The following is a 57,239-nucleotide window of genomic DNA, read 5'->3' as shown; positions in this document are numbered from 1 at the left end:
CCGCCAGGTCCAGCAGCCGTCCGAGCAGCCGGTCCGGTTCCTCGGTGCGGTCGGCCAGTCGGCGCAACAGGCCCGCGCGTTCGGCCGCCAGCAGCGGTTCCGGCGCCAGCAGCGCGGCGGTCCCGGCGAGCACCTCGCCGCGTTCGGCGGTGTTGTACGAGGGAGACACCAGGGTCCGCAGTCTTTGCAGAGCCGGCAGGTCCCGGTCCTCCAGTGCCTCGCCGCCGCCCTCGGGTGTGTGCATCGCGGCCAGCAGCCGGGTCACCGCGTCGTGGTAGACGCTGCCCGGGGCCACGCCGCCGACCGGATGCGGGATGTCGGACATGCCGAGGTCGCGCAGCACCCATGCCGCGTGCTGCCAGTGTTCGCGGCTTTCCAGATCGCACACCGTGTCCGCGATCCGGACGGCGATACCGGGCGCGTACGGGGTCCAGGGGGCGAGCGCCCGCAGGTAGGCCCAGCCGGCGAAGCTCTCGCACGACGCGAGGCCGGCGTCGTAGACCGTGTCCACGACCGCCGCGTACCTGCCCCGGTGCGCCTCGGCCAGCTCCCAGGGAGTCACCTCCACCAGGGACAGGCACCCGGCCGAGGTGTCGTCCCGTGCGGCGGCCTCCAGCAGGTGCCAGGCCTCCGGCACGCCCAGCAGGGGCGCAAGCGCGCGGATCACGGCGGTCCGGACGTCGGGGTGCGTGTCGGGGCCGAAGCCGCGCGCGAGCAGCGCCACCGCCTGACGCGGCGGCAGGAAGCGGGCCGTGAGGCGCACGGCCTCCTTGCGGGAGGTCACCTTCGCGGGCCGCTCCCCCGTCAGCAACGGGCTGAGGGCCGCGGCGAGTTCGGAGGGGGCCGTGAAGCGGGCGGCGCGGCTCGCCGCGTACACCGCGACGCGCGCCCGGTCGCCGACCGCCTGCTCCAGGAGCAACGGCAGGACGTCCTGGGGGCGGTCGGTCCAGGGCAGCGCGGCGAGCGCCGCCTCGGCGACGACCACCTCCTCGTCGTCCTTGTGCCGCATGGCCAGGACGAGGCCCAGCTCCGGCACCGGGGCGGCGGCGCGGATCGCGCAGGCCCGGTCGTCCAGCGGCAGGGAAGGGTCTTCCGCCACCTGCTCGGCGAGGCGCGCCGCGGCCTGCTGCTGGCGGGGCAGCCAGCGGCCGACGGCGCCGAGGTCCGGCAGCGGGCGCGCCGCCCCGGCGACCAGGAAGCGGCCGTACGGCGGGGTGTCGGCGAGCAGGGCGTCCAGCAGGTCCGTGCGCTCGCGGGACAGCACCCGCCGTACCGGCGCGAGGACCGCGGCCGACGGTTCGCGACCGACGATCCGGGCGGCCCGTTCCCCGCGGGTGGCCGGTGCGGCCAGCCACAGCGCCGCGGCGGCCTCGAACGTCGGGTCGTCGCCGCGCTCCAGCGCCAGGGCGAGCATGTCCTGCAGCACGGGCATCCGCCGGGCCCGCGGGCCGAACGCGGCGGCCAGGCCGAGCAGCAGTCGGAAGTCGGACCGGTCCGCCGCCGCCTCCAGCCAGGGGCGCAGCGCCTCGAACACCTCGTACTCCTGGCCGCGCCGCAGAACGCGGTGCAGCGGCCCGAAGTCGGGTACGCCGACCCGGCCCGTCATCCGCTCCAGCGTGCTCAACGCCCAGGCGCGCAGGGCCGTTTCATCAGCACTGGCATGCTCGACGAGGACACGCTCGGCGAGGGTGCGCAGCGCGGTGAGGCTCTCGGCAGAACAGTCCCGGGCCTGGAGGGCGTCGAGGGCGATGCGGTCGAGGGGCTCGGCGTCGGCGGGGTCGAACAGCCGGGGATGCGTCTCGGCGAGCGCCTCCAGCGCGGCGGCGCGCACGGGGTCTCGGTCGTTGCGGAGCCGGCCCGCCGCATCCAGCACCTCGGTGATCGCCGCCCGGCCGCCGTCCCGGGCCGCACAGGCCACGAGCAGCGGCCAGGCGGCGGCTCGGTCGTCCGCGTCGGACCGCCGGGTCGCGGCGAGCAACGTGGCGCGTGCCTCGTCGTACGGGCCGTGGGCGAGCGTGTCCAGGTCGTCCCAGGCGTCGACCCGCTCGCCGAACTCGGCGGCCGCCCTGCGCACTTCGGCCCAGCGGCGCTCGCGCGGCAGCAGGCCGAGCACGGACAGGGCCGGATCCCATTCGGTCCCCTCCGCGGTGACCGCGTCGAGGAAGGCCGTCCGCCTGCCCGGCGCCATGGCCTTCAGCAGCCCGGCGAGGTGGCCTTGGCGCTGTATCCACTGGCGGCCCAACAGTGGCAGGGACGGCGGCTCGGCGCGCACCAGCCGGCGCAGCACGCCGGGCGGCGGCACGGGCTCGTGGCGCGGTGGGTTCCGGCGCGGGGAGATGATCCAGCGCACGACCCGCTCGGCGTCGGCGTCGACGAGCGCGCCGAGGCCGCCGAACAGGCCGGGCGGCAGGGCGGCCGGGCCGTTCCGTTCCAGCAGGGCCAGGACCCCCTCGGGCAGCCGCGGGGCGAGTGCCGCGACCGTGGTGGCGTTCAGCCGCCACCACTCCTCCCGGGCCCGGTGGTCGGTCCGGTCGGCCAGGGCGCGTTCGGCGTGGGCCAGTACCGGGCCGGGGTGGCGCCGGGCGAGCCGTGGCCAGTTGTCCACGGCGTGCGCGAGCCGGGGCAACTCCCGTGCGACGAAGGGCGTGGAGCAGGCGGGCAGCAGACGCGCGGCCTCGGCCTCGCCCCACTCCTCGCCGAGCCGCGTCACCAGCCGCTCGGCGAGCACGCCGCGGCCGCCGGAGGCGAGCAGACGGGCCAGCCGGCCCCGCAGCGCGGCCGGTGCGTCTTCGTACGCCGCCTCCACCGCCGCGTCCGGCACGGGCAGGGTGCGGGCGGCGCGCCGGGCGTACCCGGCGACGACCACGTCCGGGTCGGCGAGCCGGGCGGCGAGGAAGTCCGCGTCCCGGCCGACGAGGGCGGCCAGCGCGGCAAGGCGGCGCCCGTAGGGGCCGGCGGCGTCGAGTTCGGTGAGAAGCGGAGCGAGTGCTCCCTGCTCCACGAGCCGGCGCGCGGTCTTGGCGGTGAGGGTGAGGCGGGCCGGGAAAGACAGTCCTTCGAGTGCGGAGAGCAACTGCTCCGCGGTGGTCGGCATCCGGCGATTGTGCCCGAGGGTGATCGCTCATGCGATCGATTATTCGGCGGCCGGGGTCCGTGACGGGCCCCGGCCGCGGGGGGCGCTAGCGGTTGGCCACCGCCTGCTTGATGAGGGTCCTGCCGAAGTCCCACATCAGGCCGCCCCCGCTGTGGGCGTCGTCCATCACGTCCGTGAAGGCGTCCATGAAGCGGTCGACGTCCGCCTCGTCCACGATCAGCGGCGGGATGAGCTTGATCACCTCCAGGTGGTCGCCGGAGACCTGGGTGAGGATCCGGTGCCGTTGCAGCAGCGGTACGACGACCATCTGCGCGAACAGGCCCTTGCGGGCCGCCTGGAGCATGGCCCAGCGGCTGCGCAGCTTCAGCGAGCTGGGCCGGCCGAACTCGATGCCGATCATCAGGCCCCGCCCGCGGACGTCGGCGAGCAGCTCGTAGGTGCCGATCAGCGCGGTGAGCCGGGACTTGAGCTGCTCCCCCACCGCCCGCGCGTTGGCGACGACCTGGTCGTTCTCCATGACGGAGAGCACCGCGAGGCCGGCCGCCATGGCCTGGGCGTTGGCACCGAAGCTGGCCGAGTGGACCAGGACGCGGTCCATGGACGAGTAGACCTTCTTGAAGATCCAGTCCTTGCCGAGGGTCGCGCCGACGGGGACATAACCGCCGGAGAGCGCCTTCGCCACGCACAGCAGGTCCGGCTCGACGCCGTCCTCGTGCTGGTAGGCGTAGAAGTCGCCGGTGCGGCCGAGACCTGTCTGTACCTCGTCACAGATGAGCAACGCCTTGTGCCGGTGCAGCAGTTCCTGCGCGGCCCGCAGGTAGCCGGGCGGGGCCTCGTGCACGCCCTTGCCCTGGATCGGCTCCACGATCAGCGCGGCGACGTCGCCCTTGCTCAGCTCCCGGGCGAGCGCGTCCAGGTCTCCGAGAGGGACGGCGGTGTCGGGCAGCAGCGGGGCGAAGCCGTCCCGGAAACCGTCCTCGCCGTTGACCGACAGGGAGCCCGTGGTCAGGCCGTGGAAGGCGTGGTCGCAGTACAGGACGCGCGGTCTGCCGGTGGCGAAGCGGGCGAACTTCAGGGCCGTCTCGACCGCCTCGGTCCCGCTGTTGCCGAAGAACACCCGGTCCAGGTGCGGGCTGTGCGCGAGGAGCCGTTCGGCGAGCAGGCCGGGCAGCGGCTGGCAGTCGAAGCGGGTGAGGTCGGCCAGCTGGGCGTCCAGGACGTCGTGCAGGGCCTTGCGGACGACGGGGTGGTGGCGGCCCAGGCCCATCACCCCGAACCCGGCGAGCATGTCCAGGTAGTCGTTGCCGTCCGCGTCCCAGAAGTGAGCACCCTCGGCCCGCTCGTAGACCTTGTCGAAGCCGATGGTGTGCAGCATCCGCGGGAGCTGGTGGTTCAGGTACTTGCTGTGCAGCTCGTACCTCTCACCGCCACGCTCGCTGAGCAACGCCCCGAGATCGAACTCCGTACTCATTGCCTCTCCTTGTCAACGCCCTCGGCATCAGCGCCCCGGAGGGCGCTGGGGGTACCCCCGGCCGAAGGCTGGGGGAGGAACTGCGCGACCAGCCCGGACGCGGCCGCACCGGCCGAACGACCCCCTGCGGCCCCCCGTCCCGTGAGGCTCGCCCCGATCCGCCCCGCGATCTCCACCGGCGTCAGCCCGATGTCGGCCAGCACCTCCCCCCGCTTCGCGTGTGCCAGGAACTGCTCGGGAATCCCGAACCGCCGTACCGGCACATCCACTTCGGCATCACCGAGCGCCAGCGCGACCGCCGCGCCCACGCCCGCCGCCCGGCTGTTGTCCTCGACGACCGCCACCAGCTCGTGCCGGGCGGCCAGCACCGGCAGCGCCGGATCCACGGGCTTCACCCAACGGGGGTCCACGACCGTGCAGTCGACGCCCCGGGCGGCCAGCAGTTCCGCGGCCTGGAGGCACACCGGCGCCATCACCCCGACCGCGACCAGCAGCACCCGCGGGTCCGCGCCCCGGTGCAGGACGTCCACGCCGCCGACCCGGTCGACCGCCGGGATCTCCGGCCCCACCGACTCCTTCGGGAAGCGGACCAGCGTCGGCGCGTCGTCGACGGCGACGGCCTCGCGCAGCTGGAGGCGCAGTTGTCCGGCGTCGCGCGGGGCGGCGATCCGCAGGCCGGGCACCACCTGGAGGATCGACATGTCCCACATGCCGTTGTGCGAGGCCCCGTCGACCCCGGTCACCCCGGCACGGTCCAGGACGAACGTCACCCCGCAGCGGTGCAGCGCCACGTCCATCAGCAACTGGTCGAAGGCGCGGTTGAGGAACGTGGCGTAGACGGCGACGACGGGGTGCAGCCCGCCGGTGGCCAGGCCCGCCGCCGAGACGGCCGCGTGCTGCTCGGCGATGCCGACGTCCCAGACCCGGTCGGGGAAGCGCTCGGCGAACCTGCCGAGGCCGACCGGGTGCAGCATCGCCGCGGTGATCGCCACGACGTCGTCCCGCTCCTCCCCGATGCGGACGATCTCGTCGCCGAACACCGACGTCCAGGACGGGCCGTTGGACGGCGTGAGGGGCTCGCAGGTGAGCGGGTCCATGACGCCGACGGTGTGGAAGTGGTCCTCCTCGTGGGCGAGCGCGGGCTCGTAGCCGCGGCCCTTCTCGGTGAGGCAGTGCACCAGGACCGGACCGTGGAAGCGTTTCGCCCGCCGCAGCGCGGACTCCACCGCTCTGATGTCATGGCCGTCGATCGGGCCGACGTACTTGAGACCCAGGTCCTCGAACATGCCCTGCGGCGCGAAGGCGTCCTTGAAGCCCTTCTTGGCGCCGTGCAGGGACTCGTAGAGGGTGCCGCCCACGACGGGTGTGCGCAGCAGGAGCTCCTTGCCCCAGGCCAGCACCTGCTCGTAGCCGTCGGTGGTGCGCAGGGTGGCCAGGTGGTTGGCGAGACCGCCGATGGTGGGGGCGTATGACCGCTCGTTGTCGTTGACGACGATGATCAGCGGCCGGTCCTTGGCGGCCGCGATGTTGTTGAGCGCCTCCCAGGCCATTCCGCCGGTCAGCGCCCCGTCGCCGATCACCGCGACGACATGGCCCTTCTCCCCCTGTACCTGGCGGGCCTTGGCGAGGCCGTCGGCCCAGCCGAGCGCGGTGGAGGCGTGGCTGTTCTCGATGACGTCGTGCTCGGACTCCTCGCGCGAGGGGTACCCGGACAGGCCGCCCTTGCCGCGCAGCTTGGAGAAGTCCTGGCGGCCGGTGAGCAGTTTGTGGACGTAGCTCTGGTGACCGGTGTCCCAGAGGATGCGGTCGGCCGGGGACTCGAAGACCCGGTGCAGCGCGACGGTCAGTTCCACGACGCCCAGGTTGGGCCCGAGGTGGCCGCCGGTCCTGGCGACCGCGTGCACCAGGAACTCGCGTATTTCTTCGGACAGTTCACCGAGTTGTGCCTCGGACAGCGCCTTCAGGTCGCGTGGTCCCCGGATGGTCTCCAGAATCGTCACGCTCGGCCCCCTCTCGGTCCGTGCTGTTCAGCTCACGGTGACGGCGGGTGTTCCGGACCCGGCGCCGTCCTGCTCCATCTGCTCGGCGATCTTCATCGCTTCCTCGATGAGGGTCTCCACGATCCTGGACTCGGGCACGGTCTTGACGACCTCGCCCTTGACGAAGATCTGCCCCTTGCCGTTGCCGGAGGCGACGCCCAGGTCGGCCTCCCGTGCCTCGCCGGGGCCGTTGACCACGCATCCCATGACGGCGACGCGCAGCGGTACCTCCATGCCTTCGAGTCCAGCCGTCACCTCGTCCGCCAGCTTGTAGACGTCGACCTGGGCGCGCCCGCACGACGGGCAGGAGACGATCTCCAGGCGGCGCTGCCGGAGTCCGAGGGATTCCAGGATCTGGATGCCGACCTTGACCTCCTCGGCGGGCGGGGCGCTCAGGGAGACCCGGATGGTGTCGCCGATGCCCTGGGACAGCAGCGCCCCGAAGGCCACCGCCGACTTGATCGTGCCCTGGAAGGCCGGGCCCGCCTCGGTCACGCCGAGGTGCAGCGGGTAGTCGCACTGGGCGGCGAGCTGCCGGTACGCCTCGATCATCACGACCGGGTCGTTGTGCTTGACGGAGATCTTGATGTCCCGGAAGTCGTGCTCCTCGAAGAGCGACGCCTCCCACAGCGCCGACTCGACCAGCGCCTCCGGAGTCGCCCTGCCGTACTTCTCCAGCAGCCGCCGGTCGAGCGAGCCGGCGTTGACGCCGATCCGGATCGGCGTGCCGTGGTCCTTCGCGGCGCGCGCGATCTCCCTCACCTGGTCGTCGAACTTCTTGATGTTGCCGGGGTTCACCCGGACCGCGGCGCAGCCGGCCTCGATGGCCGCGAAGACGTACTTCGGCTGGAAGTGGATGTCCGCGACGACCGGGATCTGGGACTTCCTCGCGATGGTGGCCAGCGCGTCGGCGTCGTCCTGCGTGGGGCAGGCGACGCGGACGATCTGGCAGCCGGACGCGGTGAGTTCGGCGATCTGCTGGAGGGTGGCGCCGATGTCCGAGGTACGGGTCGTGGTCATCGACTGCACGGACACCGGGGCGCCGCCGCCGACGGCCACCGGTCCGACGTGGATCTGCCGCGACCGGCGCCGCTCGGCGACCGGCCGGGCCGGGACCTCGGGCAGGCCCAGGGAAACGGCGGTCATGCCCTACTCCCGGTTTCCGGAGACCGTCTCGCGCATCGCGCGCAGCGACTCCTTGAGGGATCCCATGGTGGCGAGGACGGCGGTGGGCTCGTAGCCGCAGTGCGCCATGCAGTTGGCGCAGCGCGGGTCCTTGCCGCGGCCGTACTTGTCCCAGTCGGTCTTCTCGATGAGTTCCCGGTACGTCGGCACGTACCCGTCGCTCATCAGGTAGCAGGGGCGCTGCCAGCCGAACAGCGAGTAGTTCGGGATCGCCCAGGCCGTGCACGGGAAGTCGACCTTGCCCTCCAGGAAGTCCAGGAAGAGCGGGGAGTGGTTGAGCCGCCACTTCTTGCGGTTGCCGCCCGCGAAGGCCTTCTTGAACAGCTCGCGGGTCTGCTCCACGCCGAGGAAGTGCTCCTGGTCGGGGGCCTTCTCGTAGGCGTAGGCGGGCGAGATCATCATCTCGTCGACCTTGAGGTCGTCGTTGAGGAAGTTGAGCACCTCGATGATGGTCTGGGGGGTGTCCGTGTTGAAGAAGGTCGAGTTGGTGGTCACCCGGAAGCCGCGCCGCTTGGCCTCCTTGATGGCCGCCACCGCCTCGTCGAACACGCCCTCCTTGGCGACGGACTCGTCGTGCCGCTCGCGCAGCCCGTCGATGTGCACCGCGAAGGCGAAGTACGGCGAGGGCGTGAACTTGTCCATCTTCTTGCGCAGCAGCATCGCGTTGGTGCACAGGAAGACGTACTTGCGCTTCGCCACCAACTGCCGCACGATCTCGTCGATCTGCGGGTGCATCAGCGGTTCGCCGCCCGCGATGGAGACCATCGGCGCACCGGACTCCAGCACCGCGCCGACGGCCTGGGCGACCGGCATACGCTGCTTGAGCACCCCCGCCGGATGCTGGATCTTGCCGCAGCCCTCGCATTTCAGGTTGCAGGCGAAAAGCGGTTCCAGCTCCACGATCAGCGGGAACTTGTCCCGCTTGCGGAGCTTCTGTTCAGCCAAGTAGGTAGCGACCTTGATCGACTGGCGCAGCGGCATGGCCATCTGGCTCACCTCCGGGGGAGCAGCAAAGAACGGTGCCATTCGAAGAAAGCTGGAAGAACGGATCGAAGGACGCGGAAAGCCGATATTCCACCGCGCACCGTGCCGATCCGGACGAGTTCATGTTCAGGAGCGTCCACGACCACCCGTACGGCCGCAACCGGTCGCTCGCCCGCGCGCACGGCGCTGAGGAGCGTGGCCGCCGATTCCATGTCGACCGCGATGGCGCCGGTCGCGAGCAGGTCGAACCGTTCGTGACCGCGGACGACGTGGTCGGAGCCGGTGACGGGCCCGGTGTGGACGGTGCGGCCGGGCAGGGTCCGTACGAGTTCCTTGACGAGGAGTTCGGTGCCGACGCACGGGACGCTTCCGCGCGGGTCCCGGGTCTCCTCGGCGACGACCAGGTCGCCGGGGTGCATCCCGGGGGCGAGCCCGGCGCAGAAACCGGTGGCCAGCACGGCGGCGGCGGCGAGCGCCGGGTCCGCCAGGACGCGGGTGACGGACCGTTCCGCCGCCCTGGGTCCCATGCCGGTGCGCAGCACGGTGACCGGCCCGTCCGCGCCACCGCGTTCGCCGGCGCGCAGGGCGAGGTGCTCGATGCCGAGCGCGCAGGCGATCAGCAGCGGGGCCGCAGCGGGCGTGGTGCTCATTCAGCTCCTCTCGACCTCGGGTGTGGGCTCGCCGTGGACGTAACGGCCGAGCGCGGTGAGCGGGAAGACCTGCCGGTAGAGGTGGTAGTTGATGGAGAAGTCCCAGGGGAAGCCGGTGCCGGTGAAGTACGGCTCGTCCCAGGAACCGTCCTCGCGCTGGGTCTCGGCGAGCCACCGCACGCCCCGCTCCACCGCCTTGGACTCCTTCTCGCCGGCCGCGAGCAGGGCCATCAGCGCCCACGCCGTCTGGGAGGCGGTGGAGGCGCCGCGCCCGCTCCATTCGCCGACGTGCTTGTAGGAGCGCAGGTCCTCGCCCCAGCCGCCGTCGTCGTTCTGGACGTTCTCCAGCCAGGTCACCGCGCGCCGGATCGCCGGGTGGGAGGCGGGCAGTCCGGCCGCGGTGAGCGCGGGCACCACGGAACCGGTTCCGTACACGTAGTTGACGCCCCAGCGCCCGAACCACGAGCCGTTCGGCTCCTGTTCGGCGAGCAGCCACTCGATGCCGCGCCGGGTGCGCGGGTCGTGGGACATGCCCTCGAAGGCGAGCATCTCCACGACGTGGGCGGTGACGTCCGCGGAGGGCGGGTCGATGACCTCGCCGAAGTCGCAGAACGGCAACCGGTTGGGGAACGGGCTGGTGTTGTCGACGTCGAAGGCGCCCCAGGCCCCGTTCTTGGACTGCATGCCGAGGTTCCAGCGCACCCCGCGCCCGATGGCCTTCTCCATCCGCTCGGGGTCGTGGTGTCTGATGCGGCGCAGCGCGAGAACGACCTCGGCGGTGTCGTCGATGTCGGGGTAGTTGTCGTTGTGGAACTCGAACGCCCAGCCGCCCGGCGGGAGCTGGGGTCGCTTCACGGCCCAGTCGCCGGGCCGGACGATCTGCTCGCCGAGCATCCAGTCGGCGGCCTTGACCAGTTGCGGGTGGTCGGCGGGCAGCCCGGCGTCGGCGAGCGCGATGGCCGCGAGGCAGGTGTCCCACACCGGCGACTGGCAGGCCTCGATCATCCGGGCGCCGTCCTCGCGCCACACGGCGTAACGATCCAGCGACTCCAGGCCCGCGCGCATGACGGGGTGCCGCAGGTCGTAGCCGAGCAGGTGCAGGGCGATCAACGAGTACACGGCGGGCGGTTGGATGCCGCCCCAGGCGCCGTCGTTCTCCTGCCGCTCCACGATCCAGCGGGCGGCGGAGTGCAGCGCCGAGCCGCGCAGCCGGCGCATCGCGACCCTGCGGTAGCCGCGGACAACCTTGTCGAGCCGCTGGAACAGGCCCTCCCAGGTGGTCGGCGGGGCCAGCGGGCGGGGCGGGTTGGGGTTCGCGGGGTCGGTGTGCAGCTCGTCCAGCGGAAAGGGGGCCGGGCGCACCGGCCGCTTCGCCGAGACGACGGTGAGCGGCACGATGGTCTGCCGGGCCCACTGGCCGAAGTTGTAGATGCTGAGCGGGAACCACTTCGGGAAGTACAGGAGTTCGGGCGGGAGTTCGGGCAGGTCCTCCCACTTCCACCAGCCGAACAGGGCCAGCCAGATCCGGGTGAAGACCCGGGCGGCGGCGATCCCGCCGCGCTCGCGGACCCAGGCCGACGCCTTGGCCATGTGCGGTGCGTCGGGCGCGTCCCCGGCGAGCCGCAGGGCGACGTACGCCTCGATGGTGGTGGAGAGTTCGCCGGGGCCGCCGTAGAAGGTGGCCCAGGTGCCGTCCTCGCGTTGCTCGCCGCGGATGAAGAGCGCGGCGGCGGCGGTCGTGGCCTCGTCGCGGATGCCCAGGAACTGACGGAGCAGCAGGTCCTCGGCGTCCATGGTGACGTTGGTCTCCAGGTCGCCCTTCCACCAGCCCTGCGCGTCCTGGAGGGCGAGCAGATGGTCGGTGGCACGCCGGACGGCGCGTTCGGCGGCTTCTTGCACCCCGGCCGCGACGGGGGTGGTGAGTTCGGTGGTGGCCGAGTCGGCCCGGGGCGGCAGGGTGGCCCCGGTGCTTCCGTCGGTCGTCGCTGTCATGGCATCCCCTTCGTGCAGTCGTGCGAAATCGTTCTGCTGCGGGTCCGCCGTCGGCCGGTGCTGGCTGCGCGCTCGCACCGGCCGGCGACTACGCGAGGGCTATTCGACCGATAGTGATCATCTCTTTCGTACGACGACGAAGTCGGCCAGCGCCGTGAACTGCGCCCGTACCCGGTCGGGCATGTCGACGGCGTGGAGGGCCTCGATGGCGATGGTGTGCTGACGGCGCGCCTCTTCGGCGGTCCACTCGCGTCCGCCGGCCTCCTCGATGAGGGCGGCGCGGGCGGCGAACTCCTCCTCGGAGAAGTTCTCGAAGTCGCTGCTCTTGGCGTCGGCGGCGAGGATCTCGCCGAGCCGTTCGGAGGCCGCTCCGCCGGCCGCGAGGGCCGCGACCACCGGCAGGGACTTCTTGCGCTGGCGCAGGTCGCTCCAGGTCTGCTTGCCGGTGGACTCCGGATCCCCCCAGATGCCGAGGAGGTCGTCGACGGCCTGGAAGGCGAGGCCGAGGTGGTAGCCGTACCGCTCCAGGGTGTCGGCGGTGCGGTCGTCGGCGCCGCCGAGCACCGCGCCGATGGAGCTAGACGCGGCGAGCAGGGCGCCGGTCTTGTTGCCCTCCATCTCCAGGCACTCCTCGACGCTGACCCGGTCACGGTGCTCGTAGGAGATGTCCTGGGCCTGGCCGTCGATGAGGGCGCGGGTGGCGGTGGTGATCCGGCGGGTGGCGCGGCCGGCCTCGACGGTGCCGAGTTCGAGGAGGATCTCGTTGGCGAGGGCGAACAGGGCGTCGCCGACCAGGATGGCCTGGGCGGGGCCGTGCACCTTCCAGACGGTGTCACGGTGGCGGCGCTGCTCGTCGCCGTCCATCAGGTCGTCGTGCAGCAGGGAGAAGTTGTGGACGAGTTCGACGGCGACGGCGCCGGGGATGCCGATCTCCGGCGCGGCGCCGGTGACCTCGGCGGAGAGCACGGCGAGGGCGGGGCGCACGGCCTTGCCGCCGTCCCCCTCGGCGGGGTTGCCCTCGGCGTCGATCCAGCCGAAGTGGTAGGCGGCGACGGTGTCCATGGGAGGTGCCAGGCGGTCGACTGCCGCCCGCAGTACCGGTGTTGCAAGGGTCCGGCCGCGCTCCAGGAGCGCGGTCACGTCCACCGCGTCGGCAGCCGTCTCGGCCGGGGGCACAGTGGGCACAGTTTCTCCTCTTGTTGCGGTACCGGGGGTGCGGAGGCCTGCCACCCGCTGATCGAGCGTCACGCCGCCTCCTCGAACTCGAAGAGGTGACGGGGGCGGGGCCGGCCCAGAGTGCTCAACGCGGCATCGGCCGCACAGACACCGCTGCGGACCGCACTCTCCATGGTCGCGGGCCACCCGGTGGCGGTCCACGCTCCGGCCAGGTAGAGGCCGGGTGCCTTGGTGCGGGCGCCGGGCCGCAGCCGCCCGACGCCGGGGGTGGGGGCGAACGTCGCGGTGCGCTCCCGGGTCACGAAGAAGTCCCGCACCCCGGCGCCGCGCGCGCCGGGCAACAGCCGCTCCAGTTCGGGCAGGTAGCGCTCGCGCAGCACGGCCACCGGGGCGTCGATCTCGTCCTGGGCGGCGGACTGGGACAGCGCGAGGTACTGGCCCTCGCGCAGCCCCGAGGCACCGGTGCGGTCGAACACCCACTGGACCGGGCTGCCGAGGGCCGCGAAGAACGGCTTGGTGAGCACCGTACGGTCGTAGACCACATGGACGTTGAGGATCGGCGCGGTGCCGATTTCCAGGAGGTTCTCCGGGGCGTCGAGGGCGCCGGCGGGCAGCAGGTCGTAGGCCTCGCGCTGGGCCACGGCGAGCACCACCGCGTCCGCCGTGAGCGTCTCGCCGGGAACCTGAACGCTCCAGCCCCCGTTCTCGTTGTAGGAGACGGAGGTGACGCGTGTTCGGACCTCGGTACGCACGCCCGCGGAGTCGAGCGCCTTGCGGGCCAGCCGGTCGTGCAGTTCGCCCAGCGGCACATGGGCCCAGCCGATGTCGGCCGCGCCCGGGTCGGACAGCAGACCGGTCTTGAACACCATCGCGGCGAGCCCCAGCGAGGTGTCGCCCGCGACCGCGTTGAGGGTGGCGACCCCGACCAGGTCCCACAGGGCCTCGACGGCACGCGCCGACTGGCCGTGGGCGGCCAGCCAGCTGCCGAAGTCCTGTGCGTCCAGGCTCGGATCGGCGAGGTCGAGTCCCTTGAGCGCGAGCGCGGCACGCCCGACCCTGGCCCGTTCGGCGAGCGAGAGGTGCGGGTAGGCGGCCAGGCTGCGTCCCAGATGCAGGGGTACGGGCAGCGGGTCGCGCCGCAGCCTGCCCAGGCGCCGCCCCTCGGGCTTCGCGAGGTCGAGCACGGGTACGTCGAGGCGGTCCTGCAGCGGTGCCAGCGCCGCGCCCTCGATGCGGTCGAGGAACCAGCGGTAGGCGGTGCAGCACCGCAGGTACACGTGCTGGCCGTTGTCCACGGTCAGGTCGCCGCGCCGGAAGGAGAAGGCGAGCCCGCCGAGCCTCGGCCTGCCTTCGAGCAGGGTGACGCGGATCCCCGCGTCGGCGAGGGCGAGGGCGGCCGTGACACCGGCCAGGCCGCCGCCGACCACGACGGCGGTGCGCCCGGACGGGATGCCGTCGTGCGTCCCCTCGGATCGCGTGCCGTCGCTCATCGTGCGCCCTTTCCCGCCTGCCCGTCGTGCTGCCGGAACCAGCCACGGGAGACCTTCGCAGTCAGGGACGCCGCCCCGCCGCGGAGGGTTGCCTGCCGTTTCCCTCCGGTGGAGCCGTCCCGGCCCGGGTTGTCCATCAGGCGCGCCTCCTGACGGCCTGCCGGGAGGTGTGCCGCCGGGTGTCGATCCCGGACAGCCCGCGTACGGCGACGTAGGCCTTCTCGTGTCCGGGCAGCGAGACCCGGCCGCGCAGCACCGCGTCCGGTTCGCGCTCGATGCGGTCGAGGAGCCGTCGGTAGATCCCGGCCATGGCGGCGACGCAGGCACCGCTGCGCCGGTCGAGCATGGGCAGCAGCCGGTAGCCCTCGGCGAAAAGGGCACGGGCGCGGCGTACTTCGAAGTGCACGAGACCCGCGAAGTCCGAGCCCTCGGGCGGGATCGGACCGTCGAGGCCCGCCGAGCAGCCGAACTTGGCGAGGTCGTCCTGGGGCAGGTAGGTACGGCCGTTGCCGGCGTCCTCGCGGATGTCCCTGAGGATGTTGGTGAGCTGGAGCGCGAGCCCGAGCGTGTCCGCGTACTCCGGCGCGCGCTCGGCACCGCGCGCCCCCGGTTCCGTACCGAACACGCCGAGCGAGAGCCTGCCGATGGCACCGGCCACACAGCGGCAGTAGACCTTGAGGTCGTCCCAGGTCTCGTAGGTCTCGCCGCGTACGTCCATCAGCACGCCGTCGATCAGCTCGTCCAGGCCGCCGAGCGGGATCGGGAAGGCCTGGGCGGCGTGCGCGAGGGCGACCGCGACCGGGTCGGTGTCGTCCTCGGCGACCGCGCCCTCCTGGATCCGGGCGAGCAGCGCCCGGGTGTCCTCCAGCCGGGCCGCCTTCACGTCGTCCGCCAGCGCGCCGTCGCCGATGTCGTCGACCCGCCGGGAGAAGGCGTAGAGCGCCGACATGGCGCGCCGCTTCGGTGCCGGCAGCAGCCTGATGCCGTAGGCGAAGTTCCGGGCCTGCTGTCCGGTGACCGTCTCGCAGTAGCTGTAGGCGGCGAGTACCGGTGGGGACACGTGTGTGGCAGAGTCCACGGTCCGGATCACCCCTCTCCTCGCAGAGTCACGCCCACCTCACGCAGCAACCGGCCCTTGCCGGGCTTGGGCGGGCCGGGAAGTACGTCGTATTCGGCGGCGGCGATCGCGCCGATCGCCGCCCTTCCCCCCGCCACGAACCCCGCGAGCAGCAGCTTCAACCTGCCGTGGACGCTACCCACGAGGGGGGCGCCTTCATTCAGGAGACCGCGGGCGCGTTGTGCTTCGTATGCAACCAGTGCACGCACCGATGCGCCCGTGGTTTTCCCGGCGAGATCCGCCTCCTGGACGTGAAAGCGCTTCATGTCCTCGGCGGGCAGATAGATCCGGTCGCGGCCGAAGTCCTCGGCCACGTCCTGGAGGTGTTCGACGATCTGCAGCGCGGTGCAGATCGCGTCGGAGAGCCGGACCCGCTCGGGGGTCGAGGTGCCGGTGACGGCGAGGACCAGACGGCCGACGGGGTTGGCGGACAGCTCGCAGTAGGCGAGCAGGTCGTCGTAGGTCTCGTACCGTGCGACGGTCTGGTCCTGGCGGTTGGCGGCGATCAGCCCCAGGAACGGCTCGGGGGTGAGGCAGTGGCGGCGCACGGTCGGCTGCAGCCGGCGCAGCAGCGGGTGGCGCGGGGTCGCGTCGAAGACGCGGTGCAGGTCGGCCTCGAAGGCGTCCAGGAGGACCAGGCGGTCCTCGGCCTCCGCGGCCGGCACCCCGAGCAGCCGGGCGTCGGCGCCGCCGGGGGCCAGATCGCCGTCGCCGATGTCGTCGACGAGGCGGGCGAAGCCGTACACCGCCATCAGATCGTCACGCCAGGCCTTCGGCAGGAAGAAGGGCGCCACGGGGAAGTTCTCGTCCGCGGCCTTGGCCAGCGTGCCGCGCTCCGCGTCGGCGGGGTGCGCCGGGGCGGTCGCCGTCACCGTTCACTGCCCGGGGCGGGGACGGCGCGGCCTGCGTTGAGCTGGGGAGTTTCCGTAGCCATTGCCGTCACATCTCCCGTTCTACACTGCCGACCCAATACACACTATTTCGGACACGCCGCTCGGCAGCCCGCAGGGCAGCCCGGCGGAGGGTGTCGCGCATTATCGCCCCACTTGCCGCTTTCCGGGACCGGTACAGCTTACGTTGTACAACGCATGGAGGTTCGCCGGGGTGTCCCGCAGATCACAACAACACACCGATTGGCTTCAAGATTCCTGCGGCGCCACGGAGTTGACGCTTCCTTTGCAGACGCGGGGCCCCGCCGGAAGGTTCCGGCGGGGCCCTGGCCGAAATCGGTCGCCTGCCCGTGGGATCGGGGGCTACTTGCCGGTGAACTTCTCGTACTCCTTGAGCACCTCTTCGGTCGGGCCGTCCATGCGCAGCTCGCCGCGCTCCAGCCACAGGACCCGGTCGCAGGTGTCACGGATGGACTTGTTGTTGTGGCTGACCAGGAACACCGTGCCGGCGTGCTCGCGCAGCTCGCGGATCCGGTCCTCGGAGCGCTTGCGGAACGCCGCGTCCCCGGTGGCCAGCGCCTCGTCGATCATGAGGACGTCGTGGTCCTTGGCGGCGGCGATGGAGAACCGGAGCCGGGCCGCCATGCCGGACGAGTAGGTGCGCATGGGCAGGGTGATGAAGTCGCCCTTGTCGTTGATGCCGGAGAAGTCGACGATCTCCTGGTAGCGGGCCCGGATGTCCTCACGGGACATGCCCATGGCGAGACCGCCGAGGATGACGTTCCGTTCGCCGGTGAGGTCGTTCATCAGGGCCGCGTTGACGCCGAGCAGCGAGGGCTGACCGTTGGTGTAGACCCTGCCCTTCTCCGCGGGCAGCAGGCCGGCGATGGCCCGCAGCAGGGTGGACTTGCCGGAGCCGTTGGACCCGATCAGGCCGATCGCCTCGCCGCGGTAGGCGACGAAGGAGACCCCGCGGACCGCGTGCACCCTGCGGACGCCGCGCTCGTCGCCGCGCCGGACGATACGGCTGAGGGCGGAGGTCGCGCTGCCCTTGCCGGTCTTGGCGCCGTTGACGCGGTAGACGATGTGCACGTCCTCCGCTATGACGGTGGGGATCCGCTCCCCTGTGCTCTGCTCAGCCACGGCCGTACCGCTCCTCCGCCTTCCAGAAGTACACGAATCCGCCGCCGAAGACGACCACGGCCCAGGCCAGGGCGACGGCCCAGACGTGCGGCGGCAGGTTCGAGGCGCCGTAGCCGTCGATGAGCGCGAAGCGCATCAGGTCCATGTAGACGGTGGCCGGGTTGACCTGGAGGAGGGTGCGCGCCCACTCCGGCCTGCCCTCCATCATCTTGGTGATCGAGAACATCACGCCGGACATGTACATCCAGGTGCGCAGGATGAACGGCAGCAGCTGCGCGAGGTCCGGCGTCCTGGCGCCCATCCGCGCCACGATCAGGGCCAGCCCGGTGTTGAACAGGAACAGCAGCAACAGGATCGGCACGACCAGCGCCCAGGACAGGCCGGGGCGGCTGCCGAACCCGACGACCACGGCGACCATGACGATCATCGAGAACAGCAGCTGCTGGAGCTGCTGGAGCGCGAAGGACACGGGCAGCGAGGCACGCGGGAAGTGCAGCGCGCGCACCAGGCCGAGGTTGCCGGAGATCGCCCGGACGCCCGTCATGATCGAGCTCTGCGTGAAGGTGAAGGTGAAGACACCGGTGACCAGGAACGGGATGTAGACGTCCTGCGACATACCGCGGCTGGCGTGCAGGATGACGCCGAAGATGAAGTAGTACACGGCCGCGTTCAGCAGCGGGGTGGCCACCTGCCAGAGCTGGCCGAGCTTGGCCTGGCTGTACTGGGCGGTGAGCTTCGCCTGGGAGAAGGCCAGGATGAAGTGACGGCGGCCCCACAGCTGGCGTACGTACTCGACGAGGGAGGGCCGGGCGCCGCTCACCGCGAGCCCGTACTTGGCGGCCAGTTGCGCCGCCGTGAGGCCCTCGTCGGGCGCCGGTGCCGCGCTCACCGCGATCCCGCCGTCATGCGTTGTCTCACTCAAGGGTGGAGGCCTTCGTCGTCTGGTTCGTCTTACTCATGTCTTACGGAATTGTGCTACAGGAAGGCGACACGTATCCGCGAGGGGATACGGTCCCGGGGGTCGGCCGCGCGGCCGCGCACCCCCCGAGCCTGTCAGATCACCGGAGGACGGCCCAGTCGCGTGAGCTTCCACACGGTCCGCCAGCGCATCGGGCGGCGGGGTCCGCAGGCGGTGGTCCAGCCCTCCCGGAAGCCGGCGAACCAGGCGTGCAGGGCCGGACGGGACGGACGGCGCAGCAGGGTCAGCAGCAGCCACACCCCGAGGTAGACGGGGACCAGCGGCGCGGGCAGGTTGCGGCGGGCCAGCCAGACCCGGTTGCGGGCGACCATCCGGTGGTAGACCGCGTGCCGGGAGGGGGCGGTCGTGGGGTGGAACAGCACCATGTCGGAGCGGTAGTCGATCATCCAGCCGGCGTCCAGGGCGCGCCAGGCCAGGTCGGTCTCCTCATGGGCGTAGAAGAACTCGTCCGGCAGGCCGCCGACCTCGGCGAGGACCTGGGTACGGACGGCGTTGGCACCGCCGAGGAAGGTGGTGACCCGGGAGGAGCGCATCGGGTCGGAGGCCCGCAGCCGCGGCACGTGGCGGCGCTGGGTCTCACCGGTCTCCGGGTCGGCGATGCGGAAGCTGATGATGCCGAGCTTCGGGTCGGCGGCGAAGGCCTGCCGGCACAGCTCGGCGGTGTCGTGCTCGGGGAGCAGGCCGTCGTCGTCGAGGAAGAGCAATATGTCGACATCGCGGCCACTGGGGCCGAAGGCTTCTATGCCGACGTTGCGCCCGCCGGGGATGCCGAGGTTCTCGGGCAGCTCCAGGGTGCGCACGCCCTCGGGGACGTCCGGGACGGGCGAGCCGTTGCCGACGACGACCACCTCGATCCGCTCGCCGTGCTGCTTGGCGATCGAGTCGAGGAGGGCGCGCAGTTCGTCGGGGCGGTTGCCCATCGTGATGACGACCGCGCCGACCTTCAGCCCGGCGCTCACCGGAGCCTGCTCGACGCGAGCACGGACACCAGGTGCAGCAGGGTCTGGAGCACCGCGATGCCGGCCAGCACGGCGGTGCCGAGCCGGGTCCAGAAGAGGTCGCCGTGGAAGTGGTCGGCGACGGCGAGCAGCAGGATCAGCAGCGAGGCCTCGATGCCGAGGATCAGCCGGTGGAACTTGAACGCGGCGGCGGCCCGGCGGGCCAGCGCCATCCCGGAGGAGCGCATCTCGGCGGCGGCCTCCTTGACCACCGGCAGCCCGGCCTGGTGCCGGGCGACCCCGACCAGGTCGGTCTCGGCCTTGATCAGGATCGCGCCGAGCGCGCCCAGCGTGCCGAGGAAGGCCCACAGCCAGTCGATACGGCCGCTGCCGAACAGGTCGGCGGCGCGCAGCCCGAGTCCGACCAGGACGGCCGCGTCGGTGAGGTAGGCCCCGACCCGGTCGAGGTAGACCCCGCCGAGCGAGTACTGCTGCTTCCAGCGCGCGATCTCGCCGTCGACGCAGTCGAGGAGCAGGTACATCTGGACGCACACCACGCCGAGCACGGCGCCCCAGACGCCCGGCACCAGCAGGGCCGGGCACGCGAGGACGCCGAATACGGTCATCAGGTACGTGAGCTGGTTGGGGGTGACCCTGGTGTTCACCAGGTAGCGGTCCACCCGCAGGGACACCTCACGCATGTAGAGGCGCCCCATCCAGTGCTCACCGCTGCGCCGGTCCTTGACCCCAGCGGGGTGCACGACCGGACGGAGTTCAGCTACCGATGGCCTTGACATAGTCGACGTAGAAGTCCTTGATCTGGTGGGTCTTGAGGTCGAGGTGCTCGAGGATGGTGTAGCGGCCGGGCCTGGTCTCCGGAGCGAACTCCACGACCCGGACGAACTCGTCCACGGTGAAGCCGATCTCCTCCGGCAGCACCGGCAGTCCGTGCCGGCGCAGCACTTCGGCCATGGACACGGACTGCTCGTGGGCTCCGCGCAGGTACATCGCGAAGGCCGCGCCGAGCCCGCACTGTTCCCCGTGGCTCGCGGCACGCCTCGGGAACAGCAGGTCGAAGGCGTGGTTGATCTCGTGGCAGGCGCCGGAGGACGGGCGGGAGTCGCCCGACACCGACATCGCGATGCCGCTGAGCACCAGCGCCTCGGCGAGCACCTGGAGGAAGTCGTTCTCCCCGATGCCGCCGGGGTGGCGCAGCACCGCCTCGCCGGCCTGCCGGGCCATCGCGGCCGCCAGTCCGTCGATCTTCTCGCCGTTGACGCGGTGGGACAGCTCCCAGTCCGCGATCGCCGAGATGTTGGAGACGGCGTCGCCGATGCCGGAGCGCACGAAACGCGCCGGGGCCTCCCGGATGACGTCGAGGTCGATGACGACCGCGATCGGGTTCGGCACGCCGTAGGAGCCGCGGCCCGCGTCGTTGTCGAGGGTGGCGACCGGCGAGCACAGGCCGTCGTGCGCGAGGTTCGTCGGCACGGCGACCAGCGGCAGGCCGACCCGTGCCGCGGCGAACTTGGCACAGTCGATGATCTTGCCGCCGCCGAGGCCGACGACCGCGTCGTAGCGGCCGGCCTTGATGTCGCCGGCCAGCCGGACCGCGTCGTCCAGGGTGCCGCCGCCGACCTCGTACCAGGTGGCGCCGGGCAGGCTCGGCGAGATCCGCTCGCGCAGCTTCGTGCCGGAACCGCCGCTGACGGCGACGGCGAGCCGCCCGGAGTGCGAGATGCGTTCGTCGGCGAGCACGCCGCCGAGGTCGTCGAGGGCACCCGGGCGGATGTCCACGACGACCGGCGAGGGGATCAGCCGGGTCAGTACTGGCACGCGATCTCCCGTCCCCTGGCGAGATCGTCGTGGTTGTCGATCTCGACCCACCGGACGTCGCCGATCGGCGCGACGTCGATCCGGAAGCCGCGGTTGACCAGTTCCTGGTAGCCGTGCTCGTAGAACTGCTGGGGGTCGGTCTCCCAGACCGTCCTCAGGGCGTCGGCGAGCTCCGGCGCGGCGTCGCCCTCGATGAGGGTGACGCCGATGTACTCGCCGGTCGCCTCGGCCGGGTCCATCAGCTTGGTGATCTTCGTCATGCCCCGCTCGGCGTCGACGACCACCTTCATCTCCTCGTCCGCGAGGGACTTGACGGTGTCGAGGGCGAGGATGATCCGCTTGCCGTCGCCGCGCGCGGCGAGCAGTGTCTTCTCGACCGAGACCGGGTGCACGGTGTCGCCGTTGGCGAGGATCACGCCGTCCTTGAGGGCGTCACGGCCGCACCACAGGGAGTAGGCGTTGTTCCACTCCTCGGCCTTGTCGTTGTCGATGAGGGTGAGCCGGAGGCCGTACTTGGCCTCCAGGGCCGTCTTGCGCTCGTAGACGGCCTCCTTGCGGTAGCCGACGATGATCGCGACCTCGGTCAGGCCGATCTCGGCGAAGTTGCCGAGGGTAAGGTCGAGCACCGTGATCGAGTCCTCTATGCCCGCGGGCCCCACCGGCACCAGCGCCTTGGGCAGGCTGTCGGTGTAGGGGCGCAGACGCCGTCCGGCGCCGGCCGCCAGCACGAGGCCGATCATGCGGGTTCTCCTTCGTCGTGTACGGCGGGCGCCCCGGAGGACACCCAGAAGCGGATGCTCTCGACGAGCACCAGCACGGCCACGGCCACGGCGAGGACCGTGAGCGCGACCTTGAACTGCGCGGCGGTGAGCACCGCGGCAAGCACGGTGACCGCCAGCGTCCGCCCTTCCTGCCCCCCGACGGCCCGTACCAGCCAGGCCGGCGGCGCCCCGGCGTCGCCGCGGATGCGGTACACCGTGTCGTAGTGATGGTAGGCGACCGCGGCCACCAGGCCGAAAGCCGCCGGAAGGGCCCCGTTCACCCCGGCTTTGCTCGCGAGGACGAGGACGGTGCCGTATTCGGCGGCGCGGAAGAGGGGCGGGACCAGCCAGTCGAGGGCGCCCTTGAGGGGGCGGGCGAGGGCCTGGCCGGAGGTGAGGGCGTAGACGAGGGCGCCCACGACCGGGGCCCAGGTGACGCCGGAGAAGAGGGAGACGGCGAGGACGGCGGCGCCGCCCAGCGCCACCAGGAGCGGGGGGCCGAAGGGGCGGCGGCGACCCGCGAGCCGGGCGAGCGGGCCGTTGTCCGCCAGGTCCGCCAGCGCCCGCGCCGCCCGGTCGGTCCGCCTGGCCTTGCGGGTCAGCGACCGCAGCACCCGCCCGGCCGTGGTGTACGTCGCCGCGAGGGCGCAGCCGGCCAGCAGCACGCAGAAGGTGATCCGCGGGGTCGTGGCCGCCGTCAGGACGGCTATGAGTGCCCACCGTTCGCCGATGGGCAGGACTATCATCCGGCGCACCCAGACCGTCCAGCCGACGCTGTCGAGCCGGTCGGAGAGGGCGGCGGTGGGGCTGGTGTTGGCGGTGGCGTCGTGGTTGGCCTCGTTGAAGGAGAAGTCGACCACGTGCCGGCAGGTCTGCAGGATCATCGCGCCGAGGGCCAGCACCCACACGTCGTCGCCGCCGCGGGCCGCGCCCAGCGCGAGGCCGGCGTAGTAGGCGTACTCCTTGGCCCGGTCGAAGGTGGCGTCGAGCCAGGCGCCGAGCGTGGAGTACTGCAGGGAGTAGCGGGCGAGCTGGCCGTCGGTGCAGTCCAGTACGAAGGACGCGATGAGCAGGACGCCCGCCGCCACGAACCCGGCCCGGGTGCCGGTGGCCGCGCAGCTCGCCGCGATCAGGGCGGTGAGCAGGGAGGCGGTGGTGACCTGGTTGGGGGTCAGTCCCCGGCGCGCGCACCAGCGGGCGACGTAGCGGGAGTACGGGCTGATGAAGAAGGTGGTGAAGAAGCCGTCGCGGGACTTCACGGCCGACTTCAGGCGTACGGCCTCGTCGTCGACGGCCGCGACGGCCTGCCGCGCCTCGTTGCGGGCCTGCGGGTCGGCGGGGACGGCGGCCACCAGGCTGCCCAGCTCGGGACGGTGGACGTCGGCGTCCAGCGCGGTGGCGAGGCCGTCGACGGCGAGCACGGTGCCGCCGCCCGCCGAGGCCTCACGCGACAGCGCCCGGGTGAGGGCCTGACGGGCGGCGGGCTGGGCCGTGACGGCGCCGGGGATCGCGGCGAGCGGGAAGCGCGGATCGGTGAGTCCGAGGCGCAGGGCGTGCTGGTGGCCGACGAAGCGGGCGTCGACCACCGCCACCCGCCGGTCGGCGGGCACGGTCGCGAGCACGGCCGCGGCGTCGGTCGCGTCGGCGGCCGGGCGCACCTCGAAGCCGAGTGCCCGCAGATCGCTCTCCAGTGACGATCCGGGGACCGGCTGACCGGTGACGATGGCGGTCGACAACCGAACTCACTCCCTGGGTGCGGCGCACGGGCGCCTGCTGCGTGATGGGGCACGGTATGGGTGACGGCCCCCGGACGGCATTCGGCAGAGGTTAGCGGATGGTGAGGATTCCTTGTTCACCGGCCGTTCACGGCCCGGACGGCGCGCACCGGCCTGGCCTTTGCCGAGATCATCATCCGTGATCCGGGCCCCGGGCCACAAACCGCGCTCGCAGACCGGGCATTGGCGACATAGTGAGGGTGCCCTGACCTGGGTTCGTTTGCGCAGGTCAGGGCACATGACAACGGTGTTCACTGCCGCGTTGCCGGATACCCCCCACCCGTAGTTCACTGTCATCCCGGGCCCAGTACAGGAGGCGGATCCCATGGGGGCAGGCCACGACCACGGCCACGCACACAGCCACGTACCGGCCACCGGTACGGCCGCGGCGGCGTACCGCGGCCGGCTTCGGGTCGCGCTCGCCATCACCCTCGGGGTGATGGTGGTCGAGATCTTCGGCGGTCTGGTGGCCGACTCGCTCGCGCTGATCGCGGACGCGGCGCACATGGCGACCGACGCCCTGGGCCTCGGCATGGCCCTGCTGGCGATCCACTTCGCCAACCGCCCGGCGAGCACCAACCGCACCTTCGGCCTCGCACGCGCGGAGATCCTCGCCGCCCTGGCCAACTGTCTGCTGCTGCTCTGCGTGGGCAGCTACGTGCTCTACGAGGCGGTCCAGCGGTTCCTGACGCCCGCGGACACGCACGGCGGCCAGATGATCGTGTTCGGTTCGATCGGCCTGGTCGCCAACATGATCTCGCTCACGCTGCTGGTGCGCGGCCAGTCGGAGAGCCTGAACGTGCGCGGCGCCTTCCTGGAGGTGGCGGCCGACGCGCTGGGCTCGCTGGCGGTGCTGATCTCGGCCGCGGTGATCCTGACCACCGGCTGGCAGGCGGCCGACCCGATCGCCTCGCTGGTCATCGGCGTGATGATCGTGCCGAGGACCCTGAAGCTGCTGCGCGAGACCCTGGACGTCCTGCTGGAGTCCGCTCCGAAGGACGTGGACATGGCGGAGGTGCGGTCGCACATCCTGGCGCTGGACGGCGTGGAGGACGTCCACGACCTGCACGCCTGGACGATCACCTCCGGCATGCCGGTGCTGTCGGCGCACGTGGTGGTCCGCTCCGACGTACTGAACGCCATCGGCCACGAGAAGATGCTGCACGAACTGCAGGGCTGCCTCGGCCACCACTTCGACGTGGAGCACTGCACCTTCCAGCTGGAGCCGAGCGGACACGCGGAGCACGAAGCCCGGCTCTGCCACTGACGTCACCGTCGTCCTGGCGTTCGAGGCGTCCCCGAACAGGTACCCCTTGGGGCCCGCAGGGTTCCCGTTCGTACGCTTAGGGCACGATCAACAACCGGGCCCCCTTCCGGCGTGCCCGCACGGGAAGTGTCGGAAGTGTCGGTTTCGTACGGCAGACTTGGGGTGCCAGGACCGAGGCGAAGGATGGGTATGCCGATCACACCTGCCACCACGACGCACAGCACGTCGGAAGGCACCGCGGACGCGATCCTGCTTGAACTCGTCGACGAGAAGGGTGTGACCATCGGCACCGCGGAGAAGCTGGCCGCGCACCAGCCGCCCGGACAGTTGCACCGGGCCTTCTCCGTCTTCCTCTTCGACGAGCACGGCAGGCTGCTGCTCCAGCAGCGGGCGCTGGGCAAGTACCACTCCCCCGGCGTGTGGTCCAACACCTGCTGCGGCCACCCCTACCCCGGCGAGGCGCCCTTCGCGGCGGCGGCCCGCCGCACCTTCGAGGAGCTGGGCGTCTCCCCGTCGCTGCTCGCCGAGGCGGGTACGGTCCGCTACAACCACCCGGACCCGGCCTCCGGCCTGGTCGAGCAGGAGTTCAACCACCTCTTCGTCGGGATGGTCCAGGCACCGCTCGTGCCGGACCCCGAGGAGGTCGAGGCGACCGCCTTCGTGACGGCCGCCGAGCTGGCCGAGCGGCACGCCGAGGAGCCCTTCTCCGCCTGGTTCATGACCGTGCTGGACGCGGCCCGTCCGGCGGTCAGGGAGCTGACGGGCGCGTCCGCGGGCTGGTGAGAGGCCGCACCCGGTCCGCCGTCACGACAGCATCGCGGGTTTGAGCGGCAGGGCGGCCCAGATCACCTTGCCGCCGCTCGACGTGTGCTCCACGTCCACGACCCCGCCCGCCTCCCGGGCGATCTCCCGGACCAGCAGCAGCCCCCGGCCGCCGGTCTGGCCGTGGTCGGCCTCCAGGGCGGTCGGGCGGTAGGGGTGGCTGTCCTCCACGGACACCCGCACCCACTCGGCGCCGACGGCGACCTCGACGGCCAGCACCGGCGACAGCACCGCCGCGTGCTTGACCGCGTTGGTGACCAGTTCGGAGACGATCAGCAACAGTCCGTACACCAGGTCCTCCGCGACGGGGACGCCCTGGCGCCGGAGCAGGTCCCGTACGGCGCGGCGCGCCTGCGGGACGGAGGCGTCCACGGCGGCGGCCGTGAACCGCCAGACACCCTCGTACGGCAGCGGATCCGGCGGCGGCTCGCCGCCCGCCTCTGGACGCGGGTCGTGCCCGCGCCCGTGGTTCTCCATCGTCCGGTCGCCACCCTCGCGCTCGATTGTCACCACACGTCGAGTGTTGGTAACGACCCGCTCCGCTCCGGATGACTGAACACAAGTCAGCAACTATCGAACGGATCTGACCGTTGGCGTATGACAACGTCAGTTGTGGGACCGCTTGCTGACCCGCCGAAAGCCGACTTCGCGAACTATTAGGGTTGTACTGCAACCCTGGGGGCGTGGGGAACCGCGCGACGCGTGGATACCATCCGGCATCATGGAGCCCCGCCTCACCCACCGGGTCGAAGAAGCCGTTGCCACCGTAGTGATGCGCAACGCGGCCAAACGCAATGCGATGACCGCGGCGATGTGGCGGACCCTCCCGCCCCTGCTCGGGGAACTCGCCGCCGACCCCGCCGTGCGGGCGCTGGTCCTCACCGGCGAAGGCGCCACCTTCTGCGCCGGCGCCGACATCTCCACCCTCCAGGGCTCCGCCACCGAGGCCCAGGCCCTCGCCGGCGCCGCCGAGGAGGCGCTCGCCGCGTTCCCCAAGCCGACCCTCGCCGCCATCCGCGGCCACTGCGTCGGCGGCGGCGCACAGCTGGCCGCCGCCTGCGACCTGCGGTTCGCCGAGGAGGGCGCGCTGTTCGGGGTGACGCCCGCCCGGCTCGGCATCGTCTACCCGGCCGCCGCCACCCGCCGTCTGGTCTCCCTCGTCGGCCCGGCCACCACCAAGTACCTGCTCTTCTCGGGCGAGCTGCTCGGCACCGAGCGGGCGCTGCGCACCGGCCTGGTGGACGAGGTGCTGCCGGAGGGCGAACTCGACAAGCGGGTGGCGGAGTTCACCAGGGTCCTGGTCGCGCGCTCCCAGCTGACGCAGGCCGCCGCGAAGGAGTTCGCGAACGGCCGCACGGACCGCGACGCCCACTGGGCGGAGCAGGCCCGCGGCAGCGGCGACACCGCGGAGGGCGTCACCGCGTTCCTGGAGCGCCGCCCGCCGCGGTTCACGTGGTCGGTCCCGGGCCGAGACTGAACAGGCTCCCGGCTCGCCGCGTCGGAGCCCTGGAGTCCGTACCAACCAGTCAGTAGCGTGCTCGCCATGACTACCGCCGTCCTGGAGCCGCTCGCCGGCCGCCGCTGCCACACCCTGCTCAACTCCCTGCACGCGACGCACTTCTTCAGCCCCGAGCTGGCCGAGGAGCTGGCCGCGCTCGGGGTCAACCACCCCCGGGCCGTCAACTTCGCGGTGCGCGCGGCCGCGTTGGGACCGGTCGGGGCCGGGACGGTGACAGCCGTGTTCTACAACTACAAGCACGAGCTGGTGGCCCGGCATGTGCCGGCCGTCTGGGAGGCCGCCTCCCCGGGCGCCGTCCTCGCCGCACGCGCGCGTGCCGTCGACGCGTCGATGCGGCGGCTGCTCGGTGCGGACGCGGTGGTCTGCGACGCGATGGCCGAGGCGGCGGAACTGGCGCTGCGGGCCACCGAGGCGTGCTCCCGCCCGGGACGGCCGCTGTATGCGGCCCACGCGGACCTGCCGGTCCCCGGGGAGCCGCACCTCGCCTACTGGCACGCGACGACGCTGCTGCGTGAGCACCGGGGCGACGGGCACATCGCGACGCTGGTCGCGGCCGGTCTCGACGGTCTCGAGGCGGTGGTCACGCACACCGCGACCGGCAAGGGCATGCGGCCGAAGTGGGTGTTCGCCACGCGCGGCTGGAGCCGGGACGACTGGGACGCGGCCCGGGAACGGCTCCGGGAGCGCGGACTGCTGGACGCGGCGGGCGAGCTGACCGCGGCGGGGGTGGCCCTGCGGGCGGAGATCGAGACGGAGACGGACCGGCTCGACCGGGCGCCGTACGAGCACCTGGGGGCCGACGGAGTGGCCCGGCTGACCGAGCTGGCGCACGGGTTCGCCGCGGCGGCCGTGGCGGCGGGCGCCTTCCCGGCGGATCTCATCGGCAAGGGGTGAGGCGGGTCGGTCGCGACGGGCGGGAACACGGCGGAATGGCGCCCTGCGGCCCGGTTGTCGGTGTCACCTGCCACAATTGCGGCGCAACCTCAGTGGAGAAGGCGGTACGGGATCGTGACGACACCCGGGTCCCTGGTTCCAGGGTCCATCGAAGGCAGGATCGCCGAGGAGCTCGGCGTACGGGAGCGGCAGGTCAAGGCTGCCGTGGAGCTGCTCGACGGCGGTTCGACGGTGCCCTTCATCGCCCGCTACCGCAAGGAAGCGACCGAGATGCTCGACGACGCGCAGCTGCGCACGATCGAGGAGCGGCTGCGGTACCTGCGGGAGCTGGAGGAGCGGCGCACCGCGATCCTGGAGTCGGTGCGGGAGCAGGGCAAGCTCACCGCCGAGCTGGAGGCGCAGATCCGGGGCGCCGAGACCAAGGCGCGGCTGGAGGACATCTACCTGCCGTACAAGCCGAAGCGGCGGACCAAGGCGCAGATCGCGCGGGAGGCCGGTCTCGAGCCGCTGGCCGAGGGGCTGCTCGGCGACCCGACGGTGGAACCGCTCGCCGCGGCCGCCACGTTCGTCGACGCCGACAAGGGCGTGGCCGATCCGCAGGCCGCCCTGGAGGGGGCCCGCGCGATCCTCGCCGAGCGGTTCTCGGAGGACGCCGACCTGATCGGTGAGCTGCGCGAACGCATGTGGGTGCGGGGTCGGCTCACCGCGAAGGTGCGGGACGGCAAGGAGGAGGCGGGCGCGAAGTTCGCCGACTACTTCGACTTCACGGAGCCCTTCACGGAGCTGCCCTCGCACCGGATCCTCGCGATGCTGCGCGGCGAGAAGGAGGACGTCCTCGACCTCGTCCTGGAGCCGGAGGAACCGGCCGAGGGACCGTCCTCGTACGAGGGGATCATCGCCCACTGGTTCGGGGTCGCCGACCGGGGGCGACCCGCCGACAAGTGGCTGGCGGACACGGTCCGCTGGGCCTGGCGGACCCGGATCCTCGTCCACCTCGGCATCGACCTGCGGCTGCGGCTGCGTACGGCCGCGGAGGACGAGGCGGTCGACGTGTTCGCGGCGAACCTGCGCGACCTGCTGCTGGCCGCCCCGGCGGGCACCCGCGCGACGCTGGGTCTGGACCCCGGTTTTCGCACGGGCGTGAAGGTCGCCGTGGTCGACGCCACCGGCAAGGTGGTCGCCACCGACGTCATCTACCCGCACGTGCCGGCCAACAAGTGGGAGGAGGCGATCGCCAAGCTCGCCCGCCTCGCCCAGGAGCACGCGGTCGAGCTGATCGCGATCGGCAACGGCACGGCGTCCCGTGAGACCGACAAGCTCGCCGGTGAGCTCATCACCCGGCACCCGGAGCTGAAGCTCACCAAGGTGATGGTGTCGGAGGCGGGTGCGTCCGTGTACTCGGCGTCCGCGTTCGCCTCGCAGGAACTGCCCGACATGGACGTGTCGCTGCGGGGCGCGGTCTCCATCGCGCGCCGTCTCCAGGACCCGCTCGCCGAGCTGGTGAAGATCGACCCCAAGTCGATCGGCGTCGGCCAGTACCAGCACGACCTGTCCGAGGTGAAGCTGTCGCGCTCGCTGGACGCGGTGGTCGAGGACTGTGTGAACGGCGTCGGGGTGGACGTCAACACCGCCTCCGCGCCGCTGCTCGCGCGGGTCTCCGGCATCACCTCCGGGCTCGCCGAGAACATCGTGAACCACCGGGACGCCAACGGCCCGTTCACGTCCCGCGCGCAGCTGAAGAACGTGGCCCGGCTCGGCCCGAAGGCCTACGAGCAGTGCGCGGGCTTCCTGCGCATCCGCGGCGGCGACGACCCGCTGGACGCGTCGAGCGTGCACCCGGAGGCGTACCCCGTCGTACGGCGCATGGTGAAGACGTCCGGCCAGGAGGTGGCCTCGCTCATCGGCAACACGGGTGTGCTGCGCTCGCTGCGGCCGACGGACTTCGTGGACGACACGTTCGGCCTGCCGACGGTCTCCGACATCCTCAAGGAGCTGGAGAAGCCGGGGCGTGACCCGCGTCCGGCCTTCAAGACGGCCACCTTCAAGGAAGGCGTCGAGAAGATCTCCGACCTCGCCTCCGGGATGATTCTGGAGGGGGTCGTCACGAACGTGGCGGCGTTCGGCGCGTTCGTCGACGTCGGTGTGCACCAGGACGGTCTGGTGCACGTCTCGGCGATGTCCAAGACGTTCGTCAAGGACCCGCGGGACGTGGTGAAGCCGGGTGACATCGTCAAGGTGAAGGTGCTCGACGTGGACATCCCGCGCAAGCGGATCTCGCTGACGCTGCGTCTTGAGGACGAGGCGGCGCCGGCCTCCGCCGGTGAGCGCCGGCAGCAGCGCGGCGGCGGCGCACGTCCGCCGCAGCAGCGTCGGCAGCAGAGCCAGGGGGGCGGCTCCCGCCAGGGGGCGGCGTCCCCGGCCCCGGCGAACAGCGCGATGGCCGACGCGCTGCGCCGCGCGGGCCTGCTGAACCCGAAGAACGGCAAGCGGTGACGACTCCGTCGGGAGCCGTCCGGGGGTGAGGCGGCGGGGAGCCGCATGGCCACCCAGGCCGCACGGCTCCCCGCGCTCCTGAGCAGGCCCGAAGCCCGCCCCAGGGATCAGCGTTCCGTGACCTTGCCTGTGGTTAGCTCCAGGTGGCGGGTCACCCGTACCGCGTCCAGCATGCGGCGGTCGTGGGTGACCAGGAGGAGGGTGCCCTCGTAGGTGTCGAGGGCGGACTCCAGTTGCTCGATCGCGGGCAGGTCCAGGTGGTTCGTGGGTTCGTCCAGGACGAGGAGGTTGACGCCGCGGCCCTGGAGCAGCGCCAGGGCGGCGCGGGTGCGTTCGCCCGGGGAGAGCGTGCCCGCCTGGCGCAGCACATGGTCCTGTTTGAGGCCGAACTTGGCCAGCAGGGTCCGCACTTCGACCGGCTCGGTGTCCGGGACCGCGGCGCAGAAGGCGTCCAGCAGGGACTCGGTGCCGTGGAAGAGCCTGCGGGCCTGGTCGACCTCGCCAACCAGCACACCGGAGCCGAGGGCCGCGTGCCCGGCGTCCAGTTCCACCCGGCCCAGCAGCGCGGCCAGCAGCGTCGACTTGCCCGCGCCGTTGGCGCCGGTGACCGCGACCCGGTCCGCCCAGTCGATCTGGAGGGAGACCGGACCGAGGGTGAAGTCGCCGCGCCGTACCTCGGCGTCCCGGAGGGTCGCCACGACGGCGCCCGAGCGCGGAGCCGCCGCGATCTCCATGCGCAGCTCCCACTCCTTGCGCGGTTCCTCGACGACGTCCAGGCGTTCGATCATGCGCTGGGTCTGGCGGGCCTTGGCGGCCTGCTTCTCGCTGGCCTCGCTGCGGAACTTGCGGCCGATCTTGTCGTTGTCGTTGGACGCCTTGCGGCGGGCGTTCTTGACGCCCTTGTCCATCCAGGAGCGCTGCATCTGGGCCCGGTCCTGGAGGGCGGCCCTCTTGTCGGCGTACTCCTCGTAGTCCTCGCGGGCGTGCCGGCGGGCCACGTCGCGTTCTTCCAGGTAGGCCTCGTAGCCGCCGCCGTAGAGGCGGATCTGCTGCTGGGCGAGGTCGAGTTCGAGGACCTTGGTGACGGTGCGGGTGAGGAACTCGCGGTCGTGGCTGACGACGACCGTGCCCGCGCGCAGACCGGTCACGAAGCGTTCGAGCCGCTCCAGGCCGTCGAGGTCGAGGTCGTTGGTGGGCTCGTCGAGGAGGAAGACGTCGTACCGGGACAGCAGCAGGGAGGCGAGGCCCGCGCGGGCCGCCTGGCCGCCGGACAGGGCGGTCATGTGCTGGTCCAGGTCGACGGCCAGGCCCAGCGAGTCGGCGACCTCCTCGGCCCGCTCCTCCAGGTCGGCGCCGCCGAGGTCGAGCCAGCGCTCCAGGCTGACGGCGTAGGCGTCGTCGGCGCCCGGTGCGCCGTCCACCAGGGCCTGGGTCGCCTCGTCCATCACGCGCTGTGCCTCGGCGACGCCGGTGCGCCGGGCGAGGAAGGCGCGGACGGTCTCGCCGGGCCGCCGCTCCGGCTCCTGGGGCAGGTGGCCGACGGTCGCGGTGGGCGGGGAGAGGCGCAGCTCGCCCTGCTCGGGGGCGCTGAGCCCGGCGAGCAGCCGGAGCAGGGTGGACTTGCCCGCGCCGTTGGCACCGACCAGACCGATCACGTCTCCGGGCGCGACGACGAGGTCGAGCCCGGCGAAGAGCGAGCGGTCGCCGTGCCCGGCGGCGAGGTTCTTGGCGACGAGGGTGGCAGTCATCAGAAGGCCGATCCTAATGGTCCGCGCGGGGCGCTCCCCGTCCCGTTGTCCCGTTCCCGCCCGGTCAGCGGGGCGTCGCCGCCACCAGGACGCCTCCGGTGGTCCGGGCCACGAGGTAGGACGCGCCGCTGGCCGGAATCCCGTGGAGGGGGAGGCGGTGGCTGCCGGGCTCCAGGACGCCGTCGAAGAGGTCGTGGGAGCGGGGGCGGGTGAACCGGTCCAGCCGGTACGCGGTGAGCTGTACCCGGCAGGGCGCGGTGACCTCGACGACGGCGGTGCCGGCGGCGGCGACCATGCGGGTGAGCCGGCGCTGCGGGAGCGGGCTGCGGTCGAGCGCGTGCTCGATCTGGGCGACGAGGAGCGGGATGATCGGGGCGAGCCCGTCGACGTACGCGACCGCCACGCCCGCCCGGTCGAACGCCGCACGGACGGCGGCTCTTTCGGGCTCCTTGGCGGTGGGGCCGAAGGCCACGGCGCCGTAGCAGCGGAGTTCCTCGGCGGGGACGCCGTCGGCGTCGCGGGTGATGTCGGCGCCGATGCCGATGGTGCGCAGGGCGGCGGCCAGCCTGGCGAGGAGGGCGACCCGGGCACCGATCAGCAGGACGCGCCGGGCGGCCGGCGGGCCCGGGTCCGCCAGGAGGGCGCCGAGGGCCTCGCGGTAGCCGGGGCCGTGGAAGCGGAACGGGCCGATGCCGTGGTAGCCGTTGAGCTCCAGGTCGGCGTGCGGGTCGGTCTGCCAGGCGAAGTCGCGCCAGACGTAGTCGTCGCCGTCCCGCTCGATGAGCGCGGTGACCGCGCCGCAGGCCAGGTCCTCGCACTCGGGGCAGCCGTAGATGACGTACCGGTCGTCGGGCAGCGGCGGTTCGGCCTCCAGTAAGAGGCAGCGGACCTGGGCGGTGAAGATCGCGGGCGGGACGTCGGAGGCGAGCGGGGAGACGGCGTCCAGGTCGGAGAGCTGGAACAGCAGCGGGCGGCCGTCGACGATGAAGTCCACGAAGTCCCGGTGGAGCTGGTAGCCGCCGTCGGTGCGGACCCCGCCGGCGCGCGTCGCCGGGGCCAGGCCGAAGGTCGCGTATGCGGCAGACATGCTGTGAGTATCCCCAGAGCGGGACGTTCTGAGCGCGGCATGACATGTTCGGCTAACGTCGCGTTGTGGCGTACGAGCTGAGCGGCGAAGTGATCGTGGTCGGTGCCGGGGTGGTCGGGCTGACCACGGCGGTGGTGCTGGCCGAGGGCGGCCGGCGGGTGCGGGTGTGGGCACGGGAGACCGGTGGGCGTACGACCTCGGCGGTCGCCGGTGCGCTGTGGTGGCCGTACCGCATCGAACCGGAGGCACTGGTCGGGGAATGGGCGCTGGCCTCCCTCGTGGTGTACGAGGAGTTGGCGGCGCGGCCCGAGGAGACCGGCGTACGCCTGGTCGAGGGTGTACACGGGGGGCTGCGGCTGGACGAGGTGGGTCCCTGGGCGGCACGGGTGCCGGGGCTCACGGACACGGACGAAGGTGTCGCGGCGCGCCTTCCGTTGATCGACATGCCGGTCCATCTGGCATGGTTGCGGGCGCGGTTGGAGCGGGCGGGCGGGACGGTCGAGGAGCGGGAGGTGCGCGGGCTGCACGAGGTGCCCGCGCCGGTGGTGGTCAACTGCACCGGGCTGGGCGCTCGTTCGCTGGTGCCGGATCCCGCTGTGCGTCCGGTGCGTGGGCAGCTGGTCGTGGTGGAGAACCCGGGGATCACGACCTGGTACACGTCCGCCGACGAGGTCGAAGGGGGTGCGTCCGCCTACTTCTTCCCGCAGCCGGGCGGTTTGCTGCTCGGGGGCACGGCGGAGGAGGACCGCTGGTCCCTGGAGCCGGATCCGGCCGTCGCGGCCGGGATCGTGGCGCGGTGTGCGGCGGTACGGCCGGAGATCGCCGGGGCACGGGTCCTGTCGCACCGGGTGGGGCTGCGGCCGTACCGGGGAGCGGTCCGGCTGGCGCGTGCACCCCGGCCGGACGGCGGGCTGCTGGTCCACAACTACGGGCACGGCGGGGCCGGGGTCACGGTGGCCTGGGGGTGCGCCCGGGAGGCGGCCGGTCTGGTGGACACCGGACCGGCCGCCTAGGAGCGCGTACTTCCGAGGCCCGGGTGCTCAGCTCGCCGGGACGCGGTGGGTGGTGCGCGGGGCGCGCACGCCGTCCAGGCGGCCCGTGGTGGGGGCGGTCCAGCGGGCGGTGGTGGCGCCGGCGAACGCGGCCGGGCCGCCGACCAGCGGGACCCCGGCCGCCGTACGGGACAGGTCCAGGGCCAGCGTCGGGGTGGTGGACGGCGGATCGATGAGGTCCTTGTCCGTGCCCGCGACGATCAGCGCCAGCCGGTGTCCCTTCGGTACGACGTGGTCGGTGGCCGCCAGGTCGAGGGTGATCGTGTACGCCCTGCCCGGGGTGAGCGGGACGCCCCTGCCGGGGTCGGCGTAGGTGCCGAGGTCGGCCCAGCCGCGACTGAAGACGGTGTAGTCGACGGCCTTGGTCTTGGCCGCGGTCCTCAGGAAGCAGGCGCTGTCACCGGCCGTGCTCTCGCCCCAGCAGGTGCGGTCGGTGAGGGTGGTGATGCCCTCGGCCTCGTCGGAGTAGTCCCGGATGGTGTCCGGGCCGAGGTCGACCAGGACGGCGGTCAGGTGAGCGGTCGAGGTGGTCGGGGTGGCGGTGACCGTGACCGTGGCGGAGCCGGACAGCCGCAGGTCGTGCGTGAGCGGCGCGGTGAGGAAGCCGGCCTTGTCCGGCGTCGGTGTGGCGATCTGGGCCGCCCAGTCGGTCTCGCTCTGCCGCGGGTCGTCGGTGAAGGTCTCGGTGCCGGTGCCCGCGCGCAGGCCGAGGGTGCCGACGCCCGCCTGGGTGCCCGCGGCGGGACGCAGGGTGGTGGCCTGTGTACCCCGCGGCGGCCAGACGGTGGAGGTCACCCACTGGTCGGGGTGGCGTTCGATGTCGGCCATCGGCTCGTGGTCGATCCCGTTGGCGTAGCCGAGGAGTTCGTGGTCGAACCAGCGGTGCAGGGTGTCGACCCAGGCGCCGCGCCGGTAGTCGAAGGGGTCGACGTGGCCGGTCTCGGAGAGCCAGATCTTGCGCCGGACGCCGTTCTTCGCGAGGGCGTCCCACCACTGGCCGAAGTGCTTGGTGCGGACGTTGAGGTCCTGCATGCCGTGCACGAGGAACACGCTGGCCTTCACCTTGGCCGCGTCCTTGACGTAGTCCCGCTCGGTCCACAGGCCGGTCCAGTCGCCGCTGCGCGGGGCGCCGTCGACCAGTTTCCGCTGGACGGCGGCGCACGAGGCGTGGGCCGAGTCGCTCTCCACCGCGTCGGCGAGCCAGTCCGGTCCCGAGTCGTACAGCGGGGCGCCCTGGGCGAAGTAGTAGTCGTACCAGGACGAGATGGCGCTGATCGGGACGATCGTCTTCAGGCCTTTCACGCCGGTCGCGGCGACACCGTTGGCGATGGTGCCGTCCCAGCTCTTCCCGATCATGCCGGTGCGGCCGTTGGTCCAGGTCGCCTTGACGGTGGTGCTGCCGGTGCGGCTGCGGTACGCCGTGGCACGGCCGTTCAGCCAGTCGACGACGGCCTTCGCGGACTGGATGTCCGAGCGGCCGCCCACGTCGACACAGCCGTCCGAGCGGTTGGTGCCGGCCAGGTCGACGCCGACGACGGCGTAGCCGCGGGGCACGAAGTAGTTGTCGTAGAAGAGCGGCATCTGGACGACGTTCCCTTGGGAGTCGTACGTCTTGAGCTGGCTCTCGTTGCCCCGGCCGCAGCACGAGTAGTAGGGGCTGGCGTCCATGATGACCGGCACCTTGCGGCCCTGGGCGGCGGGTTCGGCGGGGCGGACGATGTCGGCGGCGACGCGGTCGGTCTTCCCGTCGCCGTCGGAGTCGAGTCCGGTGTCCACCCAGACCGCCTCGCGGATGGCGTGGGCGTACGAGTAGACGGGCCAGCTCTCCCGGGGGTGACCGGCGGCCTGGGCCGTGGCCGGGGTGAGGAAGGCGGCGATCAGGGCCGCGACGGCCGCCACGGCGAACGGTCTCCAGATCGTGAAGCGCGTACGAATCGGCATGCGGCGGACGCTACCTTGGTCAACTCCCGTGCAGAAGGGGGCGCCTGAGGGACCGTTGGATCGGATTACGGCCGAATGGCGATCGTGTGACAGCAGAGGCCATGGACAGGCCAGGGGTCACAGGGACTGAATAGGCTCCGAACAGGCTCGTGCTCCATCCACCAGATGCATGCTCCATCGACGTGGCGTCCCGGCCCGCTGTGCCGGGGGCGCCCCGGCCCCCTACCGACCTGGAGTTCACTTGCACCGCAGAATCCTCACGCCGGGCGTCCTCGCGGCGGCCTCCCTGCTGCTGGCGATCCCGGCGTCGGCGGCGAGTTACAGCCCCGGCGCGCCGGGCATCGGCGACCCCTACTACCCGTACTACGGCAACGGCGGCTACGACGTCTCCCACTACGACCTGCGCCTGCAGTACCAGCCCGCCACCGACGAACTGGCCGGAACGGCCACGATCCTGGCGCGGACCACGCAGGACCTGTCCAGCTTCGACCTGGACTTCCTGCTGGACGTGAGCGAGGTACGGGTCAACGGGACACAGGCCGCCTTCACCACCTCCGGTCAGCACGAACTGGTGATCACGCCTAAGTCGCCGCTCGCGAAGGGCACGCCGATCACCGTCGTCGTCCGCTACAGCGGGGTGCCGTCGACCAAGAGCGCGTACGGCTTCAACACATGGCACCGCACCCCGGACGGCGCGGTCGCGGCGGACGAGCCCGAGGCGGCCTGGTGGTGGTACCCGAGCAACGACCACCCCCTGGACAAGGCGACCTATGACGTGTCGGTGGCCGTGCCCGAGGGCACCCAGGCGATCTCCAACGGCACGCTCCAGTCGACGAGTACGCAGCGCGGCTGGACCCGCTTCAACTGGCGGCAGAACAAGCCGCAGGCGACCTACCTGACCACGCTGGCGGTCGGGAAGTTCGACATCACCACCAGCACCTCCGAGGGCGGGGTGCCGGTCGTCAACGCCTACAGCAGGGACCTCGGGGACAACGACGGGGCGGCGCGGGCGAGCGTGGAGCGCACCGGGGAACTGGTGGACTGGCTCTCCGGCTATTTCGGGCCGTATCCGTTCGCCTCGGCCGGCGGGTACGTGCCGAACACCACCACCGGGTACGCGCTGGAGACGCAGACCCGGGTGTACTACAGCCCGAAGCAGTTCGCGAACGGCGCCAACACGTCGGTGGTCGTGCACGAGCTGGCCCACCAGTGGTACGGCGACGACGTCTCCCTCAAGGGCTGGAAGGACATCTGGCTCAACGAGGGGTTCGCGCGGTACGCGCAGTGGCTGTGGTCGGAGCACGAGGGCGAGGGAACGACGCAGGAGCTCGCCGACTACGTGTACGCGTCGCATCCGGCCGACGACGCGTTCTGGACGGTCAAGCCCGGGGACCCCGGTCCCGACGACCAGTTCGACATCGCCGTGTACGACCGGGGGGCGCTGGCCGTGCAGGCGCTGCGGAACGCGGTCGGTGACGACGCGTTCTTCGCGATCCTGAAGGGGTGGCCGAAGGAGCACGCGTACGGGAACGCGTCGGTCGGGGACTTCGAGGAGTACGCCGAGAAGGTGTCGGGGAAGTCGCTGGCGGGGTTGTTCGATGCGTGGCTGTTCCAGCCGACGAAGCCGGCGGCATCCGCGTTCAGGGCGGCGGTGGCTCCGGTGCGGCCGAAGTCGTGGAAGCGGATCGAGGCTACGAACGACGTGCACTAAGCGTCTGCCGGGTTCGGTGGGATGGGGGCTGCGAGTCCGTTGTGGCTGGTCGCGCAGTTCCCCGCGCCCCTAAAGAGGCGCTTCATCACCGTGGTCGTAAACGGTGACCGGGATTCGGCGGGCGACCAGCCGCTCGGCTATCAGCGGCTCGATGCGGGACCATTTGCCGCCGGCCAGGCCGCAGCCTATGCGGGGCATGTGGACCGACGCGCCGAGTTCGAGGGTCCGGTCGGCCAGGGTGGCCAGTGCCGTGTCGATCGCCTCGTAGCGGACCGGGACGCCCTTGCTGCCTGTTCTGGTCCCCCGCTGGCCGATCATGTTGGCCACCCAGATGCAGCGCTCGACGCGGACCAGCTGGACCGCGCCCAGGGCGAAGTCGTTGTGCGCGCGGTCGCGGTGCCAGGCCCGGTACGCCTTCTCCGGCTCCGGCCAGCGGCGCGAGACCGCCAGCACGAAGCCCTTGCCCCAGCCCCCCAGGTCGTTGCAGACGTGGGCGATCACCTTGACGCCCTTGCCCGACGGCGCGGTGGCGTCCCCCCGGATGTACGTGATCTCCGACATGACGCCACCCTAGGCGATGCCACTGACAGCGGCGCTGACCTGCTACTTCTGGCTGGACCGCTGGGCGACCCGGCCGCGCACGCCGAACCAGCCCGCCACCAGGAGGGCGGCGATCACCGGGATGAGCAGGAGGGTCTTGCGGCCGACCTCCGGGTCGTTCCACATCATGCCGAGGCAGAGCAGCAGGAAGGCGATCGTGGCCAGCTCGGTGCCCGGGCTGAAGCGGAGGCGGAACGAGGGGCGCTCGACCAGGCCCGCCTTCGCCCGGCGGACGAAGACCAGGTGGCAGAGCATGATGATCACCCAGGTGCTGATGATGCCGAGGGAGGCCACGTTCAGCACGATCTCGAAGGCCTGGCTGGGCATCAGGTAGTTCAGCACGACGCCGAGCACGCAGACCGCGCACGTCAGCAGGATGCCGCCGTAGGGGACCTGGCTGCGGTTCATGCGAGCCGTGAACTTCGGGGCCGAACCCGCCGTCGCCATGGAGCGCAGGATCCGGCCCGTGGAGTACAGGCCGGAGTTGAGGGAGGACATGGCGGCGGTGAGGACCACCAGGTTCATCACGTCGCCCGCGCCGGAGACGCCGATCTTGGAGAGGACCGTGACGAAGGGACTCTCGTCGGCCGAGTAGACCGAGCCGGGGAGCAGCAGGGCCAGGAGGACGACCGAACCGACGTAGAAGAGTCCGACGCGCCACATGATCGAGTTCACCGCGCGCGGGACGACCTTCTCCGGCTCGGCGGTCTCGCCGGCCGCGACGCCGACGAGTTCCAGGGCCGCGTACGCGAAGATCACGCCCTGCATGACCAGGACGACCGGCATCAGGCCGTGCGGGAAGATCCCGCCGTGGTCGGTGATGACACCCAGGCCCGGGGCGGTGCCGTCGACCTTGTGCCGGGTGGCCAGCAGGAAGATGCCGACCAGCATGAAGCCGACCAGGGTGGCGACCTTGATGATCGCGAACCAGAACTCCATCTCGCCGAAGATCTTCACGGAGATCAGGTTCACCCCGAGCACCACGGCCAGGGCGATCAGCGCGAGCGTCCACTGCGGGATGCTCGTGAACATGCTCCAGTAGTGCGTGTAGAGCGCGATCGCGGTGATGTCGGCGATACCGGTCGTCGACCAGTTGAGGAAGTACATCCAGCCGGCGACGTAGGCGCCCTTCTCACCGAGGAACTCGCGCGCGTACGACACGAAGGATCCGGAGGAGGGGCGGTACAGGACCAGCTCGCCGAGGGCCCGGACCACGAAGAAGGCGAAGATGCCGCAGACCAGGTAGGCGAGGGCGAGGGCCGGGCCGGCGTTGTGCAGGCGTCCGCCGGCGCCCAGGAAGAGGCCGGTTCCGATCGCACCGCCGATGGCGATCATGTTGACGTGGCGGTGCTTGAGGTCCTTGCTGTAGCCGGCGTCGCCCGCGTCCGCGGGCGTCTGTGCCGCGTCGGTCCGGGTGGCGACGGCCTGTGCCGTGTCGACGGCGTCCTTGCTCACAGGTGGTTCCACTCTCTGGTGCGCCCCGGGCGGATCGCGCTCGGGGTCCGGACGTACTCGGTCGGCGCGCCCGGTGGGGGCACAGACCAAGCGGCAACCTTCCCCCGGGCACGGGGCACATGCGATGACGTGGATCACAAAGCGGGACTTCTCACGGTGTCGCAGTGCCGGTGTGACAGCGATACTGCTGCACATGACGACCGACACCGACGGCGAGTCCGGGGAGCCCGCGCTCACGATCGACGAGCTGGCCGCGCGGGCCGGTACCACGGTCCGCACGGTCCGCTTCTACGGCACCAGGGGGCTGCTCCCGCCGCCGGTGATCGGTCCCCGCCGGGTGGGGCACTACGGACGTGAGCACCTGGCCAGGCTGGCGCTGATCGAGGAGTTGCAGCACCAGGGCATGACGCTGGCGGCGATCGAGCGCTATCTGCGGCAGCTGCCGCCGGGCCTGAGCGATCACGACCTGGCCATCCACCGGGCCGCGGTCGCCTCCTGGGCCCCGGACGCCGAGGAGACGGTGACCGCCGAGGAACTGCGGCGCCGGGCCGGGCGCCCGCTGGACGGGCCGGACGTCGAGCGGCTCGTCGCCATGGACGTCGTACGGCCCGACGGCGACGCCTACCGCGTCGACCCCGGTCTGTTCCGGCTGGCCGTGCGGCTTCTCGACGTACCGCTGTCCGAGAAGGCGATCCTGGCCGCGCGCACGGTGCTGATCGAGCACTCCCGGGCGGCGGCCCACGAGCTGTCACAGCTGTTGCGGGCGGAGGTCGCCGAGCGGGCCGAGGAGGACGTGAAGTCCCTCTCCGCGCACATGCGGCCGCTGGTGGTGCAGGCACTGCTGACCACGTTCCAGCGGTCGCTCAGGGCGGAGGTGCACCAGTGGCTCGCCGCGCCTGAGGAGGGCGGCGAGCCCGGTGCGGACCCGGACGTCAGCGGGCGTCGGTGAAGGTCTCCCCGTTCTCCGCCTTGGCGAGGAGCAGCGCGGGCGGTGTGAAGCGCTCGCCGTAGGTGTCGGCGAGTTCGCGCGCGCGGGCCACGAAGCCCGCGAGGCCGCCCTCGTAGCCGTTGATGTATTGGAGGACGCCGCCGGTCCAGCCCGGGAAGCCGATGCCGAAGATCGAGCCGATGTTGGCGTCGGCGACCGAGGTGAGGACGCCCTCCTCCAGCAGGCGGACGGTGTCCAGCGCCTCGGCGAAGAGCATCCGCTCCTGCATGTCCCGGAACGGGATCTCGTGGCCGGGCCTGGTGAAGTGCTCGCGCAGACCGGGCCAGAGCCCGGCCCGGCTGCCGTCCTCGGCGTAGTCGTAGAAGCCGGCGCCGCCGCTGCGGCCGGGCCTGCCGAACTCGTCGACCATGCGGTCCACGACCGCCTCCGCCGGGTGCGCCTGCCAGGTGCCGCCCGCCTCCTCGACGGCCCGCTTCGACTCGCGGCGGATCTTCTGCGGCAGGGTGAGGGTCAGCTCGTCCATCAGGGAGAGCACCTTGGCCGGGTAGCCGGCCTGGGCCGCCGCCTGCTCGACCGACGCGGGCTCGATGCCCTCGCCGACCATGGCGACGCCCTCGTTGATGAAGTGGCCGATCACCCGGGAGGTGAAGAAGCCGCGCGAGTCGTTGACGACGATCGGCGTCTTGTTGATCTGCCGGACCAGGTCGAAGGCGCGGGCGAGCGCCTCGTCGCCGGTGCGCTCGCCCTTGATGATCTCGACGAGTGGCATCTTGTCGACGGGCGAGAAGAAGTGCAGCCCGATGAAGTCGGCCTGGCGCTCGACGCCTTCGGCGAGGGCGGTGATGGGCAGCGTGGAGGTGTTGGAGCAGAGCAGCGCGTCGGGGGCGACGACGGACTCGATCTCCTGGAACACCTTGTGCTTGAGGGCGGTGTCCTCGAAGACCGCCTCGATCACCGCGTCGCAGCCGGCCAGGTCCTGCGGGTCCGCGGTGGGCGTGATCCGGGCGAGCAGCGCGTCCGCCTTCTCCTGGCTGGTACGGCCCTTGGCGACGGCCTTGGCGCACAGCTTCTCGGAGTAGCCCTTGCCCTTCTGCGCGGCGGCGATCGAGACGTCCTTGAGGACGACGTCGATGCCCGCGCGGGCGCACGAGTAGGCGATCCCGGCGCCCATCATGCCCGCGCCGAGCACGGCGACCCTGGTGACCTTGCGGGGCTCGACGCCCTGCGGGCGGTTGGCTCCGGAGTTGACGGCCTGGAGGTCGAAGAAGAACGCCTGGATCATGTTCTTCGAGATCTGTCCGGCGGCCAGCTCCACGAAGTAGCGGGCCTCGATGACCTGGGCGGTCTCGAAGTCGACCTGGCTGCCCTCGACGGCGGCGGCGAGGATGCGGCGCGGCGCCGGGTAGGGGGCGTTGTTGGTCTGCTTGCGCAGGGTCGCCGGGAACGCGGGCAGGTTGGCGGCGAACTTGGGGTTGGCGGGCGTGCCGCCGGGGATCCGGTAGCCCGGCCGGTCCCAGGGCTGCTGTGACTCGGGGTGGGCGTCGATGAAGGCACGCGCCTTGGCCAGCAGTTCGTCCGGGGTGGCGGCCACCTCGTGGACGAGGCCGTGCTGCAGCGCGCGCGTGGCGTTGTACTGGGTGCCCTGGAGGAGGACCTTCAGCAGGGCGTCGGCGATGCCGAGCAGGCGTACCGTGCGGACGACTCCGCCGCCGCCCGGGAGCAGGCCGAGGGTGACCTCGGGGCAGCCGATCTTGGTGCCGGGGGTGTCGAGGGCGACGCGGTGGTGGCAGGCGAGGGCGAGTTCGAAACCGCCGCCGAGGGCCGCGCCGTTGATGGCGGCGACGACCGGCTTGCCGAGGGTCTCGATCCGGCGCAGGTTGCGCTTGACCACAAGTCCGCCGTCGAAGAGGTCCTGGGCGGTCTCGGGGGTGACCCGGATGAGATCCCGCAGGTCGCCGCCGGCGAAGAAGGTCTTCTTGGCGGAGGTGAAGACGATCCCCCGGATCGAGTCCTGCTCGGCCTCCAGCCGGTCGGCGACGGCGGCGAGGGACTCGACGAAGGCCGCGTTCATGGTGTTGGCGGACTGATTCGGGTCGTCGAGGACGAGGGTGACGACACCGGTGTCGTCCTGTTCCCAGCGGATGGTGGTGCTCTCGGTCATGGCTCGTGTCTCCGTGAGGTCTGTTGGTTCCGCCGGGGGTTTCAGACCCGCTCGACGATGGTGGCGATGCCCATGCCGCCGCCCACGCACAGCGTTGCGAGGCCGTAGCGCTTGTCCTGGCGCTCCAGCTCGTCGACGAGCGAGCCGAGGATGATCGCGCCGGTGGCGCCCAGCGGGTGGCCGAGCGCGATGGCACCGCCGTTGACGTTGACCTTGTCCAGGGACAGGCCCATGTCCTTCACGAAGCGCAGCACGACCGCCGCGAACGCCTCGTTGATCTCGACCAGGTCGATGTCGTCGATGGTCAGGCCGGCCTTGGCGAGGGCCTTGCGGGTGGCCGGGGCGGGGCCGGTGAGCATGATGGTCGGCTCCGAGCCGGAGACGGCCGCCGAGACGATCCGCGCGCGCGGGGTGAGGCCGTAGCGCTCGCCGATCTCCTTCGAGCCGATGGCGACCAGGGAGGCGCCGTCGACGATGCCGGAGGAGTTGCCCGCGTGGTGGACGTGGTCGATCTTCTCGACCCAGTGGTACTTCTGCAGGGCGACCGCGTCGAAGCCGCCGAGTTCGCCGATGTCGGCGAAGGAGGGCTTCAGCCTGGCGAGGGAGTCGGCGGTGGTGCCGGGCCGCAGGTGCTCGTCGTGGTCGAGGACGGTGAGGCCCGCGCGGTCCTTCACCGGGACCACGGAGCGGTCGAAGCGGCCCTCCTTCCACGCGGTGGCCGCGCGCTCCTGGGAGAGCGCCGCGTACTCGTCGACGTCCCGCCGCGAGAAGCCCTCGATGGTGGCGATCAGGTCGGCGCCGATGCCCTGCGGTACGAAGTTGACGGCCAGGTTGGTCATCGGGTCGTTGAACCAGGCGCCGCCGTCCGAGGCCATCGGCACCCGGGACATCGACTCGACGCCGCCGGCGAGGACGAGGTCCTCGAAGCCGGAGCGGACCTTGGCGGCCGCCATGTTGACCGCCTCGAGACCGGAGGCACAGAAGCGGTTCTCCTGGACGCCTGCCACGGTGTCGGGCAGTCCGGCGGCGATGGCGGCGATCCGTGCGATGTCGGAGCCCTGGTCGCCGACCGGGCCGACGACACCGAGCACGATGTCGTCGATGGCGGCGGGGTCGAGGCCCGGGAAGCGGTTCCGGAGCTCGTGGATGAGTCCGACGACCAGGTCGATGGGCTTCGTGCCGTGCAGGGCGCCGTTCGCCTTGCCGCGGCCGCGCGGGGTGCGGATCGCGTCGTACACATACGCTTCGGTGCTCACTGACAAGCCTTTCAACGAGGGTTCGCGCAGGGCGACGGTGGGGGTCAGAGCCAGTTCTTGACTGTCTCGACCAGGCGGGCCGGGTCCGGGCCGACGGGGGTGACGTCCAGCATGGTCACGCCGGCCTCGCGGAAGGCCTCGATGCGCTCGCGGACGTAGCCTTCGGGGCCGCACAGGGATATGAGCTCGCAGAACTCGTCCGGTACGGCCGCCGCGGCGTCCCGGTGCCGGCCGTCGAGGTACAGCTCCTGGATGAGCCGGGCCTCCTTCTCGTAGCCGTAGGCGACGGCGAGGTCGTTGTAGAAGTTCTTGCCGGGCGCGCCCATGCCGCCGACGTAGAGGGCGATCCTGGGGCGGGCGAGGTCGCGGACGGCGGCCGCGTCCTCGCCGATGGCCAGCAGTCCGCCGGCGACGATCTTCAACTCGCCGAGGGCCGGGTCGCGCCGGGCGGCGCCCTGGGCGAGCGGGGTCCCCCAGACGTCCCGGGCCTTCTCCGGGATGAACAGGGTGGGCAGCCAGCCGTCGGCGATCTCGGCGGTCATCCGGACGTTGGCGGGGCCGAGGGAGGCGACGTAGAGCGGGACCTCGGGGCGGACCGGCCTGGTGAGGATCTTCAGCGGCTTGCCGAGGCCGCCCGGGCGCGGCATGTCGGTGATGCCGTGGTGGTCGATGGTTTCGCGGCGCAGGATCCGCCGGGTCAGCTCGATGGTCTCGCGGGTGCGGCCGAGCGGCTTGTCGTAGGGCTTGCCGTGCCAGCCCTCGACCACCTGGGGTCCTGAGGCGCCGAGGCCGATGATCGCCCGGCCGCCGGAGATGGCGTCGAGGCCGGCCGCCGTCTGGGCGATGAGGGCGGGGGTCCGCGAGTAGACGTTCAGGATCGCGGAGCCGATCTTCATGCGTTCGGTGCGGGCGGCCAGGTAGCCCATGACGGTGGGCGAGTCGAAGCCGTACGCCTCCGCGACCCAGACCGCGTCGAGGCCCGCCGACTCCAGCGCGGCCGCCTCGTCCGCGGCTCGGCGCGGGTCCCCCGCGTAGTCGAGAAAGGTCGAGAGCTCCATCAGGCGGTGTCCTTGTCGTGGGCGTTGCGGGGGTCGCCGGCGTTGCGGGGGGCGCGGGCCTTTCGGGGGTCCTCGGCGTGGGGGCCGTCGGTGGGTTCGGGGGTGGTGAGCAGGGGTGGTACTGCCCAGTCGCGGGCCACCTCGGTGGTGTGGGCGCCCGGTTGCGCGGGGGCGGTGCGTACGCGCGTGGGGGTCGCGGAGAAGCGGGGGGCGGGGGCCGGCTGGGTGATGCCGCCGTGGTCGGTGAAGGTGGCGCGGGCGGCCAGATGGGGGTGGTGCGGAGCCTCCTCCAGGGACAGCACGGGGGCCACGCAGGCGTCGGTCCCCTCGAAGACCGCCGTCCACTCGTCCCGCGTGCGTGCCTTGAAGCGGGCGGCGACCCGCTCGCGCAGCTCGTCCCAGCGGGTCCAGTCCTTGCGGGCGTCGGCCAGGTCCTCCAGGCCGCCGAGCAGGCCGAGGAACTCGGCGTAGAACTGCGGCTCCAGGGCGCCGACCGCCATGTACCGGCCGTCGGCGGTCTCGTAGGTGCCGTAGTAGGGGCAGCCGCCGTCCAGCAGGTTGGCGGCGCGCCGGTCCTGCCAGCCGCCCGCGGCCAGCATGCCGTGGATCATCGCGGCGAGGTGCGCGGTGCCGTCCACGATGGCGGCGTCCACCACCTGCCCGGTGCCGGTCGTGCGCGCGTGGTGGAGCGCCGCCAGGACGCCGACGACCAGGTAGAGGGCGCCGCCCGCGTAGTCGCCGAGGAGGTTGGCGGGTACCGCCGGGGGTTCGTCGGGGCGGCCGATCATGCCGAGGGTGCCGGTGAGGGCGATGTACGCGATGTCGTGCCCGGCGCGGTGGGCCAGCGGTCCCTCCTGACCCCAGCCGGTCATCCGGCCGTAGACCAGTCGGGGGTTGCGGGCGTGGCAGTGCGCGGGACCGACACCGAGGCGCTCGGCGACGCCGGGGCGGTAGCCCTCGACGAGGATGTCGGCCCGGGCGGCGAGTCCGAGGACCTGCGCGGGGCCGCCCGGGGACTTCAGGTCGACGAGCACCGAGCGTTTGTTGCGGTTGGTGACGTCGTACGCCGGGTCGATCGCCAGCCCCGGACCGCCGGGCCGGTCGACGCGGACCACGTCGGCGCCCAGGTCGGCGAGGAGCATCGCGGCGAACGGACCCGGCCCGATGCCGGCCAGCTCGACCACGCGCACGCCGGCGAGCGGGCCCTGTCCTGGCGTCCCTGCCGTGGTCATGCCGCCCCCGGTCCGATGGAGTCGTGTGACACAACTGATGTAACACCGATGATGCTAAGAACACGTTCCACTGAGCACAAGAGTGGACGAGCAAGCGCTTAGTCAAGATACCCGGTGGGGGTGCGTCCGCACCCTTCACGCTAGCCTCAGCCACCGACAACGGCGCGGGTTCGACCACCAAGAGGTGTCATGAGCAGGCTGAAATCGACGGACCGTCCCTACGACATCGTCCTCTTCGGGGCCACCGGATTCGTCGGCGAGCTCACCGCCGAGTACCTGGCCGCGCACGCCCCCGAGGGCCTGCGCTGGGCGGTGGCGGCCCGCGACGAACGCAGGCTGCGGGCGCTGCGCGAGCGGCTGCCGGGCGGCTCGAAGGTCGGCCTACTGCGCGCCGACGTCACGGAACCGGCCTCGATCCGCGCCCTCGCCGAGCACGCGCGCGTGGTGGCCTCGACCGTCGGTCCGTACGGCCGTTACGGCGAGGAGCTGGTCGCGGCCTGCGCGGACACCGGCACCGACTACCTGGACCTGTGCGGGGAGCCCGAGTTCGTCGACCTGATGTACGTCCGCCACGACGCACGCGCGCGGGAGACCGGCGCCCGTCTGGTGCACGCGTGCGGTTTCGACTCGGTGCCGCACGACCTGGGCGCCTACTTCACGGTGTGCCGGCTGCCGGAGGGCGTGCCCCTGACGGTGGACGGTTTCGTCACCGCCGAAGCGGCCTTCTCCGGCGGCACCTTCGCCTCCGCGCTGGAGCAGTTCGCGCGTCCCCGGCAGATGGCCGCCGCCGCGCGGGACCGGGCCCGGCACGAGCCCCGGCTGATGGGCCGGCGGGCGACCGCGCCAGCCGGAGCGCCGCGGTTCGCCCGGGAGATCGGGGCCTGGGCGCTGCCGCTGCCCACCATCGACGCCCAGATAGTGCGCCGTTCGGCGAGGGCCCTGGGCCGTTACGGCCCCGACTTCCGCTACCGGCACTACGCGGCCGTCAGGCATCTGCCGGTGGCGCTCGGCGGGGTGGCGGCCGTCGGCGCGGTCGCCGCGGCCGCGCAGGTGCCGCCGGCCCGGCGCTGGCTGTCGGACCGGCTCAAGCCCGGCGAGGGGCCGAGCGCCGAGAAACGGGCGCGCAGCTGGTTCCGGGTGCGGTTCGTCGGCGAGGGCGGCGGCCGACGCGTCTTCACGGAGGTCTCGGGCGGCGATCCCGGCTACGGCGAGACGGCGAAGATGTTCGCCGAGGGGGCGCTCTGCCTCGCCTTCGACGAGCTGCCCGCCACGGCCGGGCAGGTCACCACGGCACAGGCCATGGGCGACGCGCTCATCGACCGGCTGCGGGCGGCCGGGATCGGGTTCCGGGTGGCGGCGACCCTGTGAACCCGGGGTCCCCGTGACTCCAGTGGCTGCCCTAGGCCTGCCACTGGAGCACGGTGTAGAGCATCCCGGCCGTCCAGGCGAGCCCCGCCACCACGGCGAGGACCAGCGCGGCCGTCATGGGGCGCTCGGCGGGGCGGGCGGTGTGGGCCATGGACTCACGGTGTGTCGTCATGCGGCCAGCCTGCCGTCGGCATGTAACAGCGGCATCCGTACTCGTACTCAGATTCGCTACTCGGACCGGGCTTCCCGCAGCGCCCCGCGGCACAGCGCGTCCGCGCGGCGGGTGGTCTCCGGCAGGCGGTAGCGCGGGGTGAGCACGAGGGTGTGGGCGCAGGCGTTGTCCAGGCTCACCCGATGCCCGACGGAGACGAACACCGGCTTGACGGCGTCCCGGGTGCGCAGGGCGCGGCCGACCTCCTCGGTGCCCGCGAGCAGCGGCGCGTGACTGCCGCGCGGGGCACCCGGATCGTCGTACCCGAAGGTGAACGGGTTCTTGGCGACGCCGATGGTGGGCAGGCCGGTGAGGACTCCGAGGTGGCTCGCGAGGCCGAAGCGGCGCGGGTGGGCGAGGCCGTAGCCGTCGCAGACGACCAGCCCGGGCGGGCAGGGCAGGGCGTCGAGAGCGGCCCGTACGGTGGGGATCTCGCGGAAGGCGAGCAGCCCCGGCACGTACGGGAAGGAGACCCGGCCGACGGCGGTCGCCTCCGCGACGGTCTCCAGGGTCGCCGCGTCCAGCACCACGGCGGCGGCCGCGACCAGGTCGCGTTCGTCGTCGTAGGCCACGTCCACGCCCGTCACGTGCCCGGTACCGGGCGCCGGGCCCGGCTCGTCGAGGATCACCCGCCCCCGCAGTTCGTCCTGAACCGCCAGGGCGGCTTCCTCGGTCGCGGGCCAGCCCGCGGGTACGCGTACGGTCGTCATGGTGGCCCCGAGCGTACGGCGCGGCACGCGCGCGTGGGGCCACGGGGCCGCCCCGGGCCCGGCGGGGCACTCGGCTCTTCCTGGCGTCGGCCGCGCGGCACGACGACCGCCCCCTTCGTGGCGTGCCGCCGTCGGGTACCTGGAGGTCAGCCCTCCAGGCGCGCCGCCCGGCCCTGTTCGCCGGCCGCCCAGCAGCTGAGGTCCGGGGTGCAGGTCACGGTGTCGTAGGAGCCGGTGTCGACGGTCACCCAGGTACGGCCGCCGTCGGTGGTCAGGTCGGTGCCGGTGGGGCCGACGGCGAGGGCAGCCGTGCGGCTGTGCGGGAGCCAGGCGACGCCGGAGCGGTAGCCGGGCGGCGGGGTGGCGGCGGGCCGCCAGCTCCGGCCGCCGTCCGGGGTGGCCGCGGCCGCCCGCGGGGAGGGCTGGTCCGCACGGTAGTCGCCGCCGACGGCGAGGCCGTGGGCGCGATCGCGGAAGGCGAGGGCGAAGACGCCCCTGGCGGGGTCGCCCGCCGGGATCGGCGTGTCGGCCGCGGTCCAGGTCAGTCCGCGGTCGGCGGAGTGCAGCACGCGCGCGTGCGCGCCGCCGCCGGTGGCCAGCCAGACGTCCTCGGGTCCGGAGGTGACCAGGCACTGGCCGCTCGCCGCGAAGCCCGCCTCCCCGTCCAGGGCGGCCGGCATGCCGGCGTTCGGCAGCACCCGCCAGGTGCGGCCGCCGTCGCCGGTGGACAGGATGCGGAACCTGCCGTCGACCGGGTCGCTCACGGCGAGGCCGTGGCGGCGGTCGAAGAAGGCCAGGCAGTCGTAGAAGGCCGCCGGGTCGGTGTTGCGGAACGACTCGGTCCAGGTCGTGCCGCCGTCCTCGGTGCGGTAGACGCGGGACGCCTCGCTCTCGCCGATGGCCAGGACCACCGCGTGGCGGGCGTCGAACGCCTCCACGTCCCGGAACTGGAGGTCGCCGGCGCCCGGCGGCGAGACGTTCCGCCAGTGCGCACCGCCGTCCGTGGTGCGCAGCACGGTGCCGCCGGTGCCCGCCAGCCAGGCGGTGTCCCGGTCGACGGCGGCCAGGCCGCGGAAGCGCACGTCCGGGGTGCCGGTGTCCTTCAGCGCCCAGTGCGGCGCGGGAGTCGCGGCCCGCGCGGAGCCGGCGGTCAACGCCGCCAGGACCGCCGTGCACGCCACCCCCACCGCCGCCACCCGCCTCGTCCGTCGTACCCGTCCGGTCCGTCGCGTGCTCCCCATACGCCTCATGGCGCGCGAAGCTAGCCCACCGTCCCGGTGGCGTAAAGAGGGCACGGTGGTCCCACCAGGGGTAAGCCGACGGTGTGAATAAGCCCGGTGACAGAGGTCACTCGCACTTCATGTGCACGGATGGTCCGTGCCGGTCGTCTCTTCCAGTGCCAGGTCACCCGCCCGGATATTCGTTCAGCCGTCATGAGGGAGCAAGGCGTTGTCCATCGTCATCGAGCAGCCCGTAGAGGCCCGCCTGGTCGCCGCGTCGCCGCGCATGCCGAGTATTCCCGCCACGCTGCACTACGACCGTGAGGACCCGTTCGCCGTCCGCATGACCTTCCCGGCGCCGGCCACCCTGGAGGGTGTCGACGTCTGCTGGACGTTCTCCCGCGAGTTGCTCGCGGCCGGGCTGCACGCCCCGGAGGGTGACGGGGACGTGCGGGTGCGGCCGTACGGGTACGACCGGACGGTGCTGGAGTTCCACGCCCCCGAGGGCACCGCCGTGGTCCATGTGCGCACGAGCGAGATCACCCGGTTCCTGGAGGCCACCGGGGAGCTGGTGCCGGCCGGTCTCGAACACCTCCAGCTGGACCTTGACCACGACCTCGCCGAACTGATGCGGGACGCCTGCTGACGCCTGCTGAACCACCACCGTGCCCGCACGGCACTGACCGCGTTAAATCCTTTGACACCCCTCCAGGCGTCTTCCTAGCCTGTTCCACGTCCTGTTGTCGTCGATTGGAGAAGGACGTTGCTCGTCTGAGGTCCTGAGACACCGCGTCACACCCGAGAGGTGTGTCTGTGGCGTTCGACCTCGGCGTACGAGCCGTCCTCCGGCGCGGGACCCTTCCCCGCCCCTCGGCTGCTGCCCCGCGGTGTCTCGACACGCGATTGCCCCCGACACCGCAAGCAACCGCGAGGCGCCCTATGTCTGCTTCCGTCACCTGTACCGCCCTGTCCTTCTCCTGGCCCGACGGCTCCGCCGTCTTCGAGGGCCTGGACGTCGCCTTCGGACCCGGCCGCACCGGCCTGGTCGGCGTCAACGGATCAGGGAAATCAACCCTTCTGAAGCTCGTCGCCGGCGAGCTCACCCCGTCCGACGGCACCGTGAAGGTGGCCGGCGAGGTCGGCTGCCTGCCGCAGAACGTCACGCTGGACACCGCGCTGCGGGTCGACGAGGTGCTCGGCATCGCCGCCCGCCGGGCCGCGCTGAGCGCCATCGAGGCGGGTGACACGTCCGAGGCGCACTTCGAGACCCTCGGCGACGACTGGGACGTCGAGGAGCGCGCCCTGGTCACCCTCGGCGAACTGGGGCTCGGCCACATCGGCCTGGACCGGACCGTCGGCGAGGTGTCCGGCGGCGAGTCGGTGCTGCTGCGGCTGGCCGCGCTGCTGCTGCGCCGTCCGGACGTGCTGCTGCTCGACGAGCCCACCAACAACCTCGACCTGTACGCCCGCAAGCGCCTGTACACGGCCGTCACCTCCTGGCCCGGCGTGCTGATCGTGGTCAGCCACGACCGCGAACTCCTCGACCTGGTCGACCAGATCGCCGACCTGCACGCCGGGGAGGTCACCTGGTACGGCGGCAACTTCTCGGCGTACGAGGAGGCCCTCGCCGCCGAACAGGAGGCGGCCGAGCGCATGGTGCGGGTCGCGGAGGCCGACGTCCGCAAGCAGCGGCGCGAACTCTCCGACGCCCAGGTCAAACTGGCCCGCCGCAAGCGCTACGGGCAGAAGATGTACGAGCAGAAACGCGAGCCCAAGATCGTCATGGGGGCGCGCAGGCGGGCCGCGCAGGAGTCGGCCGGCAAACACCGCATCATGCACGAGGAGCGGCTCGCCGAGGCGAGGGAGCGGCTCGACGAGGCGGTGGAGGCGGTACGGGACGACGACGAGATCCGCGTCGAACTGCCCCACACGGCCGTGCCGCCGGGCCGCAACGTGCTCACCCTGGAGAACCTGGAGCTGGCCCACGGTTCGCGGGTCGAGGGGATCCTGGATCTGCGCGGCCCCGAGCGGATCGCGTTGATCGGGCGCAACGGCGCGGGCAAGACGACGCTGCTGCGCACGATCGCCGGTGAACTGGCGCCGGTCGCGGGCGAGGCGCACACGCATGTGCCGCTGCGCTTCCTGCCCCAGCGCCTCGACATCCTCGACGACGAGGCGAGCGTCGTGGAGAACGTGGCCCGGTTCGCGCCGGGCGCCACCAACAACCGGATCCGGGCGCGCCTGGCGCGCTTCCTGTTCCGGGGCGCCCGCGCCGACCAGAAGGCGGCCACTCTCTCCGGCGGCGAACGGTTCCGGGCCGCCCTGGCCGCGCTGCTGCTGGCCGAACCCGCCCCGCAGCTGCTGATGCTGGACGAGCCGACGAACAACCTCGACATGGCCAGCGTCCGGCAGCTGACCACGGCCCTGGAGTCGTACCAGGGCGCCCTGGTCGTGGCCAGTCACGACGTGCCGTTCCTGGAGTCGATCGGGATCACCCGCTGGCTGCTGATGGCGGACGGCGGGCTGACGGCCACCACGCCGGAGGAGGTGGCGCGTCTCGCCGAGGGCACAGCCTGACAACAGGGGTTTTGTCGACACGGGCGCGCCCTGCATGATGGCGGTCCGGCACCCCCACGACGGGTGCCGGACCGCGCCCCCGACCCCGGAGACCCGACGTGCCCAGCAAGAAGGCCCTCGTCCGCCGCCCCAGCCCGCACCTCGCCGAAGGCCTGGTGACGCACATCGAGCGGGAGAAGGTCGACGCCGGGCTCGCCCGGGAGCAGTGGGAGGCGTACGTGGAGACACTGCGCGCGCACGGCTGGGAGACCATCGAGGTGGAGCCGGAGGACGACTGCCCGGACTCGGTCTTCGTCGAGGACACGGTCGTCATGTTCAGGAACGTGGCGCTGATCACCCGGCCCGGCGCCGAGTCCCGGCGGGCCGAGACCGCGGGCGTCGAGGAGGCGGTGGCCCGCCTCGGCTGCTCGGTCAACTGGGTGTGGGAGCCGGGCACCCTGGACGGCGGTGACGTCCTCAAGGTCGGCGACACCGTCTACGTCGGCCGCGGCGGGCGGACCAACGCGGCCGGGGTGCAGCAACTGCGGGCCGCCTTCGAACCGCTGGGTGCCCGGGTGGTGGCGGTGCCGGTGAGCAAGGTGCTGCACCTGAAGTCGGCGGTGACCGCGCTCCCCGACGGGACGATTCTCGGGCACATCCCGAACGTGGACCGGCCGTCGCTGTTCCCGGGCTTCCTGGCGGTGCCCGAGGACGCGGGCGCCCACGTGGTGCTGCTCGGCGGCGGCAAGCTGCTGATGTCGGCGAGCGCCCCGAAGACCGCGGAGTTGCTGACCGATCTCGGCCACGACGTCGTCACGGTGGACATCTCCGAGTTCGAGAAGCTGGAAGGATGTGTGACGTGCCTCTCCGTCCGACTCCGGGAGCTGTACGTCTGACGGGTGATCGATTCGCCTCTCCGGCCCCGGGACCTGCGGATCCCGGGGCTGGTTGACATGTCCCGATTCGCCGTGCGCACAGCACCTGATCAGCGATCTTTACAGCGCACTTAACCTACGGCTTCGTAACCTACGGATTCGTAGCCTACGATCTCGTAGGTTCCCGGCCCCGCTCGCCGGTTCATTTGCGTTCCTTCCCCCTTGTTCGGCGTCCCCCTGGAGTTCTCGTGACGATCACTTCTCCCCACCTCGGCAGCTCGTCCGCCTGGACCGACGCGCGGCTGCTGTACGCCCTGGAGGAAGTGGTCGAGAAGGAGCTGGACCGCCATCTGAAGGTCGCCAAGGACTGGATGCCGCACGAGTACGTGCCCTGGACCGACGCCCGTAACTTCCCCGGTTTCTTCGAGGACGGGCAGGCCTGGGAGAAGGAGCAGTCCAAGGTCACCGAGATCGGCCGGATCGCCCTGGTGGTGAACCTGCTCACCGAGGACAACCTGCCCAGCTACCACCATGAGATCGCCTCGCTGTTCGGCCGGGACGGCGCCTGGGGCACCTGGGTGCACCGCTGGACCGCCGAGGAGGGCCGGCACGGCATCGTCATGCGTGACTACCTGCTCGCCTCGCGCGCGGTCGACCCGGACAAGCTGGAGGCGTTCCGGATGTCGCACATGAGCGAGGGCTTCGAGTCGGACAACAGCCACTCGATGCTGCACTCGGTCGCCTATGTGGCCTTCCAGGAACTCGCGACCCGTATCTCGCACCGCAACACCGGCCACCAGTCCGGTGATCCGGTCTGCGACCGCATGCTGGCCCGCATCGCGACCGACGAGAACCTGCACATGGTCTTCTACCGCAACCTCCTGAAGGCCGCCTTCGAGCTGGCCCCCGACCTGACCATGCAGGCGGTGCGGGACGTCGTGGTCAACTTCCGGATGCCCGGCCACGGCATCCCGGGCTTCGAGCGCGCCGCCGCGCAGATGGCGATCGGCGAGGTCTACAACATGCGCATCCACCACGACGACGTGCTCCAGCCGGTGCTGCGCCACCTGAAGGTCCTGGAGATCGACGGGCTCGGCCCCGAGGGCCTGCAGGCGCAGGAGGAACTCGGCCTGTTCATGGGCGGACTGAACGCGGAAGCCCTGAAGTTCGACGAGAAGCTGGCCGCTCGCAAGGCCCGGATGGCGGCCCGCGCCGGCGCCTGACCCCCCGGGACGGCGGGCGGGGGCACCTGGCGCGGCGTCCGGTTCAGCGGGACGCCCGGCGCAGTTGCAGGCGTTCCTTCTCGGAGAGCCCGCCCCAGACACCGAAGCGTTCGTCGTTGTCCAGCGCGTACTCAAGGCAGGCGGAACGCATCTCGCACATACCGCAGATGCGCTTCGCCTCGCGTACCGAGCTGCCGGGCTCGGGGAAGAAGAAGTCGCCCCCGGTCTGCGCGCACAGCGCCTGCGCCTGCCAGGCCGGGACGGGCGTGCGGGGCATGGTCATGGTGTCGAAGTGCATGGCCAGGATCGTGCCGTGCGGTGAAAAACGTTCGATCAACGCCCGCTCAACGCGGGTCCGGCCCACCGCACCGGTGTCGATGATGCGCCCGCGTGCCACGCCCGTGCACGGCGGCGCGCGGCACGGATCCGGTTCGGTGGGCGTGGTCCGGCCCTGATTGTCAGTGGGCGGTGGAAGACTCGGTGGAGCAGACAACGGGACCCTTACGAGGAGGGCGATGATGCTCACCACCCGTTTCGTCGACGGCGCTCCCAACTGGATCGACCTCGGCACGCCCGAGATCGACGGCGCCGTCTCCTTCTACAACGGTCTCTTCGGCTGGCGGTTCCAGTCGGCTGGGCCCGACGCCGGCGGTTACGGGTTCTTCCAGCTCGACGGCCGGATTGTGGCCGGCGGTGTGGGGACCGCACCGGAGCAGGGCCCGCCGGCCTGGACGGTCTACTTCCAAAGCGAGGACGCGCAGGCGACCGCCAAGACCGCCGAACAGGCGCACGGCGGTGTCCTCCTCCAGCCGACGGACGTGCTGGACCAGGGCCGGGTGGCGCTTCTGTCCGACCAGGCGGGCGTGCCCTTCGGCATCTGGCAGCCCGCGTCGAGGAAGGGCGTCGACGTGGCCGGCGAGCCGGGTTCGCTGTGCTGGGTCGAGCTGTACACCGCGGACATCGCGGCGGCCGCCGCCTTCTACTCCAAGGTGCTGGGTCTGGAGACCTCAGCAGCGCCGTTCCCCGGTGGGACCTACACCTGTGTCAATCCGGCGGGCGGCGACGAGGCGTCGATGTTCGGCGGGATGGTGCCGCTGGCCGAGGATCCGGCCGAGGCGCAGGTGGGCGCGTACTGGCTGCCGTACTTCGAGGTGGAGGACCCGGACGCGGTGGTCGAGAAGGCCCAGCAGACGGGCGGCAGGGTGCGGATGCCGGCCACCACGCTGGAGGGGGTGGGCCGGATGGCCAAGCTGGCCGACCCGTACGGCGCCCGGTTCGCGGTGATCAACAGCCGGCCGCAACAGGGCTGAGCCCGACCCGGGCCGTCGGAGGCCGGCTAGGCGGAAGCGCGCCGTATCAGTGTCGTGGGCAGGATGACACTGGACGGCGTGCCCGCCGACTCGCTTCGGTGCAGGCCGTGCAGCAGCAGCCGGGCCATCAGCCGGCCCATCTCCTCGATGTCCTGACGGACCGTCGTCAGCGACGGTCCGTCCTGCTCGGTCACGGGCAGGAGGTCGTCGAACCCGATCACGGCCACGTCCTCGGGCACCCGGCGACCGCGTTCACGCAGCACGCGCAGGACGCCGAGCGCGGTCAGGTCGTTGGCGGCGAACACGGCGTCGACGTCCGGGCAGCGGTCGAGGAGTTCGGCCATGGCGCGCTCTCCGCCGGCCGGGGTGAAGTCGCTGGCCACGACCAGCCGTGGGTCGGCCTGACCCATGACGTCCCGGTAGCCGTCGAGGCGGTCGGCCGCGGACGTCTGGTCCAGGGGCCCGGTGATGTGTGCGATCCGGGTCCGGCCGAGGCCCGCGAGATGGCGTACGGCGTCCCGGGCGCCGCCCCGGTTGTCGCAGTCGACGTACACGACGTCGTTCGAGCCGTCGCTCCAGCCGGGCCGCCCGCCGAACACGGTGGGGACCTTGGCGCCCTCGATCAGGCCGGGCAGCGGGTCGTCGAGGTGCAGCGAGAAGACGAGCGCGCCGTCGACGTGGCCGCCGGCGAGATAGCGGGCGACCCGCGCGTGGTCGTCCCGTCCCTCGGTGAGCAGCAGCACCAATTGGTTGTCGTGGGCGGTCAGTTCCTTGCTGATGCCGCGCAACTGGAGGGCGAAGAAGGGGTCGGTGAAGATCCGGGTCTCGGGTTCGGCGATCACGACGGCGACGGCGTCGTGCCGTCTGGTCACCAGGGAGCGGGCCGCCTGATTGGGGACGTAGCCGAGTTCCTCGACCGCCTGCCGGACCCGTGCCACGAGGGGCTCACGCACGCCGTCGCCGCCGTTGACGACCCGGGAGGCGGTCGCCCGGGACACCCC

At 72.0% G+C, this 57,239-nt stretch carries 48 protein-coding genes (2 of these 48 running past the window's edge); 14 read left to right on the top strand and 34 right to left on the bottom strand.

Features of this window, described 5'->3' with window-relative positions; all coding sequences use genetic code 11:
- The 19 genes from ACZ3KP_RS30120 to ACZ3KP_RS30030 all read right to left on the bottom strand — a co-directional run.
- Positions 1-3,094 carry the 5' portion of a hypothetical protein gene (locus tag ACZ3KP_RS30120; RefSeq protein WP_467503147.1) on the bottom strand. The gene continues 293 nt to the left of window position 1, outside the view, so only the first 3,094 of its 3,387 coding nucleotides appear in the window; the start codon lies at positions 3,092-3,094; its stop codon lies beyond the left edge, outside the window.
- 85 nt (positions 3,095-3,179) lie between these two features.
- The gene (locus ACZ3KP_RS30115; protein WP_360566200.1) at positions 3,180-4,565 is read right to left on the bottom strand and encodes an aspartate aminotransferase family protein; all 1,386 of its coding nucleotides are present in this window, start codon (positions 4,563-4,565) and stop codon (positions 3,180-3,182) included.
- Positions 4,562-6,565, bottom strand: coding sequence for a 1-deoxy-D-xylulose-5-phosphate synthase (gene dxs / locus ACZ3KP_RS30110; protein WP_467503145.1), 2,004 nt, complete (start codon positions 6,563-6,565; stop codon positions 4,562-4,564). Before dxs ends, ACZ3KP_RS30115 begins: the two co-directional genes overlap by 4 nt.
- Positions 6,566-6,592: 27 nt before the next feature.
- Complete coding sequence (ispG, locus tag ACZ3KP_RS30105; RefSeq protein WP_467503143.1) at positions 6,593-7,750, bottom strand: flavodoxin-dependent (E)-4-hydroxy-3-methylbut-2-enyl-diphosphate synthase; 1,158 nt, start codon at positions 7,748-7,750, stop codon at positions 6,593-6,595.
- A 3-nt stretch (positions 7,751-7,753) separates the two neighbouring features.
- Positions 7,754-8,776 (bottom strand): adenosyl-hopene transferase HpnH, encoded by a 1,023-nt coding sequence (gene hpnH, locus ACZ3KP_RS30100; protein ID WP_132887281.1) that lies wholly within the window; start codon positions 8,774-8,776, stop codon positions 7,754-7,756.
- 5 nt (positions 8,777-8,781) lie between these two features.
- Positions 8,782-9,423 carry a phosphorylase family protein gene (locus ACZ3KP_RS30095; RefSeq protein WP_132887280.1) on the bottom strand — a complete coding sequence of 214 codons (642 nt, stop codon included), beginning with the start codon at positions 9,421-9,423 and terminating at the stop codon, positions 8,782-8,784.
- Positions 9,424-11,415, bottom strand: a complete 1,992-nt coding sequence (gene shc, locus ACZ3KP_RS30090) for a squalene--hopene cyclase (RefSeq protein WP_467503140.1) — start codon at positions 11,413-11,415, stop codon at positions 9,424-9,426.
- Positions 11,416-11,532: 117 nt separating this feature from the next.
- Positions 11,533-12,600 (bottom strand): polyprenyl synthetase family protein, encoded by a 1,068-nt coding sequence (locus ACZ3KP_RS30085; protein WP_165939268.1) that lies wholly within the window; start codon positions 12,598-12,600, stop codon positions 11,533-11,535.
- A 59-nt stretch (positions 12,601-12,659) separates the two neighbouring features.
- Positions 12,660-14,081: a hydroxysqualene dehydroxylase HpnE gene (gene hpnE / locus ACZ3KP_RS30080; protein ID WP_467503137.1), complete on the bottom strand. Its 1,422-nt coding sequence runs from the start codon at positions 14,079-14,081 to the stop codon at positions 12,660-12,662.
- Complete coding sequence (locus ACZ3KP_RS30075) at positions 14,078-14,218, bottom strand: DUF6380 family protein (RefSeq protein WP_467503135.1); 141 nt, start codon at positions 14,216-14,218, stop codon at positions 14,078-14,080. The genes hpnE and ACZ3KP_RS30075 overlap by 4 nt, the downstream gene beginning before the upstream one ends.
- Positions 14,218-15,171: a presqualene diphosphate synthase HpnD gene (hpnD, locus tag ACZ3KP_RS30070; RefSeq protein WP_132887276.1), complete on the bottom strand. Its 954-nt coding sequence runs from the start codon at positions 15,169-15,171 to the stop codon at positions 14,218-14,220. Before hpnD ends, ACZ3KP_RS30075 begins: the two co-directional genes overlap by 1 nt.
- Complete coding sequence (gene hpnC, locus ACZ3KP_RS30065) at positions 15,168-16,070, bottom strand: squalene synthase HpnC (protein ID WP_467503133.1); 903 nt, start codon at positions 16,068-16,070, stop codon at positions 15,168-15,170. Before hpnC ends, hpnD begins: the two co-directional genes overlap by 4 nt.
- Positions 16,071-16,451: 381 nt before the next feature.
- A complete protein-coding gene (locus tag ACZ3KP_RS30060; RefSeq protein WP_132887274.1) occupies positions 16,452-17,231 on the bottom strand; it encodes an ABC transporter ATP-binding protein in 780 nt (259 codons plus the stop codon).
- Positions 17,224-18,153, bottom strand: coding sequence for an ABC transporter permease (locus tag ACZ3KP_RS30055; RefSeq protein ID WP_467503131.1), 930 nt, complete (start codon positions 18,151-18,153; stop codon positions 17,224-17,226). The genes ACZ3KP_RS30060 and ACZ3KP_RS30055 overlap by 8 nt, the downstream gene beginning before the upstream one ends.
- A gap of 131 nt (positions 18,154-18,284) precedes the next feature.
- Entirely contained in the window at positions 18,285-19,169 is an 885-nt protein-coding gene (locus ACZ3KP_RS30050; RefSeq protein ID WP_467503129.1) for a glycosyltransferase family 2 protein, read from the bottom strand.
- Positions 19,166-19,909, bottom strand: coding sequence for a CDP-alcohol phosphatidyltransferase family protein (locus ACZ3KP_RS30045; RefSeq protein ID WP_366893457.1), 744 nt, complete (start codon positions 19,907-19,909; stop codon positions 19,166-19,168). Before ACZ3KP_RS30045 ends, ACZ3KP_RS30050 begins: the two co-directional genes overlap by 4 nt.
- Positions 19,910-19,922: 13 nt before the next feature.
- Positions 19,923-20,984, bottom strand: coding sequence for an iron-containing alcohol dehydrogenase family protein (locus tag ACZ3KP_RS30040; protein ID WP_132887270.1), 1,062 nt, complete (start codon positions 20,982-20,984; stop codon positions 19,923-19,925).
- Positions 20,972-21,724 (bottom strand): phosphocholine cytidylyltransferase family protein, encoded by a 753-nt coding sequence (locus ACZ3KP_RS30035; protein ID WP_467503128.1) that lies wholly within the window; start codon positions 21,722-21,724, stop codon positions 20,972-20,974. Before ACZ3KP_RS30035 ends, ACZ3KP_RS30040 begins: the two co-directional genes overlap by 13 nt.
- Positions 21,721-23,481 (bottom strand): DUF5941 domain-containing protein, encoded by a 1,761-nt coding sequence (locus ACZ3KP_RS30030; RefSeq protein ID WP_467503127.1) that lies wholly within the window; start codon positions 23,479-23,481, stop codon positions 21,721-21,723. The genes ACZ3KP_RS30035 and ACZ3KP_RS30030 overlap by 4 nt, the downstream gene beginning before the upstream one ends.
- Positions 23,482-23,845: 364 nt before the next feature.
- Between ACZ3KP_RS30030 and ACZ3KP_RS30025 the strand changes: the two genes are divergently transcribed.
- Positions 23,846-24,787, top strand: a complete 942-nt coding sequence (locus tag ACZ3KP_RS30025) for a cation diffusion facilitator family transporter (protein ID WP_358981825.1) — start codon at positions 23,846-23,848, stop codon at positions 24,785-24,787.
- Positions 24,788-24,976: 189 nt separating this feature from the next.
- Positions 24,977-25,570: an isopentenyl-diphosphate Delta-isomerase gene (gene idi / locus ACZ3KP_RS30020; protein WP_467503126.1), complete on the top strand. Its 594-nt coding sequence runs from the start codon at positions 24,977-24,979 to the stop codon at positions 25,568-25,570.
- Positions 25,571-25,591: 21 nt separating this feature from the next.
- Here the strand turns inward: idi and ACZ3KP_RS30015 are convergent, their stop codons facing one another.
- Positions 25,592-26,086 (bottom strand): ATP-binding protein, encoded by a 495-nt coding sequence (locus tag ACZ3KP_RS30015; protein ID WP_358981881.1) that lies wholly within the window; start codon positions 26,084-26,086, stop codon positions 25,592-25,594.
- Between the two features lie 244 nt (positions 26,087-26,330).
- Here ACZ3KP_RS30015 and ACZ3KP_RS30010 point away from each other — a divergent pair, with 244 nt between their 5' ends.
- From ACZ3KP_RS30010 to ACZ3KP_RS30000, 3 genes are all read left to right on the top strand, one after another.
- Positions 26,331-27,086 carry an enoyl-CoA hydratase/isomerase family protein gene (locus ACZ3KP_RS30010; RefSeq protein WP_467503125.1) on the top strand — a complete coding sequence of 252 codons (756 nt, stop codon included), beginning with the start codon at positions 26,331-26,333 and terminating at the stop codon, positions 27,084-27,086.
- A gap of 66 nt (positions 27,087-27,152) precedes the next feature.
- The gene (locus tag ACZ3KP_RS30005; RefSeq protein WP_467503123.1) at positions 27,153-28,022 is read left to right on the top strand and encodes an SCO6745 family protein; all 870 of its coding nucleotides are present in this window, start codon (positions 27,153-27,155) and stop codon (positions 28,020-28,022) included.
- Between the two features lie 114 nt (positions 28,023-28,136).
- On the top strand, positions 28,137-30,515 hold the full coding sequence (locus ACZ3KP_RS30000) for a Tex family protein (RefSeq protein WP_467503122.1): 2,379 nt from the start codon (positions 28,137-28,139) through the stop codon (positions 30,513-30,515).
- A gap of 107 nt (positions 30,516-30,622) precedes the next feature.
- Here ACZ3KP_RS30000 and ACZ3KP_RS29995 read toward each other — a convergent pair whose 3' ends face one another.
- Both ACZ3KP_RS29995 and ACZ3KP_RS29990 read right to left on the bottom strand, forming a co-directional pair.
- Complete coding sequence (locus ACZ3KP_RS29995; protein WP_467503120.1) at positions 30,623-32,263, bottom strand: ABC-F family ATP-binding cassette domain-containing protein; 1,641 nt, start codon at positions 32,261-32,263, stop codon at positions 30,623-30,625.
- A 64-nt stretch (positions 32,264-32,327) separates the two neighbouring features.
- Positions 32,328-33,350 (bottom strand): oxidoreductase, encoded by a 1,023-nt coding sequence (locus ACZ3KP_RS29990; protein WP_467503118.1) that lies wholly within the window; start codon positions 33,348-33,350, stop codon positions 32,328-32,330.
- 89 nt (positions 33,351-33,439) lie between these two features.
- On the opposite strand from ACZ3KP_RS29990, the gene ACZ3KP_RS29985 reads away from it, so the two are divergent.
- Positions 33,440-34,363, top strand: coding sequence for an NAD(P)/FAD-dependent oxidoreductase (locus tag ACZ3KP_RS29985; RefSeq protein WP_467503181.1), 924 nt, complete (start codon positions 33,440-33,442; stop codon positions 34,361-34,363).
- Between the two features lie 27 nt (positions 34,364-34,390).
- Here ACZ3KP_RS29985 and ACZ3KP_RS29980 read toward each other — a convergent pair whose 3' ends face one another.
- A complete protein-coding gene (locus ACZ3KP_RS29980) occupies positions 34,391-36,343 on the bottom strand; it encodes a Xaa-Pro dipeptidyl-peptidase (protein ID WP_467503117.1) in 1,953 nt (650 codons plus the stop codon).
- A 241-nt stretch (positions 36,344-36,584) separates the two neighbouring features.
- Here ACZ3KP_RS29980 and ACZ3KP_RS29975 point away from each other — a divergent pair, with 241 nt between their 5' ends.
- Positions 36,585-38,054 carry a M1 family metallopeptidase gene (locus ACZ3KP_RS29975; RefSeq protein ID WP_467503115.1) on the top strand — a complete coding sequence of 490 codons (1,470 nt, stop codon included), beginning with the start codon at positions 36,585-36,587 and terminating at the stop codon, positions 38,052-38,054.
- A gap of 69 nt (positions 38,055-38,123) precedes the next feature.
- Here the strand turns inward: ACZ3KP_RS29975 and ACZ3KP_RS29970 are convergent, their stop codons facing one another.
- Positions 38,124-38,615 carry a macro domain-containing protein gene (locus ACZ3KP_RS29970; RefSeq protein ID WP_467503114.1) on the bottom strand — a complete coding sequence of 164 codons (492 nt, stop codon included), beginning with the start codon at positions 38,613-38,615 and terminating at the stop codon, positions 38,124-38,126.
- A gap of 42 nt (positions 38,616-38,657) precedes the next feature.
- Entirely contained in the window at positions 38,658-40,109 is a 1,452-nt protein-coding gene (locus ACZ3KP_RS29965; protein ID WP_467503113.1) for an amino acid permease, read from the bottom strand.
- 193 nt (positions 40,110-40,302) lie between these two features.
- Between ACZ3KP_RS29965 and ACZ3KP_RS29960 the strand changes: the two genes are divergently transcribed.
- Positions 40,303-41,058, top strand: coding sequence for a MerR family transcriptional regulator (locus tag ACZ3KP_RS29960; RefSeq protein ID WP_467503112.1), 756 nt, complete (start codon positions 40,303-40,305; stop codon positions 41,056-41,058).
- On the opposite strand, the gene ACZ3KP_RS29955 is transcribed toward ACZ3KP_RS29960, so the two are convergent.
- Genes ACZ3KP_RS29955 through ACZ3KP_RS29940 form a run of 4 tightly spaced genes read right to left on the bottom strand, consistent with a single transcriptional unit; the run spans position 41,042 to position 46,765 of the window.
- Positions 41,042-43,219 carry a 3-hydroxyacyl-CoA dehydrogenase NAD-binding domain-containing protein gene (locus tag ACZ3KP_RS29955; protein WP_467503110.1) on the bottom strand — a complete coding sequence of 726 codons (2,178 nt, stop codon included), beginning with the start codon at positions 43,217-43,219 and terminating at the stop codon, positions 41,042-41,044. The genes ACZ3KP_RS29960 and ACZ3KP_RS29955 overlap by 17 nt on opposite strands.
- A gap of 41 nt (positions 43,220-43,260) precedes the next feature.
- Positions 43,261-44,475 (bottom strand): acetyl-CoA C-acetyltransferase, encoded by a 1,215-nt coding sequence (locus ACZ3KP_RS29950; protein ID WP_467503108.1) that lies wholly within the window; start codon positions 44,473-44,475, stop codon positions 43,261-43,263.
- A gap of 44 nt (positions 44,476-44,519) precedes the next feature.
- Positions 44,520-45,533 (bottom strand): LLM class F420-dependent oxidoreductase, encoded by a 1,014-nt coding sequence (locus tag ACZ3KP_RS29945; RefSeq protein WP_467503107.1) that lies wholly within the window; start codon positions 45,531-45,533, stop codon positions 44,520-44,522.
- On the bottom strand, positions 45,533-46,765 hold the full coding sequence (locus tag ACZ3KP_RS29940) for a CaiB/BaiF CoA transferase family protein (RefSeq protein WP_467503106.1): 1,233 nt from the start codon (positions 46,763-46,765) through the stop codon (positions 45,533-45,535). The genes ACZ3KP_RS29945 and ACZ3KP_RS29940 overlap by 1 nt, the downstream gene beginning before the upstream one ends.
- A gap of 189 nt (positions 46,766-46,954) precedes the next feature.
- On the opposite strand from ACZ3KP_RS29940, the gene ACZ3KP_RS29935 reads away from it, so the two are divergent.
- Positions 46,955-48,133 carry a saccharopine dehydrogenase family protein gene (locus ACZ3KP_RS29935; protein WP_467503104.1) on the top strand — a complete coding sequence of 393 codons (1,179 nt, stop codon included), beginning with the start codon at positions 46,955-46,957 and terminating at the stop codon, positions 48,131-48,133.
- 31 nt (positions 48,134-48,164) lie between these two features.
- On the opposite strand, the gene mmpA is transcribed toward ACZ3KP_RS29935, so the two are convergent.
- From mmpA to ACZ3KP_RS29920, 3 genes are all read right to left on the bottom strand, one after another.
- A complete protein-coding gene (gene mmpA / locus ACZ3KP_RS29930; RefSeq protein ID WP_165939265.1) occupies positions 48,165-48,305 on the bottom strand; it encodes a morphogenic membrane protein MmpA in 141 nt (46 codons plus the stop codon).
- A gap of 56 nt (positions 48,306-48,361) precedes the next feature.
- On the bottom strand, positions 48,362-49,054 hold the full coding sequence (locus ACZ3KP_RS29925) for an endonuclease V (protein WP_467503102.1): 693 nt from the start codon (positions 49,052-49,054) through the stop codon (positions 48,362-48,364).
- A 146-nt stretch (positions 49,055-49,200) separates the two neighbouring features.
- Positions 49,201-50,295: a WD40/YVTN/BNR-like repeat-containing protein gene (locus ACZ3KP_RS29920; RefSeq protein WP_467503101.1), complete on the bottom strand. Its 1,095-nt coding sequence runs from the start codon at positions 50,293-50,295 to the stop codon at positions 49,201-49,203.
- A gap of 208 nt (positions 50,296-50,503) precedes the next feature.
- On the opposite strand from ACZ3KP_RS29920, the gene ssgD reads away from it, so the two are divergent.
- From ssgD to ACZ3KP_RS29900, 4 genes are all read left to right on the top strand, one after another.
- A complete protein-coding gene (gene ssgD / locus ACZ3KP_RS29915; RefSeq protein ID WP_358981846.1) occupies positions 50,504-50,920 on the top strand; it encodes a spore wall synthesis regulator SsgD in 417 nt (138 codons plus the stop codon).
- Positions 50,921-51,213: 293 nt separating this feature from the next.
- A complete protein-coding gene (locus tag ACZ3KP_RS29910) occupies positions 51,214-52,851 on the top strand; it encodes an ABC-F family ATP-binding cassette domain-containing protein (RefSeq protein ID WP_467503100.1) in 1,638 nt (545 codons plus the stop codon).
- A 98-nt stretch (positions 52,852-52,949) separates the two neighbouring features.
- Entirely contained in the window at positions 52,950-53,726 is a 777-nt protein-coding gene (ddaH, locus tag ACZ3KP_RS29905) for a dimethylargininase (protein ID WP_467503099.1), read from the top strand.
- A 227-nt stretch (positions 53,727-53,953) separates the two neighbouring features.
- Positions 53,954-54,928 carry an acyl-ACP desaturase gene (locus ACZ3KP_RS29900; RefSeq protein WP_467503097.1) on the top strand — a complete coding sequence of 325 codons (975 nt, stop codon included), beginning with the start codon at positions 53,954-53,956 and terminating at the stop codon, positions 54,926-54,928.
- Between the two features lie 43 nt (positions 54,929-54,971).
- On the opposite strand, the gene ACZ3KP_RS29895 is transcribed toward ACZ3KP_RS29900, so the two are convergent.
- Positions 54,972-55,265: a WhiB family transcriptional regulator gene (locus tag ACZ3KP_RS29895; RefSeq protein ID WP_467503179.1), complete on the bottom strand. Its 294-nt coding sequence runs from the start codon at positions 55,263-55,265 to the stop codon at positions 54,972-54,974.
- Between the two features lie 181 nt (positions 55,266-55,446).
- Here ACZ3KP_RS29895 and ACZ3KP_RS29890 point away from each other — a divergent pair, with 181 nt between their 5' ends.
- A complete protein-coding gene (locus ACZ3KP_RS29890) occupies positions 55,447-56,238 on the top strand; it encodes a VOC family protein (RefSeq protein ID WP_358981883.1) in 792 nt (263 codons plus the stop codon).
- Positions 56,239-56,264: 26 nt separating this feature from the next.
- On the opposite strand, the gene ACZ3KP_RS29885 is transcribed toward ACZ3KP_RS29890, so the two are convergent.
- A protein-coding gene (locus tag ACZ3KP_RS29885; RefSeq protein ID WP_467503096.1) for a LacI family DNA-binding transcriptional regulator crosses the window boundary here: on the bottom strand, positions 56,265-57,239 show its 3' portion. The gene runs 51 nt beyond the window's last position; only the last 975 of its 1,026 coding nucleotides appear in the window; its start codon lies beyond the right edge, outside the window; it ends in the stop codon at positions 56,265-56,267.

This window comes from Streptomyces sp. NPDC020958 (assembly GCF_055562175.1).
Note: the sequence above shows the minus strand (reverse complement) of the source record. Positions and strands in the feature narration are given on the sequence as shown.

Coding starts and splice junctions, on each gene's coding strand:
- ACZ3KP_RS29920 (WP_467503101.1), bottom strand. CDS start 50,295: ATGGGGAGCACGCGACGGACCGGACGGGTACGACGGACGAGGCGGGTG.
- ACZ3KP_RS30010 (WP_467503125.1), top strand. CDS start 26,331: ATGGAGCCCCGCCTCACCCACCGGGTCGAAGAAGCCGTTGCCACCGTA.
- ACZ3KP_RS29970 (WP_467503114.1), bottom strand. CDS start 38,615: ATGTCGGAGATCACGTACATCCGGGGGGACGCCACCGCGCCGTCGGGC.
- hpnH (WP_132887281.1), bottom strand. CDS start 8,776: ATGGCCATGCCGCTGCGCCAGTCGATCAAGGTCGCTACCTACTTGGCT.
- shc (WP_467503140.1), bottom strand. CDS start 11,415: ATGACAGCGACGACCGACGGAAGCACCGGGGCCACCCTGCCGCCCCGG.
- ACZ3KP_RS30035 (WP_467503128.1), bottom strand. CDS start 21,724: ATGATCGGCCTCGTGCTGGCGGCCGGCGCCGGACGGCGTCTGCGCCCC.
- ACZ3KP_RS29925 (WP_467503102.1), bottom strand. CDS start 49,054: ATGACGACCGTACGCGTACCCGCGGGCTGGCCCGCGACCGAGGAAGCC.
- idi (WP_467503126.1), top strand. CDS start 24,977: ATGCCGATCACACCTGCCACCACGACGCACAGCACGTCGGAAGGCACC.
- mmpA (WP_165939265.1), bottom strand. CDS start 48,305: ATGACGACACACCGTGAGTCCATGGCCCACACCGCCCGCCCCGCCGAG.
- ispG (WP_467503143.1), bottom strand. CDS start 7,750: ATGACCGCCGTTTCCCTGGGCCTGCCCGAGGTCCCGGCCCGGCCGGTC.
- ACZ3KP_RS29890 (WP_358981883.1), top strand. CDS start 55,447: ATGCTCACCACCCGTTTCGTCGACGGCGCTCCCAACTGGATCGACCTC.
- hpnE (WP_467503137.1), bottom strand. CDS start 14,081: ATGAGCGACGGCACGCGATCCGAGGGGACGCACGACGGCATCCCGTCC.
- ACZ3KP_RS29940 (WP_467503106.1), bottom strand. CDS start 46,765: ATGACCACGGCAGGGACGCCAGGACAGGGCCCGCTCGCCGGCGTGCGC.
- ACZ3KP_RS30005 (WP_467503123.1), top strand. CDS start 27,153: ATGACTACCGCCGTCCTGGAGCCGCTCGCCGGCCGCCGCTGCCACACC.
- ACZ3KP_RS30075 (WP_467503135.1), bottom strand. CDS start 14,218: ATGGACAACCCGGGCCGGGACGGCTCCACCGGAGGGAAACGGCAGGCA.
- ACZ3KP_RS29960 (WP_467503112.1), top strand. CDS start 40,303: ATGACGACCGACACCGACGGCGAGTCCGGGGAGCCCGCGCTCACGATC.
- ACZ3KP_RS29995 (WP_467503120.1), bottom strand. CDS start 32,263: ATGACTGCCACCCTCGTCGCCAAGAACCTCGCCGCCGGGCACGGCGAC.
- ACZ3KP_RS30115 (WP_360566200.1), bottom strand. CDS start 4,565: ATGAGTACGGAGTTCGATCTCGGGGCGTTGCTCAGCGAGCGTGGCGGT.
- ACZ3KP_RS30095 (WP_132887280.1), bottom strand. CDS start 9,423: ATGAGCACCACGCCCGCTGCGGCCCCGCTGCTGATCGCCTGCGCGCTC.
- ACZ3KP_RS29980 (WP_467503117.1), bottom strand. CDS start 36,343: ATGCCGATTCGTACGCGCTTCACGATCTGGAGACCGTTCGCCGTGGCG.
- ACZ3KP_RS29935 (WP_467503104.1), top strand. CDS start 46,955: ATGAGCAGGCTGAAATCGACGGACCGTCCCTACGACATCGTCCTCTTC.
- ACZ3KP_RS29990 (WP_467503118.1), bottom strand. CDS start 33,350: ATGTCTGCCGCATACGCGACCTTCGGCCTGGCCCCGGCGACGCGCGCC.
- ACZ3KP_RS29955 (WP_467503110.1), bottom strand. CDS start 43,219: ATGACCGAGAGCACCACCATCCGCTGGGAACAGGACGACACCGGTGTC.
- ACZ3KP_RS29910 (WP_467503100.1), top strand. CDS start 51,214: ATGTCTGCTTCCGTCACCTGTACCGCCCTGTCCTTCTCCTGGCCCGAC.
- ACZ3KP_RS30015 (WP_358981881.1), bottom strand. CDS start 26,086: ATGGAGAACCACGGGCGCGGGCACGACCCGCGTCCAGAGGCGGGCGGC.
- ACZ3KP_RS30025 (WP_358981825.1), top strand. CDS start 23,846: ATGGGGGCAGGCCACGACCACGGCCACGCACACAGCCACGTACCGGCC.
- ACZ3KP_RS29945 (WP_467503107.1), bottom strand. CDS start 45,533: ATGGAGCTCTCGACCTTTCTCGACTACGCGGGGGACCCGCGCCGAGCC.